Genomic DNA, 55,637 nt, shown 5'->3' on the forward strand with positions numbered 1-55,637 from the left:
AGATCCTCCCCCTTTGGGGGAGGTGTCGCGGAGCGACGGAGGGGGTCTGCGGACTCGGCGGGTGAAACCCCCTCCGGCCCTCCGGGCCACCTCCCCCGGAGGGGGAGGATCTTGAGCGCTACAGTCCCGCCGTCTCCAGAAGATCCCCCAGCGCCCGTTCATCCTCGAACCGCGCCCGCACCGGCCACGGCGTCACCCGGTCGCGCCAGGCCTGGGGCAGCCGCACCCAGTCCTTCTCGGTCGTGACCAACCCGGCGCTGTAGGCCGCCGCGCGGTCGGCCAGGAACTTCAGCGTCGCCTCGTCGTAGGCGCCGTGATCGGGATAGGGCGCGAAGTCCACCAGATGGCAGCCGGCCGCCTTCAGGGCCCGCTCCACCTTCCACGGCTTGCCGATCCCCGCGAAGCCGACCTGGCGGCCCTTGGGCGGCGGGACGGCGGGCTCCAGCCGGGCGACCAGCACCGGCGTGTCGCCGAACAGCGCCAGAAGCTCGGGATCGGCGGCCGGCAGGTCGTTCGGCAGCAGCACGATCACCGCGTCGGTGCGGGCCAGGCTCGCCGCCAGCGGCTCGCGCATCGGCCCGGCGGGGAACACCTTGCCGTCGCCGAACGGCCACTCGTCCTCGCGGGTCTCGCCGTCGACCACCACAAGCGACAGGGTCTTGCGCAGGTTGGGGTTCTGGTGGCCGTCGTCCATGACCACCACCTCGGCGCCGGCCGCGGCGGCCCCGCGCGCGCCCAGCACCCGGTCGCGCGACACCCACATCGGAAAGTCCTGGGCCAGCATCAGCGGCTCGTCGCCGACCTCGCGGGCGGTGTGGCGCGCCGGGTCGACCTGGACCGGGCCCTTCAGCTTGCCGCCATAGCCGCGCGACAGGCCGTGGGCGCGGCGGCCGCGCTGGGTCAGGGTCAGCAGCAGCTCGCGGACGATCGGCGTCTTGCCCACCCCGCCGACCGTGAAGTTGCCGACGCAGATCACCGCGCAGTCGGCGCCGCGCGGCTGGGCGCGGGCGATGCGGCGGGCGGTCTGGGCGGCCCAGATCCACGACAGCGGGGTCAGCAGGGCGCGGGTCAGCGGGCTGGGGGCGCCGTGGCGGCGGTACCACCAGCGCGGGGTGGCCGGCTTCATGCCTGCGCCTCCGCGTCCAGCAGGGCGAGGATGCGGTCAAGGCCCGCCCGGGCCTCGGCGTCGCGTCGGTCGACGAAGGCCCGGGCCTGGGCCGCCTGTCGTTGCAAGACCTCCGGCCGGGCCAGAAGGTCGGCCAGGCGCGCGCCCAGCACCGAGGCGTCGGCGAAGGCGACGCCGTCGGCGTCGCGCAGGTCGGCATAGGCGGTCAGCCAGCTCTCGACGTGCGGGCCGGAGACGATCGGACAGTCCAGCCGCGCCGGCTCCAGCGGATTGTGGCCGCCGATCCCCTCGACCAGGCTGCCGGCCACCAGGGCCAGGTCGGCCAGCCGGTACCAGAGGCCCAGCTCGCCCAGGGTGTCGGCGACGATGACGTCCGCCGAATCGTCGGGCTCGCGGCTGCGCAGGCAGGCCGCGGCGTCGGCGGCCAGGGCCAGATCGGCGACGGCGGGGCCGCGGTCGGGATGGCGGGGGACGATCACCAGGCGCGGGCGCCCATGGTCGTTACTGGCCGGCAGGGCGCGCCAGGCGGCCAATACGAGCTCGTCCTCGCCCGGATGGGTGCTGGCGGCCAGCAGCACCGGCCGGCCGCCGAGCCGCACGCGCAGGCTGGCCAGGGCCGCCGCGTCGACCGGCAGCGGGGCCGCGCCGAACTTCAGGTCGGCCTCGCCGGCCACCGTCCCGCCCAGGTTGGCCAGGCGCTCGGCGGCGCGGCCGTCCTGGGCCAGGATCAGGTCGAAGCCGCTGAACAGCGCCCAGGCCGCGAACGGCCGGGCCCGCCAGCCGGCGTAGCTCTTGTCCGACAGCTTGGCCGAGACCAGGGCCAGCTTGACCCCGCGCGCCTTGGCGGTCAGCAGCAGGTTGGGCCACAGCTCGCTCTCGACGAACACCGCCAGGTCCGGCCGCCAGTGGTCGAGGAACCGCCGGGCGCCGCCGGGGGTGTCGACCGGCAGGAACTGGTGGATCGCCCCGGCCGGCAGGCGGCGGGCCAGCAGCGCGGCGGAAGTCACCGTGCCGGAGGTGACCAGCACCGCCACGCCCGGCCGCTCGGTCCGCAGGCGCTCGACCAGGGGCAGGATCGACAGGCTCTCGCCGACGCTGGCCCCATGCAGCCAGACCAGGGTCCCGTCAGGACGCGGGGTCTTCGGCCGGCCCAGCCGTTCGTGCAGCCGCGCGCGGTCCTCCTTGCCGGCCTTGGCCCGGCGGTCCAGCAGCAGGGGCGCGAAGGGCTCCAGGGCGGTGGTCGCCGCCCGATACAGCGCCAGGGACAGGGGAAGGCTCACACCGCGTCCGCGCCGGCCAGGTGGCAGGTGGCCACGCCGCCGCTCTCGACCTGGATGGTGACGTGGCCGATCTTGAAGCGGCTGGCCATCTGGCCGCAGATCTCGTGCAGGAACTGGTCGTTGTCGGGGTTTTCGGGGCGCACCAGGTGGGCGGTCATGGCCGTCTCGGTGGTGCTCATCGCCCAGATGTGCAGGTCGTGGACCTCGGTCACGCCGGGGCGCTCGGCCAGCCAGGCCCGGACCGCCTTGGGGTCGATGCCGCGCGGGGCGGCGTCCAGGGCCAGGTCGAGGCTGTCGCGCAGCAGGCCCCAGGTGCCCAGCACGATCACCGCCACGATGCCCAGGCTGACCACCGGGTCTAGCCACAGCCAGCCGGTGGCCCACATGGCGGCGGCGGCGGCGACCACCCCGGCCGAGATGGCGGCGTCGGCGGCCATGTGCACGAAGGCCCCGCGGATGTTCAGGTCGTCCTTGGAGCCGCGCATGAACATCAGGGCCGTGGCGGTGTTGATGGCGATGCCGACGGCGGCGACGATCATCACCGGCCCGGTCTGGATCGGCTCCGGATCGGCGAAGCGGCGCACCGCCTCCCAGGCGATGGCCCCGACCGCCACCAGCAGCACCACGGCGTTGGTCAGCGAGGCCAGGATCGTCCCCTTGCGCAGGCCGTAGGTGTGTCGCCCGCCCGGGGCCTTCTTGGCCAGCACCACCGCGCCCCAGGCCATGAACAGGCCCAGCACGTCGGACAGGTTGTGGCCGGCGTCGGCCAGCAGGGCCAGCGAATGGGTCATCAGGCCGGCGACGGTCTCGGCCGCCACGAAGCCGATGTTCAGGGTCGCGCCGATCGCGAAGGCCTTGCCGAAGTCCTTGGGGGCGTGGTGGTGGCCGCCGGGACCGTGATGGTGGTGGCCGTGGCCGTGGCCATGATCGTGGTCATGGTGATCGTGATCGGCGTGGTCGTGCGGCATGGGGTCTACATCCCACCAAGGGGCGGAGGGATCAATGTCTACAAAGCGGCTTCCGGCGCCGTTAGCGATTGTGCGCGTCCTTTGGCTCGCGGTAAGAGTGGAAATCAAGCTGGGGAAACCGTATGAGTGTAGTGTATGGGACGTCGGGCGACGACGTCATCACCGGGACCGCGGGCGATGACGCCATCGTCGCGCTGGCGGGCGATGACACCGTCTTTGGCGGCGACGGCGACGACGAACTGAACGGCGGCCACGGCGACAACCGCCTCGAAGGCGGCGCGGGCAATGACTACATCTATGCTTTCGAGGGCGCGGACGTGCTGCTCGGCGGGGATGGCGACGACACCCTCATGGAAGGCGCGGGCGCCGACCTAGTCGATGGCGGCGCGGGCGCCGATCTTTTTTGGCTGGTGTCCGATACCTCGGTGGACCGCTACACGGGCGGCGCGGGGGCGGATACTTTCCTAGTCACGTCCATGATCCGCTACAGCGGCTTGGACTTCACCTACATTCCAGCCAGTTCGCTGCTGGGCCTTGACCATATCGTCGACTTCTCCCGCGCCGAGGGGGACGTGCTCGATCTGGGCGTGACGCAGGGCATGAAGGATATCGGCTTTGCGTTGCGATATCCGCTCTGGAACGGCGCGATCACCGATAGCGCCTTCACCCTTCAGGCGGGTCAGGCCCTAGTCGGTCTCGGCCAGGACGGCGTGGGGTTCTGGACCTGGGAAAACGCCGGATCGACCTATGTCATCATCGATCTGAACGACAATCTCACCTTGGACGTGACGGATTTCGTGATCGCGCTCGACGGCGTGACCAACTTCCAGAAGTCCGACCTGCCGGCGGGGACCTTCCTGGCCGAGACCGGCACCCGGCAAGCCGACAACTGGAAGGGTGGTCCGGGCGACGACATCTATTTCGGTGGATTCGGCGACGATACGCTGAACGGCGGCGCGGGCGGCGACCAGCTGGAGGCGGGAGATGGCGACGACACCCTGTTCGGCGAGGATGGCGACGACCTTCTCAAAGGCAGCCGTGGCGCCGATCTGATGACCGGCGGAGCTGGAAACGACGGCTACTGGGTGGACTCGGTCCTGGATCGTGTCGTCGAGGACGTGGACAGCGGGTATGACCTCGTCGTGTCCTCTATCGACTACACGCTGGGGGCGAATGTCGAACAGTTGTGGGTGTCCAACGGATCGACCGGAATTGGCAATGATCTGAACAACTATATTGCCGCATTTGACCCGGATTCCACCGGACTTTCTTACCACCTCTATGGCGGCGGCGGGACCGATCGGGTGGAAAGCCTTGGAGTCGGGACGGATTTTCTGGATGGCGGCGCGGGGCGGGACACCCTGATCGGCGGGCTTGGAGCCGATGTGCTGACGGGCGGAACGGGTCCCGACATCTTCGAGGGCGCGGCGCGGCATTTCGACGGCGACACGATCACCGATCTTACAGCGACCGACCGCATCGTGATCTGGGATGCCGATCCTTCGAGCCTGACTGTCGCCCGCCAAGGCGACACCGTCGTCCTGTCGACCGGCGAGCGCTTCAGCGTGCAAGGCGCGCCGGCCGGTCGCTTCGTCGTCGCCGCGGCGGCCGAGGGCGGCGCCGAGATCCGGTTCCTGGTGGATCGAGGCGCGGCCAACGACGTCAATCATGACGGACGCAGCGACTTCGTCTGGAGGCACGCCAGCGGTTACGTCACCACCTGGACGGCTCAAGGCGCCGGATTCACCGCGAACACCTTCGCCCAGGCCGTTTCGCCGGACTGGAAGCTCGAGGCGTTGCTCGACTTCAATGGCGATGGGGCGACGGACATGCTGTGGCGCCACGCCAGCGGCATGTTCACGATATGGAACGCCGCGAACGCCGGCTTCGAGATGAACAGCTACGTCAACGCCGGCGTCGGAGCCGATTGGACCCTGGTCGGCGACGGCGATTTCGACGGCGATGGCAAGAGCGACCTCCTGTGGCGCCATTCAAGCGGCATGGTGACCGAGTGGCGCTCCACTGGAACCGGTTTCGAACCCAATGTCGTCGTCTATTCGTACCTGCCCGCTTCGTCGACCTTGACCATTCTGGACCTCGATGGCGACGGGGCCGATGACGTCCTGGCTCGCTGGACCGACGGCGAGATCGAAGCGTTCCACGGCGCCGACTTCGTCTACATGTCCAGTATTGCGCCGGCGGTCGACCGGGACTGGTCGCTGGTCGGACACGGCGATTTCAACGGTGACGGCAATACGGATCTGATCTGGCGCCACACGAGCGGCGTCTTCACCGAGTGGGCCTCGACCGGCTCGGGCTTCATCCGGAATGTCGTCGTCGACGCCACGATAAATCCAGACTGGAGCCTGGCGACCGTCGCGGACTACAACGGCGACGGAATGGATGATCTTGTCTGGCGTCATGTCGGAGGGATGTTCACCGTCTGGCAGTCGACGGGCGATGGCTTCATCCCGAACGTCCTGGTGAACAGCAGCGTCAGTTCGGATTGGATCCTGAGCGCCTAGAGCATTTTTGGAAAGTGGACGCCGGTTCGCGTGAAGAAAATGCGCCAAACAAGGACCTGGAGCGCCCGGCCTGAGGCAGTCAGGTCGGGAACCGCTCCAGGGACCATCCGATCCTTCGGTCGCCAACAAGGCTAGGCGGACGGCGTCACGCCGACCAGCGCCTCCGCCCGTCGCGTCACCGCCGACAGCTCCGCCGCCCAGGCCTCGACCAGGGCGTCCGGATCGTCCCCCCGGCCGGCGGCGGTGGGGGCGCTCCAGACCATGGCGGCCTTGGCGAAGGGCAGGGGGATGACGGTGCGGTCCCAGGAGCCCAGGCGGATGCAGGGGTTGCAGGCCAGGCCGACGAAGATCACCGGCGCGCCGGTCACCCGGGCCAGGGAGGGCGTGCCCTTCTCCATGCGCTCGGCCGGGCCGCGCGGGCCGTCGGGGGTGATGGCGATCCCGCCGCCGTCCTTGACCCACTTGATCATGTCGCGGAAGGCCTGCTCGCCGTGCTTGTTCTTGGCCGGGTCGGTCTTCTTGGTCGACGAACCACGGATCGACGGGAAGCCCAGCTTCTCGACGGTCTGGGCGATGAACTCGCCGTCGGCCGAGCGCGAGATCAGGGCCCGCATGTCCTGGCGGCCAGGGTCCTGCGGCCAGGTCAGCGGCGACATCGGGATGCGCGCGTGCCAGAAACACAGGATCGCCCCGACCCCGGTCTCGCGGCCCTGGGCCCAGACCGCCTCGGCGTGCTCCTGGCCCTCGCGGGTCATGCGCAGGGTGTGGAACACCAGCTTGGAATAGCCGGCGAAGACCGACGAGACGATCTGGATCACCAGGGGCCAGCGCAAGGGTCTCAAACCGTCGCCTCCGGCAGGTGATCCAGATCCTGGGCCTTGGCCAGGCGGGCGTAGAGGCCCTTGTGGCGCACCAGCTCGGCGTGGGCCCCGGTCTCGACCACCCGGCCGCGGTCGATCACATAGATGCGGTCGGCGCCCTTCACGGTCGACAGGCGGTGGGCGATCAGGATCGTCGTGCGGCCGGCCATCAGCCGCTCCAGCGCCGCCTGGACCTGGGCCTCGCTCTCGGTGTCCAGGGCGCTGGTCGCCTCGTCCAGCAACAGGATCGGGGCGTCCTTGAGGAAGGCGCGGGCGATGGCGATGCGCTGGCGCTGGCCGCCCGACAGCCGCGCGCCCGCCTCGCCGACCAGGGTGTCGTAGCCCAGCGGCAGGTCCGAGATGAAGTCGTGGGCCGCCGCCTGGCGGGCCGCCGCCTCGACCTCGTCCTCGGCGGCGCCGGGCCGGGCGTAGGCGATGTTGGCGCGGATGGTGTCGTCGAACAGGAACGGCTCCTGGGTGACCAGGGCGATGCGGTCGCGCAAGGACGCCAGGGTCACGCCGCGCACGTCGTGGCCGTCGATGGTCACCGCGCCGGCGGTGACGTCGTAGAAGCGCGGGATCAGGTTCAGCAGCGAGCTCTTGCCGCCGCCCGACGGGCCGACCAGGGCGACGGTCTCGCCGCGCCGGGCCTGGAGCGAGACGTCGTGCAGGGCCGGGGCGTCGTCGCCATAGGCGAAGCTGACATGGTCGAAGGCGATGGTCGCCTCGCCGGGCGGCAAGGTCTTGGCGTCGGCGGGATCGACGATGGCCGGCTCGACGTCCAGGGCCGCGAACAGACGGCGGGCGGCGGTGAAGCCCTCGGTGAACACCGTCTGCAGGTTGGCGACCTGGCGCAGGGACTGGGCGGCCATGATCAGGGCGCTGAGGAAGGCGAAGAAGGCGCCGGCCGTCAGCACCCCGCCCAGCATGCCGGCCCCGACGGTCGCCCGCCAGCCGGCGTAGACGAACACGGCGGCGATGATCAGGGTGGTGAACAGCTCGGTCGCCGGCGCGGCCATGGCGCGGGCGTTGGAGCCCTTGATCAGGTGGCGCTGGCGGCGCTCGACCACCGCGGCGACCCGGTCCTGTTCGTAGGTCTCGCGGTTCTCCATCTTGACGATCTTGATGCCGTCCAGGCTCTCCATGATTGCGGTCGAGAGGTTGGAGGTCTCGCCCATGGCGCCCTTGGCGGCCTTGGTGGTCTTCTTCGAGAAGCGGCGGATGATCAGGCTGGACAGCGGGGCGATCACCAGCACGCCGGTCGCCAGGATCGGATCCAGCTGGAACATCACCGCCAGCGCGCCGATCACGGTCAGGAACTCGCGGGTGTAGTTGACCACGCCGCTGGTCGCGGCCTCGCGGATCAGGGTGGCGTCATAGAGCACCGACGAGACGTACGATCCCGAATGGGCGCCGCGCAGGCGGGCCAGGTCCGAGCGCACCAGCTTGCCGAACAGCCGCACCTGCACGTCGCCGACCACGCCGTTGCCGATGCGGTTGATGGCGGTGGCCTGGAGCACCTGGAACAGGCCCCGGGCCAGGGCCATGCCGACGATCAGCAGCGGGATGCGCACCAGGGCGCCGGCTTGCGGATGGGTGATCAGCTGGTCGATGGCCGGCTGGATGATCTTGGTCAGGCCGGCGCTGAGCGCCGCGATGACGGCGGCGCTGACGATCGAGACGGTCAGCCCCTTCCAGCGGGGCTTGAGGTAGTCGCGCCAGATCCGCGCGGCGAGGGCGCGGTTGGTGGCTTGCGGCGCGGCGGGATCGGTCATGGCGGCAGGGGTCGGATGTCGCGGCGGGACTGTCAAGCTGGGCTATTGCCTGTCATTGCGGCGGGGGTGCGGCGCTGTGGCTTTTGCATTACAGGGCTGTGGCGCCTAGTTAGACGTCTTGCACGAAGGATCGCCCGCTTGCCCGGCTACGACACGACCACCCGCTGGGGGCGGTTTCGCACCTATCTTTCCTATCTGTGGAACGACCACGCCTATCTGCGCCTGGGCTTCAAGAACGACCACTGGGTCAGCCCCGAGCTGGTGCGCACCAACCAGCCGTGGCCGCACCAGCTGGCCGAATGGAAGAAGAAGGGCATCAAGACCGTCATCAACCTGCGCGGCGGGTTCGACGGCAGCTTCTACGCCCTGGAGAAATACGCCTGCGAGAAGCTGGGCCTGACGATGGTCGACTTCGTGATCACCTCGCGTGAGGTCCCGATCAAGGAGCGGGTGCTGGGCGCCCGCGACCTGTTCGAGCGCATCGAATATCCGGCCCTGATGCACTGCAAGTCGGGCGCGGACCGGGCGGGGATCATGAGCGTGCTCTACGCCCACTACCGCCTGGGCCTGCCGATCGAGGAGGCCCTGGAGCAGCTGTCGTTCAAGTACCTGCACATCAAGCAGGGCAAGACCGGCGTGCTGGACTACACCTTCGAACGCTACCTGACCGACGCCGCCCCCAAGGGCCTGACCTTCACCCAGTGGGTCGAGAGCCCCGACTACGATCCGGTGAAGATCAAGGCCGACTTCCGGGCCGGGATGATCGGCGGGATCGTGACGGAAGGGATTTTGAGAAGGGAGTAGGGGGTGGGAACCCCCTCCGGCCCTTCGGGCCACCTCCCCCAGAGGGGGAGGATCTAGCGCGGGGGGAGCTGTCGCGGAGCGACTGAGGGGGTCTTCCGAGCCTCACCCCAGGCTCGGATCCAGCAGCTTGTGGGCGTGAATGATGAAGTACCGCGCGTGGGCGTTGTCGACGGTGGCCTGGGCCTTGGCCTTCCAGGCGGCGTGGGCCTCGGCGTAGTTGGCGTAGGCGCCGACGAACTCGACCTTCGACAGGTCGCGGAACTCGACATCGGAAACGTTCTTCAGTTCACCGCCGATCACGAGGTGAAGAAGCTGCTTGTCGCTCATGGCGTGGAATTTCCTGCGCGGAAGTTATCGTTGCGGCAGGTCGATATGCCCGACGCGTGACAGGATCAACGGGTGAAGCGCGCGATTGGCGCAAACCACGCTCGGAAGCAGCGGATTTGCCCGATTGTAGGTGAAGGTTCGACCCTTGTGGTCGGTCAGGGCGGCGCCGGCCTCGGCGCAGATCAGGTCGGCGGCGGCCAGGTCCCACTCGTTCTTGGGCGACAGGGCGACGGCCGCGTCGAAAGCGCCGGCGGCCACCAGGCACAGGCGGTAGGCGATCGAGTTGCGGCTTTCCACCCGCATCGGCGGCCACGGATTGGTCCAGGCCGGATGGACGAACATCTTGGCGTCGCCCAGCATGGCGGCGTCCTCGAGGTCGTCGGTGTCGCTGGGGCTGATCGCCACGCCGTTCAGGGCCGCGCCGCCGCCCAGGGTGGCGACATAGGTCTCGTCCAGGGCCGGCGCGTGGACCACGCCGGCCACCGGACGGCCGTCCTCGACCACGGCGATCGACACGGCGAACCACGGCTTGTTCTTGATGAAGGCCACGGTGCCGTCGATCGGGTCGACCACGAACTGGCGGGGCGTGGCCAGGCGCGCCGGATCGTCGGCCGTCTCCTCCGACAGCCAGCCATAGCCGGGCCGGGCCGCGCCCAGGCGGTCCTTCAGCAGCGTGTCGACGGCCAGGTCGGCGTCGGTGACCGGCGAGCCGCCGTCCTTGGACCAGACCTTCAGCCCGGCCTCGCGGGCGCAGAGCGCCAGGGCTCCGGCCTCGCGCGCCGCGGCCAGGATCAGGTCCAGGTCGGTCATTTTCCGGCGATCGCCAGGCCGTCGACCAGCAGGGACGGGCTGTTGCTGGCCCCGCGGATCTCCAGGTCGGACCCGGGGACCACGCGGGCGTAGATGTCGATCAGGTTGCCGGCCACGGTGATCTCGGTGACCGGGCCGGTCGAGACGCCGTTCTCGAACCAGAAGCCCGAGCAGCCCACCGACCAGTCGCCGGTGTTGCCGTTCAGCGAGGGGCCGAACATCGAGGTCACCAGCAGGCCGGTCCCGGCGTCGGCCATCAGCCCGGCCAGGTCGCGCCGGCCCGGCTGCAGGGTCAGGTTATGGGTCGAGACGCCGGACGGGCCGGCCAGGCCGCGCGAGGCGTGGCCGGTGCTTTCCAGGCCCAGCTGCTTGGCCGCGCTGACGTTCATCAGCCAGGTGGTCAGCACGCCGTCGTCGATCAGGGCGCGGGCCTCACAGGCCACCCCCTCGTCGTCGAACGGGGCCGAGCCCAGGCCGCGCATCCGGAACGGGTCGTCCAGCAGGGTCACGCCCTTGGCGAACACCGCCTGGCCCAGCTTGTCCTTCAGGAACGAGGTTCCGCGGGCGATCGACGGGCCCGAGATCGCGCCGATCAGCGGGCTGAGCAGCGACATGGCCAGGCGGTTCTCGAAGATCACCGGGGCGGTGGTCGAGTCCAGCTTGCGCGGGTTCAGCTTGGCGACGGCCAGCTCGCCGGCCTTGGCGCCGATCGCGGCGGGCGCGGGCAGGTCGGCGGCGTGGCGGGTCGAGCGGCCTTCGCCGCCGCGCTCCATGCCCGCGCCCTCGCCGGCGATGGCCGAGGCCGAGACGCCGAAGCCGCTGGCCTGGTGCAGGCCGGAAAAGCCTTCGCTGGTGACCAGCCGCCAGGTCGAGGCGCTCCACGACGACGAACCGCCGTCGGAATTGGTCACGCCGGCGACGGCGCGGGCGGCGGCCTCGGCCTCGCGGGCCTGGGCTTCCAGCGCCTCGGCCGAGGGCTCGGTCGGGTCGTAGAGGTCGAGGTCGCGGAACGGGCCGCGCGCCAGGCGTTCGGCCGGGGCCAGGGCGGCGTAGGGATCCTCGGGGGCCAGGCGGGCCATGGCCACCGCCCGGTCGATCAGCTTGGCGCGGCCCTCGGCCGAGATGTCCGAGCCCGACACCGTGGCGCTGCGCCGGCCGACGAAGACGCGCAGGCCGATGTCGCGGGACTCCTCGCGCTCGACCTCCTCCAGTTCGCCCAGGCGGACGCCGACGGAGAGAGATTGGCGCTGCGCGAACACGGCTTCGGCGGCGTCGGCGCCCGCGGTCCGCGCGGCGGCGAGCACGTCATGCAACAGGTTTTCGTCCATGCGGTCTTATGGACGAGGGGGGCGGGCGGGGGCAAGGCGTGGGCTGAACGCCGAGCGACAGGATTGGATAAAAGGTTGTCATCCCGGAAGCCCCGCAAAGGCTGTCCAGGACCCAGGGGACTGGGCCGATGTGGTTGCGGTTCACCTGGATCCCGGACAAGCGCTGCGCGCTTTCCGGGATGACAACGGTGGAGTTGCGCCCCGGAAAGCCGGATCAGCCGATCGCGTAGAACAGCAGGGCCACCGCGCCGAAGATGTAGGCCACCCAGGTGCAGATCATGCCGACGGCGCGCGGGATCGAGGCGCCGCCGCTGTTGGACAGGCCCACGGCGTGGATCAGCCGGCCGGCGAACAGCACCAGCCCCACCACGTGGATGGCCAGGGGCGGGGCGCCGACCAGGGCCAGGACGATGATCGCCGCCAGGCCGACGGGGATGTACTCGCTGGCGTTGCCGAAGGCGCGGATGGCGCGGGCCAGCTCGGGAATGCCCTCGTCGCCCAGGGCCACCTTGTGCTTCTGCCGCAGGCGCACGACCAGCAGCGACAGGGTCAGCAGGAGCAGGACGTGCAGCCCCACCCACAGGGCGGCGGCGTGGCCGGAAGCGATGGTGTCCATCGGTCGTCACTCGTGAAACGGGGTCGAACTGGCCGGCATAAGGCTCAGCGTTCGACGGGGCTGGCAAGCGGGCTCGTGGGGGAGGCGACTCCCTTTTATCCGCTCATCCCGGCGAACGCCGGGACCCAGATGGAATGGCTTTGAGGCTGACGCCAAATGCGCCGAGCTCTTCCAATCCATCACACCGCTTTGGGATCTGGGTCCCGGCGTTCGCCGGGATGAGCGGTTTTCTAAAGCTCCCGACCCACCGGATAGAGCTTATAGTGGTCGTCGTAATAGGGCGTACGCGCATAGAACCAGCCCAGCCGGGCGTCGGGATCGGCGGCGAACTTCGGGTCGGCGGCCAGCTTGGCCTCGAACTCGGCCTTCAGCTTCGGATCGGCGGCCAGCATCTTCTCGGCCAGGGGGGCGATGGCGTAGCCCTCGATATATTCCACGCGCTGCAGCACCTCGGGGAACATCCCCCAGGCGAAGAAGCTCTCGTCGCTTTCCGGCTCCAGCAGCAGGACGGCCAGCTCGCCCAGCGGCTGGTCGGTCGGGATCCGCACCGAGCCGATGGGCCAGGTGACGCTGCGAGTCTCGTGGGTCACCGGGCCGGCGACGATCTCGACATGGCCCTCGTTGGCGCGGGTCGCGAGCTTGGGGGCGGTGAAGCGGATCATGTCGACCGACACCGTTTTCGGCGTCGTCAGGGTTTCCATCCGGACGCCGTGGATCCGCAGGCGTTCGATCACGTCGGGCTTGGCCGAGGAGATCCAATAGGCCTTGGGCGGGGTCAGCCGCAGCGACGGCTCGGCGGCGTAGAGCGGCAGCGACCAGGGCTTGGGGGCGGGCTTGCCCAGCCAGCGCACCTCCTTGCGGCCCGAGGCGGGGGAGTCGTAGGTCTCGTACTGCACGCCCAGGAAGCTGACGGTGCGCAGCGGCTTGTCGCCTCCCTTGCCGAAGCCGGCGCCGAAATTGGCCTCGACCACGGCCGGGCGCTTGGCGCGGTCGGCCGCCTCGGCGGCGCGCAGGGCCGCGCCGTCCTTGGCCAGGATCTTCAGGCTCTCCTCCAGCAGGACATAGGTCCCCAGCACCCGCTGACGGTAGGGCTTCAGCGAATGGTTCTCGACCAGCACCGTGGCCAGCCCCACCGCGTCGCCATAGCCGTTGGAGTAGCGCAGGGACGCCGGCGACGAGCCCAGGCCCCTCTTCGGGTCGCGGTCGTCCAGGGCGAAGACCAGCTGGCCGGGCACGTGCCCCGCCGCCTTCAGCCCCGCCTGGGTGGCCGGCAGGTAGGCGGCGTCGAGCCAGGCGCTGGTGGCCTTGGAGCGCGCGAAGTCGCCCAGATAGCCGGCCCAGCCATAGGTGATGTCATACTGGTAGTCCTCGCCGTCGGTGACGTGGATGTCCATGTAGAGGTCGGGCTTGACCTGGTTGATCAGGGCGATCATCGCCCGCATCTCCGGCGCGTCCAGCTTGCCGTAGTCGCGGTTCAGATTGAGGTTCTGGGCGGTGTGCCGCCAGCCCTGGACCGCCGGGCCGCGCTGGTTGGGCCGGCTGTAGGGGCTGGCGCGCTCGTGGCCGTCGACGCTGAAGATCGGCACGAAGACCAGGTTGACCTTGTCGAGCGGGTTGTCCTTGCCGTGGAAGGCCCCCCTTTCGAAAGCAATGTCGCGCAGCAACATCATGCCGGCGTCCTTGCCGTCGATCTCGCCCGGATGGATGCCGGCCTGGGCCAGCAGCACGGGCTTCTTGGGATCGAACTTGGTCCCGTCCTTGGAGACGTACAGCACCAACAGGTCGCGGCCTTCCGGCGACTTGCCGAACACCTCCATGCGGATCAGCGGCGAGGCCGCGTCCAGCTTTTCCAGCCAGGCGCGGGTTTCTTCGTAGTTCGGCGAGGCGGTCAGGCCGGTTCGCTCGGACGGCGTGATCCAGGGATCGGACGGCTTGGCGACCAGCGTCTCGCTGGCCCCATGCCAGGCCAGGGCGGGCGGAAGGATTTCCGTGTCCCAGGGAGCTTTCCCGGAAGGAGCTTGGGGAGTCTGCGCCATGGTCATGCTCGCCGTCATCGCGACGGCCAGGGCCGCCAGACAGGTCTTCAACATCTCAAGCGCTCTCCGGCTCCGGCGGCCCCCTCAATCGCTCCGCGACAGCTCCCCCAGAGGGGGAGCATCGGGGGCGCTTAGATCCTCCCCCCCCTGGGGGAGGTGGCCCGGAGGGCCGGAGGGGGCCTCGCGGCGAGGCGTACTATTTCCGCGTCACCAGGTCCATGAAGCGCTGCTGCAGGACCTTGTCGGTCCTGAACACGCCGCGGAACTGGGTGGTGATGGTCGAGACGTCGTGGTGGCGCACGCCGCGCGTGCTCATGCATTGGTGCTCGGCGTCGATCAGCACGGCCACGCCGGCGGCGCTGAGGTGGTCCTCGATGGCGTCGGCGATCTGCATGGTCATGGTCTCCTGGGTCTGGAGACGCTTGGCGAAGATCTCGACCAGCCGCGCCAGCTTGGACAGGCCCACGACCTTGCCGGTCGGCATGTAGGCCACCCAGGCCTTGCCCAGGAACGGCGCCATGTGGTGTTCGCAGTGGCTCTGCACGTCGATGCCGCGCAGCATGACCATGTCGTCATAGCCCTGCACGTCCTCGAAGGTGCGGCTCAGCGCCTCGACGGGGTCGCCGCGATAGCCGGCGAACCACTCGCCATAGGCGTCGACCACGCGCTGGGGCGTGTCGAGCAGGCCTTCGCGATCGGGATTGTCGCCGGCCCAGGCCAGCAGGGTCCGGACGGCGGCCATGGCCTCGTCTCGGGTAGGGCGCTGGGCGGGTTCAAGATCAAGACCGGTTTCGGAATCGAGGCCGATCAGGGTTCGCTCGCGGGTCAGTGCGTCCATGTGCGGGAAGGGTCTTTCCACGGGCTGAGTTGCGCCAGGACGCCTTTCGCCCTGGAATTACGCGTGCCACCCGTCGCGCGCCCCCAGGCCGATCAATGACCAAACACCATGGCCGTGCGCGCGTGCTCTCGTTATATGGGGCCAATCCGTATCCCCGCAACACTCCCGCGACGTCAGGCCGCTCTCTCCTCATGACCCTCAAGCTCTACGACACCATGGCGCGCGAGAAGCGCGACTTCGTTCCCGCCGATCCGAGCCGGGTGACGATGTATGTCTGCGGGCCGACGGTCTATAACCACGCCCATATCGGCAATTTCCGGCCCGTCGTGGTGTTCGACGTGCTGTTCCGCCTGCTGCGCCACGTCTATGGCGAGGACGCGGTGGTCTACGCCCGCAACGTCACCGACGTGGACGACAAGATCAACGCCAAGGCCGCGGCCGAGGGCGTGGCGATCAAGGTGATCACCGATCGGTACCTGGCCGCCTATCACCAGGACGCCGCGGCCCTGCTGACCCTGCCGCCGAGCCTGGAGCCCAAGGCCACCGAGCACATGGGCCCGATCGTGGAAATGATCGGCCGGCTGGTCGACAACGGATCGGCCTACGCCGCCGAGGGCCACGTGCTGTTCGACACCCAGGCCTTCCCCGACTATGGCCAGCTGTCGGGCCGCGACCTGGACGACATGATCGCCGGCGCCCGGGTCGAGGTCGCGCCCTACAAGCGCCACCCGGCCGACTTCGTGCTGTGGAAGCCGTCGAAGGAGAACGAGCCCGAGTGGGACAGCCCCTGGGGCGCGGGCCGTCCGGGCTGGCACATCGAGTGCTCGGCCATGATCGACAAGCAGCTGGGCCGGACGATCGACATCCACGGCGGCGGCATCGACCTGACCTTCCCGCACCACGAGAACGAGCTGGCCCAGAGCCGCTGCGCCCACGGCGCGCCGGTGCTGGCCAACTACTGGCTGCACAACGGCTTCCTCGACATGTCGGGGGAGAAGATGTCCAAGAGCCTGGGCAATGTGATCATTCCGCACGAGCTCTTGAAGAGCACGCCGGGCGAGGTGATCCGCTGGGCGCTGTTGTCGGGCCACTACCGCCAGCCGTTGGACTGGACGCCCGAGCTGGTCGAGCAGAGCAAGAAGGCGCTGGACCGGCTGTACGGCGCCCTGCGCCGCGCCAAGACCACCCCGGCCGCGACCGACGTCGACGGTCCCGTCGACGTGCTGGCCGCCCTGTCGGACGACCTCAACACGCCGCTGGCGGTGTCGGGCTTCTTCGAGATCTCCAGCGCCATCGAGCGGGCCGTCACGGCCGGCGACGAGGCCGCGATCGCCGCCAACAAGGCCCGCCTGCTGGCGGCCGGCGGCCTGCTGGGCTTCCTGCAGGCCGATCCGGACGCCTGGTTCGAGGGCGACGCCGACGACGACCTGAAGGCCAAGGTGGAGGACCTGCTCAAGCGCCGGGTCGAGGCCCGCGCCGCCAAGGACTGGACCGCCGCCGACGCCATCCGCGCCGAGCTGGACGGCCTGGGCGTGGTGGTCATGGACGGTCCGGCCGGCGCCACCTGGCGCATGAAGGACTAGGAGGCTTGCTCCAATCGGAGCGTCCTTGCTGTTGTCATCCCGGAAAGCGCGCAGCGCCTGTCCGGGACGACAATGGATTTGAAGCCGCGATATCCGAACGTGGAATGGGCTGCGAAGGCCTAGACGAGGGAACCGAGGAGTCATGATGCGCGCCTACTTCCAGATGTTCGCCGGCTACAACGCCTGGGCCAACCACCGCATCCACGCGGCCTGCGCGCTGCTGGACGAGGCGGACTACAAGGCCGAGCGCGGGGCGTTCTTCGGGTCGATCCACGGCGCGCTGAACCATCTGATCGTCACCGACCGCATGTGGCTGGCGCGGCTGCGCGGCGAGACCCTGCCGCCGCACGCCCTGGACGCGGTGATCTTCCACGACCTGGCGACCCTGCGCGAGGCGCGGGTCCACGAGGACGCGGCCCTTTCGGACTACGTGGCGGGCCTGACCGACGAGCAACTGGCCGGCGTGTTCCGCTGGACGCGGATGGCTGACGGCGCGACGGTGACCCAGCCGCTGTGGGCGACGCTGGCCCACGTCTTCAACCACCAGACCCACCATCGCGGCCAGGTCCACGACCTGCTCAGCCAGGCCGGCGTCGATCCGCCGTCCCTGGACCTGCCGGTCTTCCAGAAGGCCAGCGGTTTGGGTTTCATCGCCTGACAATGCTAGACGGACAACCATGCAACGCGCCGTAGAATTCCGCACCGGGGTGCTGGCCCCCGCCGAGATCGTCTGGGAAGTGATCGCCGACTTCGCGTCCTGGAAGGACTGGAACCCGGTCCATCCGCGCATGGAGGGCGAGATGCGCATCGGCACTCCCCTGCGTTTCGACCTGGTGGTCGGCGACGCTCCGGCAAGGCCCGTCGAGGCGGTGGTCCAGGACTGGGTGCCCTACGAGCAGCTCCACTGGCGCACCAAGCGCCTGAACGGCTTCGTGACCGCGATCCGCTACCTGGAGATCGAGAAGATGAGCGACATCGGCTCGACCTTCTCGAACGGCGAGCTGTTCATGGGGCCGCTGGTCCGCTTCGTCAGCCGCGACGAGCGGCGGCGCCTGAGGGCCGCCTTCACCCGCATGGGCGAGGCGGTGAAGGCCCGGGCCGAGATCCTCTGGTCCGAGCGCCAGAACACCCCCACATAAGCGGCATGATCGACGACCTCTATTCGGCCCGCATCCTCAGCCTGGTGGCCAACATGCCCCGGGCCGGGCGGCTGGCCGCCCCGGACGCCAGCGCCGAGAAGACCGCCAAGCTGTGCGGCAGCCGGATCGTGGTCGACGTGACGGTGCGGGACGGCAAGGTCGCCGACTTCGCCCAGGATGTGGCCGCCTGCGCCCTGGGCCAGGCCTCGGCCGCCATCCTCGGCGCGCAGGTCGTGGGGGCTGATCTCGCGGAGATAGAGTTGGCCCGCGACGCCTTGCGGGCTATGCTGAAGTCAGGCGGCCCGCCTCCCCAGGGCCGATTTTCGGAGCTCGCCGTGCTGGAGCCGGTCAAGGACTATCCCGCCCGTCACGCCTCGACGCTTTTGGCGTTCGAAGCCACGGCCGAGGCTGTCCGTACGGCCACAGGCGCGGCCCAAACCCGAACTAGCCGCGCTGGCGCCGCTTGATCGCGACTTTTCGCTAGTCGATAAGGTCCCGACTCCGTTCGCGAAAGCGCCGGCATGACACTCTACGAACGCACCGTCGACCTGGGCCTGCGGGCCTACAAGACGACGCTCTCGCCCTTCATCGGGCGCCAGTGCCGCTATCTGCCGACCTGCTCGGAATACGCGGCCCAGGCGCTCAAGGATCATGGACCCCTGAAGGGGTCCTGGCTCGCGGTGGGACGGATCTGCCGATGCAATCCGTTCGGCGGCTCGGGATACGACCCGCCGCCTCCGCCCCGCGCGCCGCGCAAGTGGAACTGTGAAGAATGATCGACCTGATTTTTCCCGACGGCTCGGCCCGCCAGTACGCTGACGGTTCGACGGGCCGCGACGTGGCCGCCTCGATCTCCAAGTCGCTGGAGAAGAAGGCTCTGCTGATCAAGCTGGACGGCCAGCTGCTGGACCTGGATCGTCCGTTGACGCCCGACCTGCTGGGCGGCGGCAACCGGTTCGAGATCATCACCCGCGAGGCCCCCGAGGCGCTCGACACCATCCGCCACGACACGGCCCACGTGCTGGCCGAGGCGGTGCAGGAGCTGTTCCCCGGCACCCAGGTGACGATCGGCCCGAACGTCGAGGACGGCTTCTACTACGATTTCGCCCGCGACGAGCCGTTCAGCCTGGACGACCTGGCCGTGATCGAGAAGCGCATGCGCGAGATCGTCGACCGCGACGAGAAGATCACGCGCGAGGAAGTCGACCGCGAGGCCGCCATCGCCGACTTCGAGGCCATGGGCGAGGCCTACAAGGCCCAGATCATCCGCGACCTGCCGGCCAGCGACACGATCACGGTCTATCACCAGGGCAAGTGGAAGGACCTGTGCCGCGGTCCCCACCTGCCGTCGACCAGGCATGTCGGCAAGGCCTTCAAGCTGACCAAGCTGGCCGGCGCCTACTGGCGCGGCGACCAGAACAACGCCCAGCTGCAGCGGATCTACGGCACGGCCTGGGCCTCGGAAGCCGACCTGGAGGCGCATCTCAAGCGCATCGAGGAGGCCGAGAAGCGCGACCACCGCAAGCTGGGCAAGACGATGGACCTCTTCCACATCCAGGAAGAGGGCAAGGGCATGGTGTTCTGGCACCCCAAGGGCTGGACGCTGTACCTGGCGCTGGAGGCCTATATGCGCCGCCGGTTGGACGCGGCCGGCTATCGCGAGGTCAAGACGCCCCAGATTCTCGACAAGAGCCTGTGGGAGCGCTCGGGCCACGCTGAGAAGTTCGGCCACGCCATGTTCATGTGCGAGAGCGCCGAGGGCGAGATCCTGGCGGTCAAGCCGATGAACTGCCCCGGCCACATCCAGATCTTCAACGTCGGCCAGAAGAGCTATCGCGAGCTGCCGCTGCGCATGGCCGAGTTCGGGGCCTGCCACCGCTACGAGCCGTCGGGCGCCATGCACGGCATCATGCGGGTGCGCGCCTTCACCCAGGACGACGCCCACATCTTCTGCCGCGAAGAGCAGGTCACCGAGGAGAGCGCGCGCTTCATCGAGCTGTTGCGCAGCGTCTATGACGACCTGGGCATGCAGTTGGCCGACACCAAGTTCTCGACGCGGCCGGAGCTGCGGGCGGGCGACGACACGGTGTGGGACAAGGCCGAGGCCGCCCTGTCGGCGGCGGCCGAGGCGGCGGGCGAGACCCTGGTGCTGCAGGAGGGCGAAGGCGCCTTCTACGGCCCGAAGCTGGAATTCTCGCTGAAGGACGCCATCGGCCGGGTCTGGCAGTGCGGCACGCTGCAGCTGGATTTCGTGCTGCCCGAGCGCCTGGACGCCGAATACGTGGCCGAGGACGGCTCCAAGAAGCGGCCGGTCATGCTGCACCGGGCGATCCTGGGCTCGTTCGAGCGGTTCATCGGCATTCTGCTGGAAAACTATGCCGGCCATCTGCCGCTGTGGCTGGCGCCGGTGCAGGTCGTGGTGGCGACGATTACGTCCGACGCCGACGATTACGCACAACGTGTGGCTGATCGGTTGACTTCCCTTGGCGTTCGCGCAGAGGTCGATTTCAGGAACGAGAAGATCAACTACAAGATTCGCGAGCACAGCCTCGCGAAGGTGCCGGTGATTGCGGTGGTCGGGCGTAAGGAAGCCGAGAACGGAGAGGTCGCCCTGCGCCGCCTGGGCGGCGAGGGGCAGAAGGTGTTGTCGCTGGACGAGGCCGTGCGCGCCTTGATCGAGGAAGCGACCCCGCCGGACCTGGCCCGTGATCGCGCCGCGGCGCGGCCCGAGGTGTTGGCGCAGGCCTGATGAACAGCATTCTTCCCTCGCATTCGACCTTCGTCACGGGCGCGCGGCCGGTCCGGCCGCGCGTCTCCGTGGTCATGGTCGTCTACCAGACGGGAGAAGCTCTGATCGAAAGCATCGAACACGTGCTGGCCGAGCCGCTGGTCGACGAGTTCGTCATCATCGACAACGGCTCGCCGCCCGAGGAGGCCGAACGGTTGCGCGCCCTGGGGCGCAGCGAGGCGCGCATCGTGCTGCAGCAGGGCCACGGCAATGTCGGCTTCGCCCGCGGCGCTAACATGGGCGCCGAGACCGCGCGCGGCGAATACATCGTCTTCCTCAATCCCGACGCCAACCTGCAGCAGGGCTGCGTAGACGCCCTGGTCTCGGCGTTCGAGGACCAGCCTGTCCCGACCGTGATCGGGGCGCGGGTGATGAACACCGACGGCAGCGAGCAGCGCGGCGGCCGCCGCGGCGAGGTCACGCCGGTCACCACCCTGCTCAGCTTCGGCCACCTGACCGCGCGGTTCAAAAGCCTGGCCCGGTTCGAGATCCACCGTGAGCAAGAGGCCCTGCCCGGGGCGCCCGTGCCGATGCCGACCATCTCCGGCGCCTGTTTCGCCCTGCGCCGCGAGGACTTCGAGCTGCTGGGCGGCTTCGACGAAGGCTATTTCCTGCACGTCGAGGACATCGACCTGTGCTGGCGCGCCCGCCAGGCGGGCGGCCAGGTGCTGTTCCAGCCGGCCGCCCAGGTGATCCACCTGGGCCACACCAGCCTGGAGCATCCGCTGAAGGTCGAGTTCCACAAGGGCGTGGGCCTGTCGCGCTACTTCATCAAGCGGGCCGACACGATCCAGCGCTACGTGATCGCCGTCCTGCTGGCCCCGGCCATCCTGCTGATGAGCGTCTCGCGGCCGCTGATCTGGAAGATCACCGGACGGCCGATCTAGGGTTATCTAAGCTGGGAACCCGCCCGCCCGGGCCAGGGACGAGGCCGGCGCCTTGCCCAGCCGTTCGCTGATGTCGCGGCCGATCACGATCAGGGAGTCCAGGTCGTAGCCGGTCTCGAAGCCGGCCCGCTCCAACATATAGACCAGGTCCTCCGTGCCGATGTTGCCGGTGGCGTTCGGCGCGAACGGGCAGCCGCCCAGGCCGCCGACCGAGGCGTCCAGCACGTCGATCCCGGCCTCGACGCTGGCGAAGGCGTTGGCCAGGCCGGTGTTGCGGGTGTCGTGGAAGTGCATCCGCAGCCGGACGTCCGGGGCCGCGGCGCGGACGGCCTCGATCCGCCGGCGGACGGTCCACGGATCGGCGACCCCGATGGTGTCGGCGACGGCGATCTCGGCCACCCCCATCGAGGCGGCGTCGCGGGCGATGGCCACAACCTGGTCTTCGGACACCTCGCCGTCGAATGGGCAGCCGAAGGCCACCGAGATCGTGGCGGTGATCGGCGGGCCGCCCTCGACCGCCTGGCGCTCGACGATGGCGGCCAGGGCGTCGACCTGCTGGGCGGCGGTCGCGCCCTGGTTGGCCAGGCCGAAGCCGTCGGTGGCGCAGACCACCACATTGGCCTCGTCGCACTGGGCCGCCACGCAGCGCTCCCAGCCGCGCATGTTCAGCACCAGGCCGATGCGCGAGCGCTCGAGGTCGGGCGTCAGCGCCGCCATGATCTCCTCGGCCCCAGCCATCTGCGGCACGCGGTTGGGATTGACGAACGAGACGGTCTCGATGCGCTTGGCGCCGGCGGCCTCGAGCCGGCGGATCAGGTCCAGCCGCTCGGCGACCGGCAGGGATAGCGCCTCGTTCTGCAGCCCGTCGCGCGGGCCGACCTCGACGATCTGGATGAAGCGGCTCATGGGCGGGCCTCCGCTTGGGTTTCGGCGGTGTCTTCGTCGGCCTGGCCGGCTTCGTCGTCCGGCTGGATCGGCGCGCCGCGATAGAGCGTCAGGCGCTCCTTGTCGCCGTCGGAATAGTCGAAGCCGTCGACCACGCCGGCCGGGCGGGCGGTCTGGCCCAGGGCGGCGAGGGCGGCCTGGAAGGCCTTCTCCTGGCGGCCTTCGACCACGGCGGGCCGGCCCTGGGCGACGGCCTTGGCGGCGCCGGCCGGGTCGGTCAGCTCGGTGGTGGTGCCCAGCAGGAAGACCATGCTGGGTTCGGAATAGCCGGTGACGGCCACCGGGCCCGGCGCCCCGCCCCGAGGGGCGAGGTCGGCCCGCTCCAGCGCCGCTTCCAGGCGCGGCGACAGCAGCAGAGGTTCCAGCCGTGGGACGAACAGGCCGACCAGGGCGGCGTGGGCGGAGATCCCCAGCGCCCCGGCCGCGACCAGGGCGATGGCGGCCGTCCTGCGCATCATCAGCACTGCGCCGACCCCGCCGGCGGCGAGGAACAGCAGGGCGGTCAGGATGGCCACCGGCAGGTCGCTCGGATCCCCGTGGGCCTTGTAGAGATAACCGACGAGGCCGGCGAACAGCACGCCGGCCAGGGCCGACAGCCCCGCGCCGACCGCCCGCGAGATCCCGCCCAGCGGCGCGCGAAGGGCGGCGGCCATCAGCATCGCCAGGGCCGGCACGGCGGGCAGGGTGTAGTGGACCAGCTTGGTCGGCAGGATCTCGAACACCAGCCAGGTCGGGACCAGCCAGCAGACGGCGAAGCGGATCCCGGCCTCCTTGCGGCCGGTCCAGCCCTGGACCAGGCCCGACGGCAGCAGCAGGGTGGCGGGAAACACCAGCAGGAACGCCGCCAGGGCGTAGCTGCCGAACGGCGCGCCGTGGCTCTCCTGGCCGCCGGCCAGCTTGGGGGCCAGGTCGCCGTTGACCGCCGTCGACCAGAAGGCGCCGTCGGTGGCCACGGTGATCATCATCGCCCAGGGCAGGACGATGGCCGCCGCCAGGGTCAGGCCCCAGCTCCAGCCCAGGTTCTTGATCCATGGCGCCTTGCGGTCCCAGATCCATAGGGCGACGACGCTGAGCGCCACCACCATCGGCCCGACCGGCCCCTTGATCAGCACGCCCATGGCCAGACCGATCCAGAAGGCCAGCTTGGTCCAGCGATGGACCTTCTCGCCGGCGAGATGGGCGGCGTAGATCCGCGCTACGGCGGCCATGGCCAAGGTCGTGAAGCCGCACAGGGCCGCGTCGGTCTTGGCGATGAACGCCTCGGTCGACAGCAGGATGGTCGCGCCGAGGATGCCGCCGGCCAGCAGGCCGGTCTTGGGTCCCAGCAGGGCCGAAGCCCCCCAGGCGAGGGCCGCCGCCGCCAGCATGGCCCCCAGCAGCGAGGGAATGCGATAGGCCCAGACGCCTCGGTCCTCGACGGCGGAAAACGCCGTGACGCTGGCCGCCTGCAGCCAGTGGATGCCGACCGGCTTCTTGAAGCGCGGTTGGTCCTGGAACTTGATGACGACCAGGTCGTCGGTTTCCAGCATCTGGGCGGTGGCCTGGGCGAAGCGTGATTCGTCGCGGTCCAGCGGCGGCATGGCGAACAGGCCGGGCAGGCCGGCGATCAGGGCCACCAGGGCGGCGAACAGCGGGCCGCGCCAGCCGCGGCTCCAGTCATCCAGGCGAGATTCAAGCGTCATCATGGTGGAATAGCACGATCCTTCTCTTAGGCTATTTTTGCGCTATGAGAGGGCGATGAACGCTTCGGTTTCCGTCTCCGCCGGCCCTGGGCCCGACTACTCCATCGTCGTGCCCGTCTTCGACGAGGGCGGGGCGGCGCCCGCCCTGGCGCGCGAGATCGCCGCCGCCTTCGCGGGCGAGCGCCACGAGATCATCTTCATCGACGACGCCAGCCGCGACGACACCAAGGCCCTGCTGGTGGCCCTGAAGGCCGAGATCCCGCAGTTGCGGGTGCTGAGCCATCGCAAGAACTCGGGCCAGAGCCGCGCCGTGCGCAGCGGCGTGCTGGCCGCCCGCGCCCCGATCGTCGTCACCCTGGACGGCGACGGCCAGAACGACCCGGCCGACGCGCCGCGCCTGGCCAGGGCCCTGAAGGCCGCCCCGCCCGAACTGGCCCTGGTCGGCGGCGAGCGGGTCAAGCGCCAGGACAGCTCGGCCAAGCGCTTCGCCTCGAAGTTCGGCAACGGCGTGCGCAAGCGCATGCTGAAGGACACCGCCAACGACACCGGCTGCGGGCTCAAGGCCTTCCGCCGCGAGGCCTTCCTGCGGCTGCCCTATTTCGATCACATCCACCGCTACATCCCGGCCCTGATGCTGCGCGAGGGCTACCAGGTCGAGTTCCAGCCGGTGAACCATCGCCACCGCGAGAGCGGGGTGTCGAAATACACCAATTTCGGCCGACTCAAGGCCTCGGTGTCCGACCTGCTGGGCGTGATGTGGCTGCAGACCCGGGCCCGCAACCCGCAGGGCGTGGACGAGGCTTAGACTCTCTTCCGCTCCGTCGTGAGGCGGACGGGCCTCGGCTCGTTTCGCCTTTGGGATGTGCTAGGTTGGCGCGCCGCGGCAAGCGTGGCCATTCCAACGGCGGGAGCATTTTGATGGGCGACATGGGGGTGATCAAGCGTGTCGGGGCGGGCCTGCTCCTGGCGGCGGCGATAGGCGGCGGTCCGGCTCTGGCCTCCAGCCAGAACAGCGGCATGGCGTCCAGCATCTCGACCGGCAGCGACGGCAACGTCTGGTTCAGCCACGACGGCGCGCGAAGTGGGACCCTGCCGAGTTGCGCCGCCTCGAACGGGCTGTGGGTCTTCAACGTCGGCACGCCGGCCGGCCAGGCGATGCTCGCCAATCTCCTGGCGGCCACGGCGGCGGGTCACAAGGTCTCGATCCAGGGGACGGGGACCTGCATCGGCGACCATGAGGCGGTCGCCTACATCGTGGGCTTGTGACCGCCAGCGCCGCCGCTCGCCTTCCCGGGCGGCGGCGTCTTTCGGGAATCCGCGAAACCGGTTAACCCTGAACCCTTCAACCGGCCTTCGGGGGAGAGCCAGACATGTTCGCCGCGTTTCCGCTCCTGGCCCTGCCGGTGCTGGTCTACAACCTGATCGTCTTGACCTTCGCCGGCGGCTTCGCCGCCAACGCCGCCCAGTACCGGTTGGCCGAGCAATTGTTCGTCATCCACATGACCTCCAAGGCCGACTGGGCCGTCAGCCTGGGCGACCTGCTGATCGCCGCGGCCCTGGTGGTGCTGTTCGTCGAGCTCTTGAAATCGACGACCAGCCGCAAGATCGCGATCATCAACCACTCGCTATCGATGGTGCTGTTCATCGGCTGCCTGGTCGAGTTCCTGCTGTTCCCGGCCTTCGGCACCTCGGTGTTCTTCCTGCTGACCGTCATGGTGCTGCTGGACGTGCTGGCCGGCTTCATCGTCACCATCGTCTCGGCCCGCCGCGACATGGACTTCGGCGACGCGCACTGAGGTCGGGGACATGCCCTTGCGGCGTGCCCTCGCCGTGAATTTCGACAAGACCCTTGTGGCCAAGCCTCGGCATGCTGACATCCGAGGTTTCCGCGAAGGATCACGACCATGGCGTCCAAACCCGACATCTGGCTGGCGGCCGGCCTTCGCACTCCGTTCGCCAAGGTCGACGGGCCGCTGAAGGCCTATGACGCCATCGCCCTGTCGGTTCCCGTGGTCCAGGCGATGCTGGCGCAACTTTCCCAGAAGGAAGCGGGCGCGCGCCCCGACTTCGCGATCTGGGGCACGGTGATCCCCAACCTGACTTGGAGCAATCTCGCCCGCGAGGTGCTGCTGGACGCCGGCGCAGACCCGACCATCCCGGCCTTCTCGACGATCATGGCCTGCTCGACCAGCATGATCGGGGTGATCGAGGCGGCCGGCATGATCGACGGCCGCGGCCGCGACCTGGCCCTGGTGGGCGGGGTCGAGAGCATGAGCAAGGTCCAGGTCGGGGCCAGCATCGGCTTCTCCGACTGGCTCAAGGGCTTCCAGGCCGCCAAGACCCCGGGCCAGAAGCTGGCCCACCTGGCGAAACTGAAGCCGTCGGACCTGAAGCTGTGGATCCCCAAGGTGGCCAACCGCACCACCGGCCTGTCGATGGGCGAGCACACCGAGATCACCGCCAAGGCATGGAAACTATCGCGCGCCGACCAGGACCAGATCGCCTTCGAAAGCCACCAGCACGCGGTGGCGGCCTGGGAGGCCGGCTTCTTCGACGACCTGGTGATCCCGGTCGGCGACCTCAAGCGCGACACCATCCCGCGCAAGGACTCCACGCTGGAGAAGCTGGCCAAGCTGTCGCCGGCCTTCGACAGGACCAGCGGCCAGGGCACGCTGACGGCCGGCAATTCCTCGCCCCTGACCGACGGGGCGGCGGCGATCTGGGTGGCGTCCGAAGCGGGCCTGGCCCGGCTGCCGGCCGGCACGCCGCGCGTGAAGGTGGTCGACTACGAGGTCACCTCGATCGACCTGCGCCACGAGGGCCTGCTGATGGCCCCGGCCTACGGCGTGCCGCGCCTGCTGGCCCGCAACGGCCTGAAGTACGCTGACGTCGGCCTATGGGAGATCCACGAGGCCTTCGCCGCCCAGGTGCTGTCGCACATCGCCGCCTGGGAGGACGAGGGCTTCCGCCGGACCAAGGCCGGGGTCGAGGTCGACCTGGGCCAGTTCCCGCGCGAGCGGATGAACCCCACCGGCGGCAGCCTGGCGGTCGGCCACCCGTTCGGCGCGACCGGCGCGCGGATCCTCAGCCAGGCGGTCAAGGAACTGGCCACCCGGCCCAAGGGCGAGAAGGCCATCGTCAGCATCTGCGCCGACGGCGGCCAGGGCACGATGATGCTGCTGGAGTCGGCCTAGGAATCCTTCTCCCCTTGCGGGAGAAGGTGTCAGCGAAACTGACGGATGAGGGCTCTCCCAGACATCGAAAGCCGCGCCCCGCCGAAAGGCCGGGCGCGGCTTTTGCGTTTATCGACCCCTCGTCCGACCTCGCTCCGCGAGGCCGCCCCCTCCCGCAAGGGGAGAGGGAAGGCGCTCACGTCAGCGCCGTGAAGATCAGGGTCACGACGGCGATGTCGAGGAAGCGGGTCACGGCGGTCAGCAGCATGAGGGGTCTCGAGGCCTGAAGTCCCTCGCGACCAAGCAAGACTGGCGCCAACGCCGCGTCCTGCGTTAGCCTTCCCGACATGGCGTTGTTCTTCGACCAGTCCTGGTACGACGCGCGGCTGGCCGAGCGGGGGCTGTCGCGGACGGTGCTGGCGGCCGTGGCCGGCATGACCGGCGAGGAGCTGGCCCTGGCCTACAAGGACCAGCGCGAGCTGACCGCCGCCCAGGTCGCCGCCTTCGCCGAGCTTTTGGGGGTTCCGCTGGCCGAGGCCGCGCGGCGGGCGGGCGTCGGCGCCCATGCCGCGGCCCCTCCGGGCGAGGCGCCGTCGCTGGAGCGGAGGGTGGCGACGCTGGAGGCGCGGGTGGCCGCGCTGGAGGCCGAGCTGGCCCGCCTGAAGGCTAGATCTCGGTCTTCTTGATCAGGCCCGCCTTGGGGCGGCGGTCGGCCCGGCCGGAATATTCCGTGCCGAGATAGGTCGAACGCGCCGCGTCGAGCACTTCCTGCCCACCGCGCAGGCCGCGCTTCTGGCCGCTCTGGCCCATCAGGTGGGCGGCGAAGGTGGCGAAGGCGCTCCGGCGCGGCGGCGGCGGGGCGGCCGGCTGCTCGTCGCGCACGAAGGTCACGTCCTCCTCGCCGTCCGCCTCGGGGCGGTCGGCGTCGCGGGGCGCGGGCAGCGCCCGGCGGGCGGGCTGGGCGCGCCGGATGGGATCGATCGGGCCGTTCATGGTGAAGAGTTGTGGCCGACGACGGTTAAGGACCGGTCAGTGGGCTTGGTTAAGGGAGCGTGGGTCCGGCCAAGGACAGGCGCATGCGCCTGTCCCCGATCGTTGTCACGGCTTGGTCGCCAGCTTCTCGATCTGCTGCTGCATGGCCTCCAGCTGGCGCTTGAGGTCGGCCAGGGAGTCCTCGCTGGGCGCGGGCGGCGGGGCGGCGGGCGGCGGCTCGGCCGGGGCGGCGGGCGCGTCCTCGGGCCGGGCGTAGGCGAACGGCGAGAACATCTTCATGGCCCGGTCGAACAGCGCCATGTTCTGGCGGATCTGCTCCTCGTAGACCCCCATGCCCGGCATGCCCTTGCCCGGGGCCAGGCCCGCGAACTGGGTGCGCATGCGCTCCTGCTGCTTGGTGAAGCTCTCCAGAGACATCTCAAGATAGCTGGGCAGGAAGGCCTGCATGGAGTTGCCGTAGAAACCGATCAGTTGGCGGAGGAACTGGATCGGCAACAGGTTCTGGCCGCCGCCGCGGTTTTCTTCCTCGAAGATGATCTGGGTCAGCACCGAGCGGGTGATGTCGTCGTTGGTCTTGGCGTCGTAGACCACGAAGTCGACTCCCTCCTTCACCATGTCCGACAGGTGCTCGAGGGTGACGTAGGAAGAAGACGCGGTGTTGTAGAGGCGACGGTTGGCGTACTTCTTGATGACGACCTTCTGGCCGGGGGCCTTCTCTCCGACCTTGGCCGAAGGTGTTTCGCCGTTTTCGGTGTTCTCGGACATTTCATTCCCTAGGACAGCGTTATCTCCGCCTTTTCGCATCGCACTATCGCGGATGCAAAGGCATGGCGCCAGTACCGGCGGCGCTTGGAAGTCGCAACATCCCGTGAAAATGTGCAGGTGACGAACCCTGCAGCTTTATGCAAGGTGATGTTGCACTGCAAAATCATGGGCGCCGCGTCCGCGAGAAGCGCCCGGAACACGTCACGGGAGCTACCTCGCCATGAGCGATATCGTCATCGTTTCCGCCGCCCGCACGCCGGTCGGATCGTTCCTCGGGGCCCTGTCCAGCCTGCCGGCCCACGAGCTGGGCAAGCTGGCCATCCAGGCGGCGGTCGAACGGGCCGGGATCACGCCGGCCGACGTCGACGAGGTGATCCTGGGCCAGGTGCTGCAGGCCGCCGCCGGCCAGGGTCCGGCCCGCCAGGCCTCGGTCAACGCCGGCATCCCGGTCGAGAGCCCGGCCTGGAGCCTGAACCAGCTGTGCGGCTCGGGCCTGCGCGCGGTGGCCCTGGGCGCCCAGCAGATCGCCGCCGGCGACGCCGACATCGTGGTGGTCGGCGGCCAGGAGAGCATGAGCCAGGCCCCGCACGCCCAGGCCCTGCGCAACGGCCAGAAGATGGGCGACCTGTCGTTCGTCGACACCATGATCAAGGACGGCCTGTGGGACGCCTTCCACGGCTACCACATGGGCCAGACCGCCGAGAACATCGCCGCCCGCTGGCAGATCACCCGTGAGGCCCAGGACAAGTTCGCCGTCGCCAGCCAGAACAAGGCCGAGGCCGCCCAGAAGGCCGGCAAGTTCGACGCCGAGATCGCCCCCGTCACCATCAAGGGCCGCAAGGGCGACACGGTCGTCGACAAGGACGAGTTCATCCGCCACGGCGTGACCCTGGACGGCATTTCGGGCCTCAAGCCCGCCTTCACCAAGGACGGCACGGTCACCGCCGCCAACGCTTCGGGCCTCAATGACGGCGCGGCGGCCCTGGTGCTGATGAGCGCCGACGAGGCCAAGAAGCGCGGCCTGACGCCCCTGGTGCGGATCGCCTCGTGGGCCAACGCCGGCGTCGAGCCCGAGATCATGGGCACCGGCCCGATCCCCGCCTCGAAGAAGGCCCTGGAAAAGGCCGGCTGGAAGGCCTCCGACCTGGACCTGATCGAGAGCAACGAGGCCTTCGCGGCCCAGGCCCTGTGCGTGGTCGGCGAACTGGGCCTGGATCCGGCCAAGGTCAATGTCAACGGCGGCGCCATCGCCATCGGCCACCCGATCGGCGCCTCGGGCGCGCGCATCCTGACCACCCTGGTCCACGAGATGAAGCGCTCGGGCGCCAAGAAGGGCCTGGCCACCTTGTGCATCGGCGGCGGCATGGGCGTGGCCATGTGCGTCGAGGCGGTCTGACCAAGGCCGGCGGAAAACGGCCGGCGGGAAACGCTTGTTGGCCAAATCTTCATGACGGTCGGCCGCGGGGGCTTGTCCCCCGCGGCCGGTCGCGTGCAACCATAAGAAAACTCAACGGGAGAAAGACATGGCGAGAGTTGCGTTCGTGACCGGCGGCACCCGGGGCATCGGTCGGGCGATCTGCGAGCGGCTTGTCGCCGATGGCATGAAGGTGGCGGCCGGCTATTCCGGCAACGAGGAAGCCGCCGCGGCCTGCGCCAAGCAACTGGGCGTGATGGTGGTCAAGGGCAATGTCGGCTCGTTCGACGACTGCGCCGCCGCCGTCAAGAAGGTCGAGGCCGAACTGGGTCCGATCGAGGTGCTGGTCAACAACGCCGGCATCACCCGCGACGGCATGCTGCACAAGATGACCTACGACCAGTGGTCGGAAGTCATCCGCGTCAACATGGACAGCGCTTTCAACATGACCCGCCCGGTCATCGAGGGCATGCGCGACCGCGGCTGGGGCCGGATCATCAACATCAGCTCGATCAACGGCCAGAAGGGCCAGATGGGCCAGACCAACTATTCGGCCGCCAAGGCCGGGCTGATCGGCTTCACCAAGGCCCTGGCCCTGGAGAACGCCAAGAAGGGCGTGACGGTCAACGTCATCTGCCCGGGCTATATCGACACCGAGATGGTCGCGGCCGTGCCCGAGAACGTCCTGGCCGGCATCATCGCCGGCATCCCGGTCGGCCGCCTGGGCAAGGGCGAGGAGATCGCCGACATGGTCTCGTTCCTGGCCGGCGAGCGGGCGGGCTTCGTGACCGGGGCCACCCTGACGCTGAACGGCGGCCAGTACATGGCGGCGTAGGGGCGCGGGGCCTGACTGCAACGATGGCGTTAGGAGGGCAAAGCTCTATCCGCGTTGTCATCCCGGACAAGCGCGTAGCGCGCCGATCCGGGACCGACGCGTGAACTCAGCGCTACCGGCGATCCCGGATCTGCGCCCGGCTCGCGCCGGGCTTGTCCGGGATGACAGCCGTTTCTGGGTTTCCAATCGTGTCCGAACCCAAACGACCCGCCCGAGGGCGGCCGAAAGGCCACAGGTCGCCGCAAAAAGACATGACGACTTGACGAAGACTCCCCGCCGGTTCGAAGATTCCAGCCGGCGGGGTAATCTTTCCAAGCATTTCATGACGTCCTCCGGGAAATTGCGTGGCGGCAACAAGGTCTTCGGCGTCCAAGATTCGCCCCAGTCCCCGGGCATGACCCTGGGTATGAAGAGTCGATCGGCTGTGATGACGGGGCCAGGGCGCTGGGGGATCCTGCTGGCGTTCACCCTCGCGGCCACGGCCGGCGCGGCGAACGCCCAGTCCAGCCTGCGCGACGCCTTCCTCGGCGCCCGCGGCGAGGTGCGTAAGGCGCCCGCTCCCCCCATCGCCCGCTACGTCGCCGAGACCGGCGACGCCTTCATCCTGGACCGGGCCGCGCCCCAGCCGCTGATGAAGTTCGAGAACAGCTCCGAGGTCTGGGTGCTGTCGCCTCAGCCGGCGCCGCGCGGCGACACCATCTACAAGAACGAGTTGGGCGAACCGGTGCTGCGGGCCAGCAAGCTGGGCGGCATGACCTTGTTCACCCGCGAGCGGCCGGGCGGCGACGCCGCGGCCCTGACGGGCAAGGCCAGCTCGATCCAGCCGCCGCCGTTCATCTCGGTCAACGCCCTGTTCCAGCGCCTGATCCAGGCCAGCGCCCGCGCCAGCCGCGCGGCCCAGCACCGCGTGGCGTTCGAGACCGTCGACGACGCCACCCCCGCCACCTCGGTCCTGGTCGCCGACACCGCCACCGTCACCGCCGAGGCCTTCGAGCGCATGGCCCGCGACGGCGACCGCAACCTGCTGACCCGCGTCACCCGCGTCCTGCTGGCCGAGGGGCACAAGCCCGGCGCCAGCCTGAAGGGCGGCGACCTGACGGTCACCTACGCCCCGGGCAAGGGCCTCTCGGGCCGGCCGTCGTCGAAGCGGATCATCAAGATCGTCAACAAGTAGGGGGCTCTTCTCCTCACCCGCGAAAGCGGGGGAGGTGGCGCGATGCGGATACGCATCGTGACGGAGGGGGAGCCGTGCGGCGACCACGCCCCCTCCGTTTCGTCCCCATATTCTTAGAACTTGGGCGCCGATCCACCTCCCCCGTTTCACGGGGGAGGAGCGGCCGTCTACCCCAGCCGCTGGCGCACCTGGATGAACAGGTAGGGCTCGAACGGCAGCGAGCGGTACTCGACGCGGTCGACGATGTTGTCGGCGCGCGAGCCCTTGTAGATCACCCGCTCGCGCGTGACGTTGCGCGAGGTCCAGTTGGACAGGGTGGTGCGCACCGTCAGGTCGGCGCTGGGCTTCCACTCGACGAAGCCCTCGAAATACTGGTCGAAGCGCTGGGTGCGGACCTCGCCCAGGCGGAAGCGGCTGTACTCGTTGGGGCAGTTGGTCGAGGCCCCCCAGCTCCACTTGCCGCCGGGCATGTCGCGCGTGAAGCTCAGGTTGCAGACGAACGGCTTGGCGTCGGTGAGACGGCGTTTGTCGAAAGTGACCGGGTCGGTGACCTCGCTGTCGAACCAGCTGAAGCGGGCCTTCACCTGGCCGCCCGAGATGCCCAGCTTCTGGGTCGGCAGGGTCAGGGCGATCACGAACTGGTCCGATCGGCCCGAGCCGATGTTGCTGGGCGCGTCGCCGCCGCCCTTCAGGGGCCTGTAGTCGACGGCGTCGGAAATCTCGGCGTGGGTCAGGGTGGTCGAAATCGAGCCCGCGCCCCAGAACCGCCGCTCCCAGGCGACCTCGCCGATCCACGAGCGCTGGGGCTGCAGATTGACGTCGGCGCCGTCCTGGCTGCCGGCCGTCAGGTCGGCCGAGGCGATGAAGTCGCCGAAGTCCAGCTGCCCGACCTCGCGCTCGACCCGCACGCGCAGCTGGTCGACGCTGTTGGGGCTCCAGGTCGCCAGCACCCGGGGCTTGGGGTAGAAGAAGCTGCGCTCGACGTCGACGCCGCCGCTCTGGGTGATGCGCGAGACCTCCATCCGCGCGCCGGCCTCGACCGTCAGTTTCGGGCTCGCCCGCCAGACGGCCTTGCCGGCCGCCTCGCCCCGCAGCTCCTCGACCTTCACATGCGGCGGGCCGATGTCGACCGGGGCGCCATTGACGCCGTAGCGGATGTCGCCGTCCAGGACGTTGTAGGCGCCCTCGAGGCTGCCCTCCAGCGACAGGGCCTGCGAGCGGCGGTGCTTGAGCTCGCCGCGCAGGATGCTCTCGCCGGTCTTGTCGCGCTCGCGATAGACCTCGGCGCGCCCGGGCAGGGCCAGGGTCGAGCCATAGGTCTCGTCGCCCAGGTTCTGCAGGAACACCAGCTGCAGGTCGGTGCGCGGACCCAGCCTGGCGTCGTAGCGGGCGCCGAACTCGCCAGTCCACTCCTGGCTGGTTTCGCCGCTGTCCTGGCGGCCGGGACTCGGCTGGTACCGGGTGTAGACGACGTCGCGATCGAACGAGAAGTACGCGATCTTGCCGTTGAGCCGGATCTTGCCGCCCGGCGCCGCGCGCTGGATCGCGCCGCGCGCCTCGTAGTTCTGGATCTGGTCGTAGCCCTTGACGGCTTCGCGGATCGTCGGGCGGCCGTCGGGGAAGCTGGTCACCCGCGATCCGCCGTCGAAGGTCTGGTCGGTGCGGTCGACCGTGGCCTTCAGCGAGCCCTCGATCTCGTTGATCCCGTTGCGGCGCGAGGCCTGGAGCTCCAGCAGCGGGCCGAACAGGCCGTCGGGATAGAGGTAGGTCTGGATGTTGGCGACCGTCTCGACCTGCACGGTCGACTTGATCACCACATTGGCCAGGATCGTCTGGCCCTGCATGTCGACGCCCGGCGCGCCGCCGCGGATCAGCTCCACGCCCTCGACGGCCGAGGCCGAGATGCGCTTGAGGATGTCTTCGAGGTTCTCGCTCTTGGTGGTGGGGCGCTCGCCGTTGATCAGCACGTTGCCGGCCGTGCCGGCGAAGCCGCGGGCGCTGTCGCCGCGGTCCAGCCGGAAGCCGGGCAGGCGGGTGATCATGTCGAAGGCGGTGCTGGGGCGCTGCTCGGCGAAGAAGTCGGGCGGATAGCTGGTGATCCCGCGCTGGGCCTCGGTCGCCGCCGCCGGGGCGGGCGTTTCAGGCGGGGTCGCCGGCGCGGCCGCCTGGGCTTCGGGCGCGGCCAGTCCCAGGGCGAAGACGACGGAAGCAAGACTCATGATGTGGCGCCCCAAAGCCCCCGCTTTGTTGGCGCGACCCTGTCGATCCGGATGTCCTGGAGCCAGTTACAAAACGGAAAGGTAGGTTACATTTGTGAAATGTTGCCGCCGATCACCTTGGCCGTGGGTGGATTTGGTTGGGGATTCAATAGGTTGAAGTGTCGCGCTCGAAACCCCTCTCTCTTTGAGAGAGGGAGGGACCCGCCGCCGTAGGCGGTGGGAGGGTGAGAGGTTTCGCTGTCGGCCGGAAAGTCCCAACCTGTTCAACAGGGCTTCTGACTTCAGAGGGCGGACCGAGGGCGACGCCTTGGGTCGAGCCGCCGCCGGAAGATCGACTGAACGACCGTGGTTCATTCGGTGAGGGTGTAACCTCTCACCCTCCCATGGCTTCGCCATGGGCCCCTCCCTCTCTCTAAGAGAGAGGGTTTCAAACCGCCGTGCCGCCCACGGTCAGGCCGGTGATCTTCAGCGAGGGCTGGCCCACGCCCACCGGCACGCCCTGGCCCGACTTGCCGCAGACGCCGATGCCGGGGTCGAAGTCGAAGTCGTCGCCGATCATCGTCACCTTGGTCAGGGCGCTGGGGCCGTCGCCGATCAGGGTGGCGCCCTTGACCGGGGCGGTGATCTTGCCGTCCTCGACCAGATAGGCCTCGGTGCACTGGAAGACGAACTTGCCGTTGGTGATGTCGACCTGGCCGCCGCCGAAATTGGCGCAGTAGAGGCCGCGCTTCATCGAGGCGATCATCTCGGCCGGGTCGTCCTGGCCGGCCAGCATGCCGGTGTTGGTCATGCGCGGCATGGGCATGTGGGCGTAGGACTGGCGGCGGCCGTTGCCAGTGGCCGCCATGCCCATCAGCCGGGCGCTCATCCGGTCGTGCATGTAGCCGACCAGGACGCCGTCCTCGATCAGCACGGTGCGCTCGGTCGGGGTGCCCTCGTCGTCGATGGTCAGCGAGCCGCGGCGGCCGGGGATCGCCCCGTCGTCGAACACGGTCACGCCCTTGGCCGCCACCCGCTCGCCGATGCGGCCGGAGAAGGCGCTGATGCCCTTGCGGTTGAAGTCGCCCTCCAGGCCGTGGCCGACGGCCTCGTGCAGCAGCACGCCGTTCCAGCCCGGGCCCAGCACCACGTCCATCTCGCCGGCCGGGCAGGCCACGGCGTCGAGGTTCACCAGCGCCATGCGCAGGGCCTCGTCGACCTGGGCCTGCCACTTGTCGGGGCTGATCCAGGCGGCGAAGCCGGCGCGGCCGCCGGCCCCGGACGTGCCGGCCTCGCGCCGGCCGTCCTTCTCGACCGTGACCTGGACATTGACCCGGACCAGCGGGCGCACGTCGCGCAGCAGGCGGCCGTCGGCCCGCAGGATCTCGACCACGCGGCGCTCGCCGGCCATCGAGGCCATCACCTGGACGACGCGCGGATCGCGGGCTCGGGCGAAGGCGTCGATCTCCTGCAGCAAAGCGACCTTGTCGGAGAAGGCGGGGGAGGCCACCGGGTCGTCCTCGCCATAGAGCCTTTCGTTGGTGGCGCGCGGCGCCTCGGCGCTGACCCCGGCGTAGCCGCGACGGGCCAGCTTCGCCGAATCGGCGGCCCGGCCGATGGCGGCCTCGGAGATCTCGGCGGAATGGGCGTAGCCGGCGGTCTCGCCGGCCACCACGCGCAGGCCGAAACCCTCGCCCGAATCGTAGGAGGCGCTCTTCAGCCGGCCGTCGTCGAACACGAAGGACTCGCTTTCGGAGCGTTCGACGAACAGCTCCCCGTCGTCGGCGCCGGCCAGGGCCTCGCCCAGGATGGCGCGGGCGCGCTCGGGATCGACATTGGCCGAGGCCAGCAGGGAGGGGGCGGTGATGGGAGCGGTCATGGCCCTACAGGTAAGCGTTTCGTCCGCCCCCGTCATCACCCCGGCGACGATTCGACGCCGGTCTTTCATCCTCGGCCTCGCGCCCGCCGTTCGGCTCGGCGAAGAGGGCGTTCAGTTCTCGACCATGAAGAAATCGACGGTCTCGGTGTCGCCCCAGATCGAGCAAGTCCCCGTCCCGTGGATGGAGATGCGCTTCTTGAGCGCGTAGGCGGTCATCAGGACCGACAATTGCGCCTGGCCGACCAAGGTGCTGGCGTTGATCGCGAAGCGTTGACCAAGGCCGGGCCCCGAACACGCCGGAGGCGTTCCCCTGACGCCGTCGGTGTTGAACATGACTGCGCCGTTCGATGTGCCGTAGGGATAGCTGATATAGCCGAAGGCGGCGTCGGACGCATGGGCGGGCAAGGCGAGCGCCATGGGCGCGGCGATCCCGCAGAACAGAACGGCAAGCTTCTTCTTCACGACGATTTCCTCCGAGCGTCAAGCTTCACCACGTTAGGAATGGGAGGGTGACAAGGCAACGGCGAAGATGGCCACGGGAGGTGGTATCGCCGACGAGCTTTGCCTTGGTGCGAGCAAGGATGGAGGGCGGCGCCCCCAAAAAAGCCCGATCCGGGTCGGCGAAGCGCGCGCTGTGGGAGTGCGTCGCCAGACCCCTACCAGTCCTGGTGCACCTCGCCCGAACCGGCGACGTCGGAGCTGAGGACGGTCGGCTTGCTGGTCAGGTAGACGTCGCCGCTGCCGGCCACCTCGACCTCGGCCGCGCCGTGCGGGGCGACGTGCGCCTCGCCGCTGCCGGCCAGGGCGATCTTGGCGTCGCCGGTGTCGAGGCTCCGCAGGTCGGCCTCGCCCGAGCCCGCGACCTTCAGGTCGACCTTCCTGGCCTTGCCCTGGGCGTCGACATCGCCGCTGCCATTGATCTCCAGGACAAGGTCGGGCTGGTCGTAGGCCTTCAGGTGGAGGTCGCCGCTGCCGTTCAGGGTGAAGGCGCGCACGCCCGGGGCGACGATCTCGACCGACAGATGGTCGCTGTCGCGGCTGATATGGACGCCGTGGCCGTTGATCGAGACCGAGCCGTCGCCATCGCCGTCGCGCAGGGCGAGGCGGCCGTTCTCCAGGGTCACCCGGTCGACCAGGCGCTGGGGGCCGACGATCTTGACGCTGGCGGCCGCCCCGGGCGCGGCCTGGGTGAAGATCACCTCGGCGGGCACGTCGATCTGCAGGGCGTCCGAGCCGCTCCAGGCGATGTTCCGGGTCGTGGTCTCGCCATTGTCGGCGTGGGACGAGCCGGGCCCGATATGGACGTGGTCGTTGTCGTCGCTGACCTCGACATTCCAGTCGGCCGGGAAGCTCCAGCCGTTCTTGACGATGTCGCGGCCGCCGAGCGCGAAGGCCCCGGCGAGGCAGCCGACGCAGAGCACGAAGCTGGCGACGGCGACGATGGTCAGGTTGCGGATCATGGCGGTCCCCTCAGACCTGGGTTTCGATGGCCGGCTTCAGCAGCCGGTAGTGGAGGCGGCCGTACCAGACCAGGCCGTTGACCAGGCCGATGGTCACCAGGGTGGTGACGGCGGCCAGGGCGGTGGCGCCGGCCATCAGGGCGATGCCCAGCAGGAAGGCCACGGCGGGGCCGCCGGGCGGTCCGGCGAACGGTCCCACCGCGGTCACCACGCCCCCGGCCACGAAGATGCCGATCGAGGCCATGAAGAAGGCGAACAGCGCGCCCAGCACGCCCATCAGCAGGGGCAGCAGGAAGAGGATGTCGATCGCCCCCAGGCCCAGGATGGCGAAGATCGCGCCGGCGGCGGCCGAAGGGTTCTTGGTCTCCTCCCAGCGCTTGACGCCCTGCTCGGCCCGCTGTTCGCGGGCCAGGCGCTCGGGGGCGCCCAGGGCGGCGGCCACTTCGCTCTCGCTGCGCCCGGCCTCCTGGGCGTCGTTGAAGTGGGCTTCGTAGTCGGCGACGATGTCGGCGATCTGGGCGGCGGGCAGGCCCGCCAGCCCGCGCTTGAGGCGGGTGAGGAATTCGGCGCGCGTCATGCGGCGGCTCCCAGGATGTTTTCGACGGCCGAGACGAAGGCCGCCCATTCGGCCTTCTGGGCCGTGAAGCTGGCCCGACCGGCCTCGGTCAGGCGGTAGTACTTGCGCGGCGGACCGCTCTGGGATTCCACCAGATAGGTCTCGACCTGGCCGTCCGACTGCATGCGGCGCATGAGCGGGTAGATCGTCCCTTCCCCCATATCGATGTCCTTGGCGAGCTTGCTGGCGATTTCGTAGGCGTAGCTGTCGGCTTTCGACAGCAGGGCCAGCACGCACAGCGCCAGCACGCCTTTCTTCAGTTGAACTTCAATGGCTTCTGTCACGGCGTCGCGCTTCTTCGTTTCTGGCCCGTTGCTGATCACTCTTGTGACGCAAGGTAGTGTCCAATGCAAGGTAGCTGTCATTACATGTTAGTAATGGTACGTAACCGCGCCGCGCCAAAACGGTCGTTGTTGAGAGCGGTTCGCAGGTGGGGCGCCCAGGGCCCGCGCAAGGCGTTCGGGCGAACGCCTCTGGTGCTTGGCAACGGGGATTGGAGCGCGTATGCACGCCAGCGACCGGCCAGAGACGCCGGGGCCAGCGCTCGATTCCCCGTCGCCCGACGAAGTCGATTGCTAAGCCCCGTGTCCCTGGTCGTATTGTGCATGTCGGCGCGGCGTGGGTTGATCGCGACGCCAAATCGCCGCCGAAACGGGCCGTGAGGGATATGAAGGCGCAAATTCAGGGGATGCGGCGGAAGTTGACGGGCGTAGCCGCCGTCGCCGCCACGACGATGGCCCTTTCGGGCGTGTTCGCGGGGCAAGCCCTCGCCAAGGGCGCCGAACTGCTGGGTCAGCCGACCCCCGGCGCCTATGACCTTCAGAAGGCGGCCTCGCCCCTGAAGTACGAGGCGATCGCCTTCCACAACCACATCCTGATGCCGATCATCACGGCCATCACCCTGCTGGTGCTGGGCCTGCTGATCTGGATCGTCATCCGCTACAACGCCAAGGCCAACCCGGTCCCGGCCAAGTTCAGCCACAACACCACCGTCGAGATCATCTGGACGATCGGCCCGGTGCTGATCCTGATGATCATCGCCATCTTCTCGTTCCGGCTGCTGTTCGCCTACAACGACATGCCCAAGCCGTACCTGACGGTGAAGGCCACCGGCTACCAGTGGTACTGGGGCTATGAATATCCCGACCAGAAGATCAGCGAGATCACCTCGGTGCCGCTGAAGAAGGAAGAGGCCGACGCCAAGGGCGTGCCCTACCTGCTGGCCGCCGACAAGCCGATGGTGGTGCCGGTCAACCAGGTGATCCGCGTGCAGGTCACCGGCGCCGACGTGATCCACGCCTTCGCCCTGCCGGCCTTCGGCCTGAAGACCGACGCCATCCCGGGCCGCCTGAACGAAACCTGGTTCAAGGCCGACAAGATCGGCGTCTATTACGGGCAGTGCTCGGAGCTCTGCGGCGTCGACCACTCGAACATGCCGATCGAGATCCATGTCGTCAGCCAGGCCGACTTCGACGCCTGGGTGAAGTCCAAGACCTCGCCCGCGCCGGCCGCGACCGCCGCCGCCGCTCCGGCTCCCGCCGCCGCCGCCCCGGCCGCCGCGACGCCGGCCGCCGCCCCCGCTTCCGCTCCGGCCGCGGCTCCCGCCGCGCCGGCGGCCTAAGATACGATTGCAGGATTAAGTCCGATGGCTCACGCCGCTGACATCGATCACCACGACGCGCACGACGACGCCGACCACAAGCCGCCGTTCTTCCAGCGCTGGTTCTTTTCGACCAACCACAAGGACATCGGCACGCTCTACATCCTGTTCGCCATCATGGCGGGCCTGGTGGGCGGCGCGCTGTCGGGCCTGATCCGCTGGGAGCTGGCCGAGCCGGGCATCCAGATCTTCGGCCCCAACTCGTCGGTCCACCTGATGGGCCTCGTCGAGCAGTCCAAGCACGGCTACAACGCCGTGGTCACCGCTCACGCCCTGATCATGATCTTCTTCATGGTCATGCCGGCGATGATCGGCGGGTTCGGCAACTGGTTCGTGCCGATCATGATCGGCGCGCCGGACATGGCCTTCCCGCGGATGAACAACATCTCGTTCTGGCTGCTGGTCGCCGCCTGGTGCCTGCTGCTGACCTCGATGTTCGTCGATGGCGGCCCGGGCAAGGGCTTCGGCGGCGGCTGGACGATCTATCCGCCGCTGTCGACCACCGGCCACACCGGCCCGTCGATGGACCTGGCGATCCTGGCCCTCCACCTGGCCGGCGCCTCGTCGATCCTCGGCGCGATCAACTTCATCACCACGATCTTCAACATGCGCGCGCCGGGCATGACCCTGCACCGCATGCCGCTGTTCGCGTGGTCGGTGCTGATCACCGCCTTCCTGCTGCTGCTGTCGCTGCCCGTCCTGGCCGGCGCCATCACCATGCTGCTGACCGACCGCAACTTCGGCACCCACTTCTTCGACCCGGCCGCCGGCGGCGACCCCGTCATGTTCCAGCACCTGTTCTGGTTCTTCGGCCACCCGGAAGTGTACATCCTGATCCTGCCGGGCTTCGGCATCATCAGCCACATCGTCTCGACCTTCTCCAAGAAGCCGATCTTCGGCTACCTGGCGATGGCCTACGCCATGGTCGCCATCGGCTTCGTCGGCTTCATCGTGTGGGCCCACCACATGTACACGGTCGGCATGAGCATCAACCTGCGCGCCTATTTCGTGGCCGCGACGATGGTCATCGCCGTTCCGACCGGCGTGAAGATCTTCTCGTGGATCGCCACGATGTGGGGCGGCTCGATCAGCTTCAAGACGCCCATGCTGTGGGCGATCGGCTTCATCTTCCTGTTCACCGTCGGCGGCGTGACCGGCGTGGTCCTGTCGAACGCCGGCATCGACTACAGCCTGCACGACACCTACTACGTCGTAGCCCACTTCCACTACGTGCTGTCGCTGGGCGCGGTGTTCGCCATCTTCGCCGGCTTCTTCTACTGGTTCGAGAAGATGTGGGGCGTGAAGTACAACGAGTTCCTGGGCTGCGTGCAGTTCTGGATCATGTTCGTCGGCGTCAACCTGATCTTCTTCCCGCAGCACTTCCTGGGCCTGCAGGGCATGCCGCGCCGCTATGTCGACTATCCGGCCGCCTTCGCGCACTGGAACTACGTCTCGTCGATCGGCTACGCGATCACGGCCGTGGGCGTGCTGGTGTTCCTGGTGATCCTGCTGGAAGCCGCCGTCCGTCGCCGCAAGGCCGAGGCCAATCCGTGGGGCGAAGGCGCCACCACCCTGGAATGGACTCTGTCCTCGCCGCCGCCGTTCCACCAGTTCAGCGATCCGCCGGTCATCAAGGCCGACAGCCACTGAATCTGGTAATCTAGACACGCAGAACGCGGGGGCGCGGGCCGGATGAAAATCCAGCCCGCGCCCTTCGCCCATCAAGACCCAAGAACCCTTAAGTAGCGCGACCCTTCCGTAAAATGGCCCGCACCACCGTCCTGACCCCCGACGACGAGGCGACCGACACGGTCCGCCACGCCCGTTGGCAGGACTATTTCCAGCTGATGAAGCCGCGGGTGATGTCGCTCGTCGTGTTCACGGCCCTGACCGGCCTGCTGGCCGCCCGCACGCCGATCCACCCGCTGCTGGGCGCGGTGGCGGTGTTCTGCATCGCCGTCGGGGCCGGGGCCTCGGGCGCGCTGAACATGTGGTACGACGCCGACATCGACGCCAAGATGCGCCGCACGCGCGGCCGTCCGGTGCCCGCCGGCCTGGTCAAGGGCGAGGAAGCCGCCACCCTGGGCGTGGTGCTGAGCCTGCTGTCGGTGATGCTGATGGGCATGGCGATCAACTGGCTGGCCGCGGGCCTGCTGGCCTTCACCATCGTGTTCTACGCGGTGGTCTACACCATGTGGCTCAAGCGCTGGACGGCGCAGAACATCGTCATCGGCGGCCTGGCGGGCGCTCTGCCGCCGGCCATCGGCTGGGCGGCGGCCACGGGCCACGCGCCGCTGAACGCCTGGCTGATGGTGCTGATCATCTTCCTGTGGACCCCGCCGCACTTCTGGGCCCTGTCGCTGTACATCTCGACCGACTACGCCAAGGCCGGGGTGCCGATGCTGCCGGTGGTCAAGGGCGCCAGGGAGACCCGCAAGCAGATCCTGCTCTACAGCCTGGTCCTGATCCCGATCTGCGTCGCGCCGGTGTTCACCGGCCTGGGCGGCTGGCTGTATCTGGCGGTGTCGGGCCTGGGCGGACTGGTGTTCCTGACCCTGGCCTGGCGGGTGTTCGCCAGCACGGCCGGCGACGCCGCCGACCCGCGTCCGGCCGACCGCGACCTCTACGAGGTCCAGGACGAGGCCCCCGGCCCCAAAGCCAACGACAAGAAGGTCCTGGCGGGCGGGGCCAAGAACGCCCGCAACCTGTTCGCCTTCTCGATCCTCTACCTGTTCGCCCTGTTCGCCGCCCTGCTGGCCGAGGCGGTGCTGGGCCTGAAAGTGCTGGAGTTGCCGCTATGAGCCGTAAGGACCTCGATCCCGCCGCCAAGGCGCGCGGCGGCCGCAACATCGCCCTGGGCCTGGGCCTGGCGGCGTTCGTCATCCTGGTGTTCGTGGTCACCGTCGTGAAGCTGGGAGGCAATGTTGGGCCCCACTTCTAAAAACGACCTCAAGCCGGAAGACCTCGCCAAGATCGAGGCGGACAACAAGGCCGGCACCGCCGAGCGGCCCGCCAGGCGCAGCCACGGCAAGGTGGCGGTGCTGTGCGTCGTGGCCTTCTTCGGCATGGTCGGGGCGGCCTACGCCGCGGTGCCGCTGTACAAGCTGTTCTGCCAGGCCACCGGATTCGACGGCACGGTGCGCAAGGCCGTGGCCAAGCCGACCAAGGTGCTGGACCGCAAGGTCGAGGTGCGCTTCGACGCCAATGTCCGAACCCTGCCCTGGGACTTCCAGCCCATGCAGAACAGCCAGGACATCCGCATCGGCGACACGGGCCTGGCCTTCTTCAAGGTGACCAACAAGGGCGACAAGCCGATGACCGGCCGGGCGCTCTACAACGTCGTGCCCGAGCAGGCCGGCGCCTATTTCCAGAAGCTGGAATGCTTCTGCTTCTCCAACCAGACGATCCAGCCGGGGCAGACGGTCGAGTTCCCGGTCGTCTACTTCGTCGACCCCGGCTTCGTGACCGACGCCGACACCAAGGACAAGTCGACGATCACGCTGTCCTACACCTTCTTCCCGGCGGTTCCTGACGCGTCCGGGGCGAAACAGGCGGAGAGCCCGCCACGTATCGTCGAACCCCTTGGCGGCAAGCCGCCGAGGGCGCTATAGCGTTTCACACAGAGCGCGTCGGCAGGGGGAACCGGGTCGGACGCGCTTGATTTACAGGGTGAGAGCGTGATGGTCGCCGAAACCGGCTTCCACCGTCGGCGATCACGCTCTTGAGGGATTAAAGGGTTAGCACGCACATGGCCCACGGCGCCGTCAAACACGACTATCACATCCTGCCCCCCAGCCCGTGGCCGTTCGTCGGCTCGGCCTCGGCCACGCTGATGGCCATCGGCCTGATCGCCTGGATCAAGGGCGGCGTCTTCGGCATCGAGAAGGGCCAGTGGTGGCTGTTCGCGACCGGCCTGGCCGGCGTGCTCTACACGATGTTCGGCTGGTGGCGCGACGTGGTGAAGGAAGCCAACGCCGGCGACCACACCCCCGTCGTCTCGATCGGCCTGCGCTACGGCATGGTGCTGTTCATCGCCTCGGAAGTGATGTTCTTCGTGGCGTGGTTCTGGATCTTCTTCGAGATGGCCCTGTTCCACCATCACCGCACCCTGTCGGGCATCGAGGAAGTCCGCGCCGCCTGGGCCACCTGGCCGCCGGCCGGCGTCGAGGCGGTCTCGCCCTGGCACCTGCCGCTGGTCAACACCCTGACCCTGCTGCTGTCGGGCACCACGATCACCTGGTCGCACCACGCCCTGCAGCAAGGCGACCGCAACGGCGCCAAGTGGGGCCTGATCCTGACCATCCTGCTGGGCGCGCTGTTCACGACGATCCAGATCTACGAGTACAGCCACATCAACCACGAGCACCTGTTCTACTCGGAAGCGGCCGCCAATTCGGGCCTCTACGGCTCGACCTTCTTCCTGGCCACCGGCTTCCACGGCTTCCACGTGTTCGTCGGCACCCTGTTCCTGATCGTCTGCCTGATCCGGCTGATGAACGGCGCCTTCACTCCCAAGCAGCACTTCGGCTTCGAGGCCGCCGCCTGGTACTGGCACTTCGTCGACGTGGTCTGGCTGTTCCTGTTCGCCTTCGTCTACGTGATCTTCGGCGCCTCGCCGCACTAGATCATCCGCTTCGAGAGGGCCCGGAACGCCAAGCCGCGTTCCGGGCCTTTTTCATTTCGAGATCCGCCCATGGCCCAAGTGAACCCCTATCTCGCCGGCGCGACCGGCCGTTGCCCGCACTGCGGCGAGGGGATGCTGTTCGACGGGTTCCTGAAGGTCAGCCGGACCTGCGAGGCCTGCGGCTTCGACCTGGGCGCCCACGAGACCGGCGACGGCGGGGCCACCTTCGTGATCCTGATCGCCGGCTTCCTGTGCGCCTTCGGGGCGCTGTTCACGATGTTCGCCTTCGCCTGGCCGGCCTGGCTGTTGCTGGTGGTCTGGCTGCCCCTGACCCTGGTGGCGTGCCTGGGCCTGATGCGGCCGGCCAAGGGCCTGATGGTGGCCGCCCACATCGCCAACAACGCCTCCGAGGCCGGCCGCCACGATGTCTGACGTTTCCGCCGCCAAGGACCGCCGCTTCCCCGTCGGCCTGACGATCGCCACCCTGGTCGCCTTCGCCATCCTGTGCGGCCTGGGCGTCTGGCAGGTGAAGCGCCTGGCCTGGAAGCAGGACCTGCTGGCCCGGATCGAGGCGCTGAAGACCGCGCCGGCCCAGCCGCTGGCGCCTGTGCTCGCGCGAGTCCGGCGCGGCGAGGACGTGTCCTGGGTCCGGGTGACGACCGACTGCGCCGCGCCGGATCCGACAAGGCGCCGCATCGACTCCCTGCCGCTGATATACGGCGTGCGTGACGGCGACATTGTCTGGCGCGCCGGCGCGATCTGCTGGCTGCCGCGGGCTTCCTTCGACGTCATCCGATTGGATCTTGGCGTGGTCGATGCGCTGAAGGGACAGACAGCGCCCAGGAACCGGCAATTCGCCGCTCCGTCCCACGTGACCGGTGTCTTGGTCCTGCACGATCAGCTCGGCGGTTGGAGGGCAAATGGGGAGACGGTCCTGACGCGCGTGGGCCTGTCGCCCTACATCCTGATGGTCGAGTCCGCGACCCCGGTTCCGCCCGGCGTGACCCCCGCGCCGCTGCCGGCAGAAATTTCCAATCGGCACCTGGAATACGCTCTGACGTGGTTCGGTCTTGCCGTGACCCTGCTGTTTATCTATGCCGCCATGCTCTGGCGGAAGATGAGATCCTGATGCGCTACGTCTCCACGCGGGGTGAGTCCCCGTCGATCGGTTTCCTCGATGCGGTCCTGGCCGGCCTGGCCCCGGACGGCGGCCTCTACGTGCCCGAGCGCTGGCCGACCTTCACGCCCGAAGAGATCGCCGCCTTCGCCGGCCAGCCCTACGCCAAGGTGGCCGCCGCCGTGGTCGGCAAGTTCGTCGGCGACGACATCCCGGCCGACGACCTGGCCCTGATGTGCGAGGAGGCCTATGCGACCTTCGCCCACGCCGCCGTCGTCCCCCTGAAGCAACTGGCCCCCGGCCGTCACCTGCTGGAGCTGTTCCACGGCCCGACCCTGGCCTTCAAGGACGTTGCGATGCAGCTGCTGGGGCGGCTCTACGACTACGTGCTGTCGCGCCAGTCGCGGACCATGACCATCATCTGCGCCACCTCGGGCGACACCGGCGGCGCGGCCGTCGAGGCGTTCCGCGGCCGTTCCAACGCCCGCATCGTCGCGCTGTTCCCCGAAGGCCGGATCAGCGAGGTCCAACGCCGGTTCATGACCACGGCGACCGACAAGAACGTCGCCTGCGTCTCGATCCAGGGCTCGTTCGACGACTGCCAGGCCATCGTCAAGCAGGCCTTCCAGGACGACCAGTTCCGCCACGCGGTCGACCTGTCGGGCGTCAACTCGATCAACTGGGCGCGGATCGCCGCCCAGAGCGTCTACTTCTTCACCGCCGCCGTCGCCCTGGGCGCCCCGGCCCGCAAGGTCGCCTTCGTGGTGCCGACCGGCAATTTCGGCGACGCCTACGCGGCCTATGTCGCCACCCGCATGGGTCTGCCGGTCGCCCGGATCGTGGCCGCCACCAACAGCAACGACATCCTGGCCCGGGCCTTCGAGGAAGGCCGTTACGCGCGCGGCGCCGTGGCCGCCACCCAGAGCCCGGCCATGGACATCCAGGTGGCCTCCAACTTCGAGCGCCTCTATTTCGAGGCCGTCGGCCGCGACGGGATCGAGACCGGCCGCGCCTTCCGCGCCTTCGCCGGCACGGGCGTGCTGGACATCCCGCCCAGCGCCCACGGCAAGATGCGCGAGCTGTTCCAGGGCGCGTCGGTCAGCGAGGCCGACACCGCCAAGACCATCCTGTCGACCCTGAACGAGACCGGCGAGGTCATCGATCCGCACACCGCCGTCGGCGTCGCGGCCGCCGCCAACCTGCGCCTGGCTGATCCGGCGACCCCGGTCGTGGTGCTGTCCACCGCCCACCCGGCCAAGTTCCCCGAAGCGGTGTCGGTCGCCGCCGGCGTCGTCCCGGCCACGCCGCGCGCCACGCCGGACCTGTCGAAGAAGCCCGAGAAGTTCGACCGCCTGCCGGCCGACGCCGAAACGGTGAAGGCGTTCGTGCGGGTGTTCGCGGGGAGCTAGGTCCCTATGGAACGGGTGGGGTGCGCGCCAGCATGCTCGTGACTTGCTTCGCCTCGATGTAGACGGGCGGCCGCAAGCCGTAGTTCAGGGCCACTTGATGGTTCCGCCCTGTCGCTAGCGCCGTTCGGCCGGGCATGGACAGCCAGTACCACCGTGTGTCGTTGTGCATGGCCTGATGCAGTCGAGCGCGGCTGGTGTAGAGCACCATGGCGTAGGGCTGTCCCGGATCCACCGGCAGCGTCGAGAACGTTATCTTGGTAGGGTCCGCCTTGAACGCGGCGAGCCCTTCCTTGTTGGTCAGTACATAGACCTTGGACCTCAGCAGCACCGTCTCGAAGGCTTGCGTGTGTTCCCGCGATGGATCCTTCGCCATGGCGACCATGGCCTCCTCGAGAGGATTGGTGGGCGTGATGAACGGCTGTTCGGTCAGGATGATCGCGTTGTAGGCCAGACCATATCGGCGACTTTCGGTGGTGCTCATCGCTTCGGGCGGCTTCATGCGATAGTCGCCTCGGGCGATGGCTGCTCGCGCATCCCGGCGAGCGACGCCTTCGGGGCGGGAGCAGGCGGAGACGAGGCCGGCCAGGGCTATCATCACTAGAAACCGACCGCGCATTCACGCTCCCTCGCCACGGAATTGAAGCTAGCCGGGCCCGACCGCCGGTTCCAGCCAAGGTCGACGAAAAGTTGACCCCTCGCGTCGCCCCGCGTATCGCCGGAGGCTTCATGACAAACACCACCCTCCACACCCTCGAAAACGGCGTCCGCGTCGTCCATGACCCGATGCCGGGCCTGGAGACCATCGCGCTCTCCGTCGTCGCCGGGCGCGGCGCGGCCTATGAGGATCCGGCCCGGTCGGGCTGGTCGCACCTGCTGGAGCACATGGTGTTCAAGGGCGCGGGTCCGCGCAGCTCGCGCGACATCGTCGAGGTGATCGAGGCCCAGGGCGGCCAGATCAACGCCGCCACCGGCTACGAGCGCACCAGCTTCCAGGTCCGCGCCCTGAAGGGCGGGCTGGACCTGGGCCTGTCGGTCCTGTCCGATCTCGTCCTGCGGCCCACCCTCGACGAGGGGGATCTGGCCCGCGAGAAGCAGGTGGTGGCCCAGGAGATCGCCGAGGCCGCCGACGCCCCCGACGACTACGTGTTCGACCTGGTCCAGGCCGCCGCCTGGGGCGACCACCCGCTGGCCCGGCCGATCCTGGGCACGGTCGACAGCGTCAACGCCGCCACCGTCGAGGGGCTGTCGCACTGGCGCGGCCAGCTCTACGCCGCCGACCGGCTGATCGTCAGCGCCAGCGGCGCGGTCGAGCTGGACGAGGTGCTGGACCTGGCCCGCCGCGAGTTCGGGTCGATGCCGGCCGCCCCCGGGGCTTCGGCCTCCGACCCGGCCGGCTTCATCGGCGGCCGCAAGAGCCAGGCCCGCAAGCTGGAGCAGGCTCACCTGGTGTTCATGCTGCCGGCCGTCGGCGCCCGCGAGGACGACTATTTCGCCCTGCGGATCTTCGCCGAGGCCCTGGGCGGCGGGATGTCGTCGCGGCTGTTCCAGGAAGCCCGCGAGAAGCGGGGGCTGGCCTACAACATCGACGCCTATGCCGACACCTACGCCGACGCCGGGGCCCTGGGGGTCTATGCCGGCTGCGCGGCCGGCGACGCGGCCGAGACCGCCAAGGTCTGCGCCGAGCAGATCTTGCTGCTGGCCGCCCGGATCGAGGACGCCGAGCTGGCCCGCGCCAAGGCCCAGCTGAAGGCCCACATGTTCATGGCCCGCGAGCAGCCCCTGTCGCGCGCCGAGCAGGCGGCCGGCCAGGCCCTGATGTTCGACCGCCTCTACACCCCCGCCGAGCTGGCCCAGGCCGTCGACGCCGTGACCGTCGACGACCTGCAGCGCCTGGGCCGCGCGATCCTCGACCCCGCCAAGGCCGCCAGCGCCATCCTCGGCGCCAAGGCGGCGCTGAAGGCCGGCGAGGTGTTTGAGAAGGCGCTGGTGTAGGCGGCGGGCGACGCGCTGAAAACGGCTTTCGAGCCATCTCCGCGGTCGGGTCGCTAGCGGCTGGCCTATCGATCAATTGTCTGACAAGAATGAGGCACGCGTCCTGTAAACGCCGCCTCGGGTGCGGTGGCAGGGCGCAAAAAGGGGGAAGCGTCATGCGGCATGGATCGAAATCGCTCGGAACTGTTCTGTCCGGGCTGGCCGCCTTGACGCTGATCCTATGCGCGCCGCCCGCGTCCGCGCTGACTCCGGATGGTCCGGCGCCGAGCGCGTCCAAGGGCCTGTCCACCGCGACCTGGACGCCGGACAACGGCGACGGAACCTTCACCAATCCTTTGTTTTATGATGAGTTTTCGGATCCTGACCTGATCCGCGTCGGCGACTGGTTCTATCTGACCGGCACCACCATGCACACGATGCCGGGCCTGCCGATCCTGCGTTCGAAGGACCTGGTCAACTGGGAATTCGTCGCCTACGCCCTGGACAAGCTCGACCTCGGCCCGGCCTACCGGTTGGAGGACGGGCAGAATATCTATGGTCAGGGTATTTGGGCGCCGTCCTTCCGTCACCATGACGGCAAGTTTTACATCTTCTCGAACGTCAACCGTCAGATGACCCAGATGTTCACGGCCACCGATCCGAAGGGACCGTGGACGCGCACGCCGATGAAGCGCAGCTTTCATGACCTGTCCGTCCTGTTCGACGACGACGGCAAGGCCTATGTCGTCTGGGGTCACCAGGGGATGCACCTGGCCCAGCTGACGGACGATCTGACCGACATCGTCCCGGGCACCGAGCGCGTCCTGTTCGCCGACGACGCCGGGATGGGCGAGGGCGCGCACTTCTACAAGATCGACGGCAAGTACTACATCATCAGCGCCGAATATGCCGGCGGCTTTCGCATGCCGGCGGCGCGGGCGGACCATGTGCTGGGCCCCTACGAGGTCAATCGAGCGATCAGCCTGCACGAGGACTTCGGCATGGCGTCGAGCAAGCGCACCGGTTCGCCCAAGCCGCCGTTCACGTTCTGGGGACCCGACCCCGCCGCCAAACATAGCCTGGCGCTGCACCAGGGCGGCGTCATCCAGACGCCCGCCGGCGAATGGTGGGGCTTTTCCATGATGGATTTCAATTCCGTCGGTCGCCTGCTCAGCCTGTCTCCGATCACCTGGAAGGACGGCTGGCCCTATTTCGGACTGCCGGGCAACCTGACGCGCACGCCGCGGACCTGGGTGAAGCCGAAGACCGCCACGCCGCAGGCCGTGCGCACGCCCTTCCGGCGCAGCGATGATTTCTCGGCGCCGAAGCTCCAGCCCCTATGGCAGTGGAACCATGTCCCGGTCGACGACAAGTGGTCGTTGTCGGAGCGGCCGGGTTTCCTGCGGCTTCACGCGCTGCCGGCGACCACGTTCTACGACGCGCGCAACACCCTGACGCAGCGGGCGATCGGGCCGATGTCGACGCCGACCGTCCTGCTCGACGCGTCGAATCTGAAGCCGGGCGACACGGCCGGCCTGGGCCTGCTCAATCTGCCCTATGCGACCTTGGGCGTCGAAAAGCGCGCCGACGGGCTCGACCTCGTCCTTTATGACCAGCGCTCCGACAAGACGGTGCGGGTGAAGATGGCTGGGACGCGCGTCTGGCTGCGGGCCGACTGCGATTTTCTCACCGAACGGGCGCGCTTCAGTTATTCGTTCGACGGCGTCGCCTTCACCCCGATCGGCGGCGAGGTCGAGCTGTTCTACCAGACCTTCACCTTCCAGGGGGTTCGCTACGGATTGTTCAGCTACAACACTACCGGCGCCGAGGGCGGTTTCGCCGATTTCGATAGTATCGACGTCCATCAGCCGCACACCCACGGCCTGATGCGGCCCATTCCCTATGGCCGATCGATCCGGTTGACGTCGTTTCACGCGACGACCGGACTGGCGGCCGGCGGTGGGCAAAGCCTGGCTTCGGGCGTTCCGACGCGGTTCGAGATCGTCGACCGCCGGCTGGGCCGCGTCGCCCTGCGGTCGGGCGGACGCTATGTCACGGTCGGCGCGGAGGGAGCGGTGACGCTCGTGGCCGGCCGGTCCGGCACGGCGCAAGACTTCCAGTGGATTGAAACGCCGACGGGCGAGCTGGTGCTGATGTCATTGGCCACCAACCGCTTCCTGCGCATCGATCCGAAGACCGGGGACATTCGGGCCGACAGTCCCGGCCCCATGCCGGACAACAGCGACGGCGCGCGCTTCATCTGGTCGGAATAAGGGGACGGCCGCACGCCCGAACTCAGGGCGCCAGCGCCGCTCCACGGTCGCCGTCCTTCAGCTGCAGCCAGTCGGTGAACGGCAGGTGGTAGTAGAGGTCGAAGACCTCGGCCTGCAGCTTGAAGGGCAGGCTGGCCTCGCTGTTCCACAGCATCACCACGCCGGTCTTGGTGGCCGGGTCGAACATCATGGTCGAACGATAGCCGTCCACCGCCCCGCTGTGGCCGACCAGGCGGTGGCCCTTGTAGCCGAAGCTGCGCATGCCCAGGCCGTAGCCCGGGCGCTCCAGCGACCGGCCCAGGGGCGAGTTGCCATAGGGACGTCCGGTGTTGACGCGCGGACGCTGGATGTCCGCCAGCAGCGGGGCCGGCAGGACGGCGGGCGCCTGGCCCATCTGGGCCTGCATCCATCGCGCCAGGTCGACGATGTTGGAATTGACCCCGGCCGCGGCGGGGATCCGGTAATAGGCGTCGACCAGCGGCAGGGCGCGGCCGCCGCGGGATGGGCGCGCCCAATGCTTGGCGTCGCGCAGGCCGTCGACGCCGATCGTGGCGCTGGCCATGCCCAGGGGCAGGAACAGCCGCTGGCGGACCTGGTCCACGTACGAACGGTGCGTGGCGGTCTCCACCACCTCGCGGATCGTGTCGTAGGCGACGTTCTGGTAGGTGTGGCAGGTCGCCGGCGGGCACTGGGGGGGCACGGTCGCCAGGCTCTGGCGGATCATCTTCGGATCGCGACCGCCCTCCAGCCAGCCGTCATAGGCGTTGCGGGGCAGGCCCGTGCGCTGGGACAGCAGCTGCGCGACCGTCAGGCTGTTCTGGGCGTCGCCGGGCAGGCGCAGGCTGGTGCCGAACTTGCCCAGCGGGTCGTCCAGCGAGAACGCTCCGTCCCGCGCCAGGCGGGCGCCCAGCGTGCCGGCCACCGTCTTGGACAGCGACGCCCAGCGGAAGACCGTGCCGGCCTCGATCTTCTCGCCGTCCCGCGGCGAGGTGAGGCCGTAGCCCCGTACGAACGACAGGCGGCCGTTCTCGACCACGGCGATCGCCAGGCCTTCCATCGACCGGTCGGCCATCATCGCCTGGATGCGGGCGTCCAGGGCGCGATAGTCGATCTGGCCCCGCCAGTCCTTCGGCGCGAGCGGCAAGACGGGCGGCAAGGTGATGGACGTCGCCGGGGCGGCGGCGATCTCGCTGGTCTTCGCCGGCCGCCCATGATGGCGCGCCGCCCAGCCGAGCGCGCCCAGGCCCGCCGCCAGCACGAGCGCCGCCGCGATCCGCCAGCCCCGCCGGGGACGGCGGGCGAAGGTGTTGTGCCGGGTCCTGTAGAACTTGGTCAGTCGCCTGTTCCGCCGAAAACCGTCGCGCTGACGACACGACGTCGGCGGGAGGCCGGCGTCGCGCGGCGTCGAATCCGCGTCGCTCGAGTCAGGAACGCCGTGTCGTACGCTTTTGCGGCGGCGGCAAGGCGCCTCGGCCCGGCGTCGCCCTCGAAAGGCGGGGCGCGCCCCTATTGCCTCGAACGCCCTGACGCTCGAAGGTGCGCGCCTGAACGAGAACCTTCCGCTTGACCGCTTTCCTCCGCCTCTTCCAGACCGATCCCGGTCCGCGCCTCGAAGGCCAGACGGTGTTCCTGCGCCTGCCGCGCCTGCACGACTACAAGCCGTGGGCCGAGCTGCGCGCCCAGTCGGCCGCCTTCCTCCAGCCCTGGGAGCCGACCTGGCCCGAGGACGATCTGACCCGCCAGGCGTTCCGCGCCCGGCTCAACGCCTACGCCCGCGAGTTGGAGGTTGGGGAGGCGTTTCCGTTCTTCATGTTCCGCCGCGACAATGGGACGCTGATCGGCGGGGTGCGGCTGTTCCATATCCGCCGCGGCGTCGCCCAGAGCGGGGTGATGGGCTACTGGATCGGCCAGCCCCATGCCGGTCAAGGCTATATGAAGGACGGAGTCCGGGCGGCGATCGACTTCGCGTTCGGCGAACTGGGCCTACATCGGCTGGAGGCCGCCTGCATGCCGGAAAACGAACCTTCGGCCGCCGTCCTGCTGAAATCGGGCTTCCGGGAAGAGGGATACGCCCCCGCTTATCTGAAAATTAACGGCGAGTGGCGAGATCATCGTCTGTTCGGGATGGTCGCGCCGGGTTAGCGCGCTCGCTCGGGCGTTGTGCCTTTGGGCGCGGGATCAAGGCATGTCGTTCAAGATCAGTCAGCGACGCGTATGGGACGCCACGGCCACGCTCGAGGCCCTGGGCGCCGCCGAGGTCGCGCTGTGGCTCTGGGAGCCCGAGGCCGATCGCCTGCGCATCAACGGGGCTTCGCGCGCTTTGGGACTGGGGCCGCTGGCCCCCGATTGCTCCTCCGCCGCCTTCCGCGCCCTGACCCTGCCCCAGGATCGCGCCCAGGCCGAGGACGTCCTCAAGGTCCGCCCGCCGGGCAGCGAGATCGTCGCCCGCCTGCGCATGCGCGGCGGCGAGATCTGCATCTGGCGCGGGACATGGCTGGAGGACGGGGTGCGCGCCGCCGGCGTCATCGCCCCCGAGGTCAAGTTCGCCGCCTCCGAACGTGACACCCTGACCGGCCTGCTGGATCGCAAGAGCTTCATCGCCCGGGCCCGCGAGCGGCTGGCCAAGAGCGGCGTGCACGAGCTGGTCGTCGCCGACGTCGACCGCCTGCGCCGCCTGAACGAGGCCCTGGGCCACGAGCGCGCCGACCTGGTGCTGGCCGCCCTGGGCTCGCGCCTGGCCGCCGCCTTCCCGTCCGAGGCCCTGCTGGGCCGGATCGGGGAGGACGAGTTCGCGGTGCTGTGCGACCCGGCCGGCTTCGAGCCCGCCGAGCTGCTGCGCAAGGCCCTGGAGCGGCCCTTGCGGGTGGCCGGCTTCGATATCCATCCGACCCTGTCGATCGGCGCGGTCTCGGCCGAGGGCGGCGAGGACGCGCCCGAGGCGGCCGAACTGCTGCGCCGCGCCGAACTGGCCGTCGAGGCCGCCGCCGCCAACGGCCGCGGAAGCGCCGCCGCCTACGGCCGCTCGATGGAGACCGACGGCCTGTCGCGCCTGGCCCTGGAGGCCGATCTGCGCGGCGCCATCGGCCGCGGCGAGATCACCCCCTTCTTCCAGCCCGTGGTGCGGCTGTCGACCGGCGCCCTGTCGGGCTTCGAAGCGCTGGCCCGCTGGATCCATCCTCGCCGCGGCATGCTGCCGCCCGACGAGTTCCTCCCGCTGGTGGAGGAGATGGGCCTGATGAGCGAGCTGGGCGAGCACATGATGCGCACCTCGGCCCGCCAGCTGGCCGCCTGGCGCCGCTCGCACCCGGCCGTCGGCGCCCTGACCGTCAGCGTCAACCTGTCGACCGGCGAGATCGACCGCCCCGGCCTGGTCCACGACGTGCGCCAGGTGCTGCAGGAGCACGCCCTGCCGCGCGGGGCCCTGAAGCTGGAAGTCACCGAAAGCGACATCATGCGCGATCCCGAGCGGGCCGCCGTGATCCTGGCGACCCTGCGCGAGGCCGGCGCCGGCCTGGCCCTGGACGACTTCGGCACCGGCTTCTCGTCGCTGTCGTATCTGACCCGCCTGCCGTTCGACACGCTGAAGATCGACCGCTATTTCGTGCGGACCATGGGCAGCAACGCCGGCTCGGCCAAGATCGTCCGCTCGGTGGTCAAGCTGGGCCAGGACCTGGACTTGGAAGTCGTCGCCGAGGGCGTCGAGAACGCCGAGATGGCCCGCGCCCTGCAGGCCCTGGGCTGCGACTACGGCCAGGGCTT

At 69.1% G+C, this 55,637-nt stretch carries 54 protein-coding genes (1 of these 54 running past the window's edge); 30 read left to right on the top strand and 24 right to left on the bottom strand.

Annotated elements, in window-relative coordinates; translation table 11 throughout:
* Positions 1-118: 118 nt before the first annotated feature.
* From lpxK to BM066_RS01360, 3 genes are read right to left on the bottom strand one after another with little or no spacing between them, the layout of a single operon-like run.
* Positions 119-1,126 (bottom strand): tetraacyldisaccharide 4'-kinase, encoded by a 1,008-nt coding sequence (gene lpxK, locus BM066_RS01350; protein WP_089923727.1) that lies wholly within the window; start codon positions 1,124-1,126, stop codon positions 119-121.
* Complete coding sequence (locus BM066_RS01355; RefSeq protein WP_255367439.1) at positions 1,123-2,406, bottom strand: 3-deoxy-D-manno-octulosonic acid transferase; 1,284 nt, start codon at positions 2,404-2,406, stop codon at positions 1,123-1,125. The genes lpxK and BM066_RS01355 overlap by 4 nt, the downstream gene beginning before the upstream one ends.
* Positions 2,403-3,374 carry a cation diffusion facilitator family transporter gene (locus BM066_RS01360; RefSeq protein ID WP_089923730.1) on the bottom strand — a complete coding sequence of 324 codons (972 nt, stop codon included), beginning with the start codon at positions 3,372-3,374 and terminating at the stop codon, positions 2,403-2,405. The genes BM066_RS01355 and BM066_RS01360 overlap by 4 nt, the downstream gene beginning before the upstream one ends.
* A gap of 122 nt (positions 3,375-3,496) precedes the next feature.
* Between BM066_RS01360 and BM066_RS01365 the strand changes: the two genes are divergently transcribed.
* Positions 3,497-5,899 carry an FG-GAP-like repeat-containing protein gene (locus tag BM066_RS01365; RefSeq protein WP_143093627.1) on the top strand — a complete coding sequence of 801 codons (2,403 nt, stop codon included), beginning with the start codon at positions 3,497-3,499 and terminating at the stop codon, positions 5,897-5,899.
* Positions 5,900-6,030: 131 nt separating this feature from the next.
* Here BM066_RS01365 and BM066_RS01370 read toward each other — a convergent pair whose 3' ends face one another.
* Entirely contained in the window at positions 6,031-6,741 is a 711-nt protein-coding gene (locus BM066_RS01370) for a lysophospholipid acyltransferase family protein (protein WP_029589418.1), read from the bottom strand.
* Positions 6,738-8,534: an ABC transporter ATP-binding protein gene (locus tag BM066_RS01375; protein ID WP_089923736.1), complete on the bottom strand. Its 1,797-nt coding sequence runs from the start codon at positions 8,532-8,534 to the stop codon at positions 6,738-6,740. The genes BM066_RS01370 and BM066_RS01375 overlap by 4 nt, the downstream gene beginning before the upstream one ends.
* A gap of 138 nt (positions 8,535-8,672) precedes the next feature.
* On the opposite strand from BM066_RS01375, the gene BM066_RS01380 reads away from it, so the two are divergent.
* Entirely contained in the window at positions 8,673-9,338 is a 666-nt protein-coding gene (locus BM066_RS01380; protein ID WP_089923739.1) for a protein tyrosine phosphatase family protein, read from the top strand.
* 102 nt (positions 9,339-9,440) lie between these two features.
* Here the strand turns inward: BM066_RS01380 and BM066_RS01385 are convergent, their stop codons facing one another.
* The 6 genes from BM066_RS01385 to folE form a co-directional block, all read right to left on the bottom strand.
* Positions 9,441-9,665 carry a DUF4170 domain-containing protein gene (locus tag BM066_RS01385; protein ID WP_089923743.1) on the bottom strand — a complete coding sequence of 75 codons (225 nt, stop codon included), beginning with the start codon at positions 9,663-9,665 and terminating at the stop codon, positions 9,441-9,443.
* Between the two features lie 24 nt (positions 9,666-9,689).
* Positions 9,690-10,475 carry a 3'(2'),5'-bisphosphate nucleotidase CysQ gene (locus tag BM066_RS01390; protein WP_018112972.1) on the bottom strand — a complete coding sequence of 262 codons (786 nt, stop codon included), beginning with the start codon at positions 10,473-10,475 and terminating at the stop codon, positions 9,690-9,692.
* Positions 10,472-11,803, bottom strand: coding sequence for a TldD/PmbA family protein (locus BM066_RS01395; RefSeq protein ID WP_089923746.1), 1,332 nt, complete (start codon positions 11,801-11,803; stop codon positions 10,472-10,474). Before BM066_RS01395 ends, BM066_RS01390 begins: the two co-directional genes overlap by 4 nt.
* 214 nt (positions 11,804-12,017) lie before the next feature.
* On the bottom strand, positions 12,018-12,419 hold the full coding sequence (locus BM066_RS01400; protein ID WP_089923749.1) for an MAPEG family protein: 402 nt from the start codon (positions 12,417-12,419) through the stop codon (positions 12,018-12,020).
* A gap of 230 nt (positions 12,420-12,649) precedes the next feature.
* The gene (locus tag BM066_RS01405) at positions 12,650-14,509 is read right to left on the bottom strand and encodes a M14 family metallopeptidase (protein WP_089923752.1); all 1,860 of its coding nucleotides are present in this window, start codon (positions 14,507-14,509) and stop codon (positions 12,650-12,652) included.
* A gap of 142 nt (positions 14,510-14,651) precedes the next feature.
* Positions 14,652-15,293 (bottom strand): GTP cyclohydrolase I FolE, encoded by a 642-nt coding sequence (gene folE, locus BM066_RS01410; protein WP_089923755.1) that lies wholly within the window; start codon positions 15,291-15,293, stop codon positions 14,652-14,654.
* A 191-nt stretch (positions 15,294-15,484) separates the two neighbouring features.
* Between folE and cysS the strand changes: the two genes are divergently transcribed.
* The 7 genes from cysS to BM066_RS01445 all read left to right on the top strand — a co-directional run bounded on the left by cysS (position 15,485) and on the right by BM066_RS01445 (position 21,690).
* Positions 15,485-16,876, top strand: coding sequence for a cysteine--tRNA ligase (cysS, locus tag BM066_RS01415; protein ID WP_089923758.1), 1,392 nt, complete (start codon positions 15,485-15,487; stop codon positions 16,874-16,876).
* A 145-nt stretch (positions 16,877-17,021) separates the two neighbouring features.
* A complete protein-coding gene (locus tag BM066_RS01420) occupies positions 17,022-17,534 on the top strand; it encodes a DinB family protein (protein WP_089924096.1) in 513 nt (170 codons plus the stop codon).
* A 19-nt stretch (positions 17,535-17,553) separates the two neighbouring features.
* A complete protein-coding gene (locus tag BM066_RS01425) occupies positions 17,554-18,015 on the top strand; it encodes an SRPBCC domain-containing protein (protein WP_089923762.1) in 462 nt (153 codons plus the stop codon).
* 5 nt (positions 18,016-18,020) lie between these two features.
* The gene (locus tag BM066_RS01430; RefSeq protein WP_089923765.1) at positions 18,021-18,482 is read left to right on the top strand and encodes an iron-sulfur cluster assembly scaffold protein; all 462 of its coding nucleotides are present in this window, start codon (positions 18,021-18,023) and stop codon (positions 18,480-18,482) included.
* 54 nt (positions 18,483-18,536) lie between these two features.
* Positions 18,537-18,791, top strand: a complete 255-nt coding sequence (gene yidD, locus BM066_RS01435) for a membrane protein insertion efficiency factor YidD (protein WP_089923768.1) — start codon at positions 18,537-18,539, stop codon at positions 18,789-18,791.
* Positions 18,788-20,764, top strand: coding sequence for a threonine--tRNA ligase (gene thrS / locus BM066_RS01440; RefSeq protein ID WP_089923770.1), 1,977 nt, complete (start codon positions 18,788-18,790; stop codon positions 20,762-20,764). The genes yidD and thrS overlap by 4 nt, the downstream gene beginning before the upstream one ends.
* Positions 20,764-21,690 carry a glycosyltransferase family 2 protein gene (locus BM066_RS01445; protein WP_089923772.1) on the top strand — a complete coding sequence of 309 codons (927 nt, stop codon included), beginning with the start codon at positions 20,764-20,766 and terminating at the stop codon, positions 21,688-21,690. The genes thrS and BM066_RS01445 overlap by 1 nt, the downstream gene beginning before the upstream one ends.
* Before the next feature lie 6 nt (positions 21,691-21,696).
* On the opposite strand, the gene BM066_RS01450 is transcribed toward BM066_RS01445, so the two are convergent.
* Together BM066_RS01450 and BM066_RS01455 are read right to left on the bottom strand one after the other, a co-directional pair.
* Positions 21,697-22,596 carry a hydroxymethylglutaryl-CoA lyase gene (locus BM066_RS01450; RefSeq protein WP_089923775.1) on the bottom strand — a complete coding sequence of 300 codons (900 nt, stop codon included), beginning with the start codon at positions 22,594-22,596 and terminating at the stop codon, positions 21,697-21,699.
* Positions 22,593-24,317: an ArnT family glycosyltransferase gene (locus BM066_RS01455; protein ID WP_089924099.1), complete on the bottom strand. Its 1,725-nt coding sequence runs from the start codon at positions 24,315-24,317 to the stop codon at positions 22,593-22,595. The genes BM066_RS01450 and BM066_RS01455 overlap by 4 nt, the downstream gene beginning before the upstream one ends.
* A 55-nt stretch (positions 24,318-24,372) precedes the next feature.
* On the opposite strand from BM066_RS01455, the gene BM066_RS01460 reads away from it, so the two are divergent.
* The 4 genes from BM066_RS01460 to BM066_RS01475 all read left to right on the top strand — a co-directional run bounded on the left by BM066_RS01460 (position 24,373) and on the right by BM066_RS01475 (position 27,511).
* Entirely contained in the window at positions 24,373-25,122 is a 750-nt protein-coding gene (locus BM066_RS01460) for a glycosyltransferase family 2 protein (RefSeq protein WP_089923779.1), read from the top strand.
* A 113-nt stretch (positions 25,123-25,235) separates the two neighbouring features.
* A complete protein-coding gene (locus BM066_RS01465) occupies positions 25,236-25,583 on the top strand; it encodes a hypothetical protein (RefSeq protein WP_089923782.1) in 348 nt (115 codons plus the stop codon).
* Between the two features lie 104 nt (positions 25,584-25,687).
* Positions 25,688-26,113 (top strand): hypothetical protein, encoded by a 426-nt coding sequence (locus BM066_RS01470; protein WP_089923785.1) that lies wholly within the window; start codon positions 25,688-25,690, stop codon positions 26,111-26,113.
* 108 nt (positions 26,114-26,221) lie between these two features.
* Positions 26,222-27,511 (top strand): acetyl-CoA C-acyltransferase, encoded by a 1,290-nt coding sequence (locus BM066_RS01475; protein WP_089923788.1) that lies wholly within the window; start codon positions 26,222-26,224, stop codon positions 27,509-27,511.
* Between the two features lie 175 nt (positions 27,512-27,686).
* Here BM066_RS01475 and BM066_RS26760 read toward each other — a convergent pair whose 3' ends face one another.
* On the bottom strand, positions 27,687-27,809 hold the full coding sequence (locus tag BM066_RS26760) for a hypothetical protein (protein ID WP_255367440.1): 123 nt from the start codon (positions 27,807-27,809) through the stop codon (positions 27,687-27,689).
* Positions 27,810-27,837: 28 nt separating this feature from the next.
* On the opposite strand from BM066_RS26760, the gene BM066_RS01480 reads away from it, so the two are divergent.
* The gene (locus BM066_RS01480; protein ID WP_089923791.1) at positions 27,838-28,176 is read left to right on the top strand and encodes a DNA-binding protein; all 339 of its coding nucleotides are present in this window, start codon (positions 27,838-27,840) and stop codon (positions 28,174-28,176) included.
* On the opposite strand, the gene BM066_RS01485 is transcribed toward BM066_RS01480, so the two are convergent.
* On the bottom strand, positions 28,157-28,483 hold the full coding sequence (locus BM066_RS01485; RefSeq protein ID WP_089923794.1) for a hypothetical protein: 327 nt from the start codon (positions 28,481-28,483) through the stop codon (positions 28,157-28,159). The two genes, BM066_RS01480 and BM066_RS01485, sit on opposite strands and share 20 nt — an antisense overlap.
* Before the next feature lie 105 nt (positions 28,484-28,588).
* Entirely contained in the window at positions 28,589-29,248 is a 660-nt protein-coding gene (phaR, locus tag BM066_RS01490) for a polyhydroxyalkanoate synthesis repressor PhaR (RefSeq protein ID WP_089923797.1), read from the bottom strand.
* A gap of 220 nt (positions 29,249-29,468) precedes the next feature.
* Between phaR and BM066_RS01495 the strand changes: the two genes are divergently transcribed.
* The 3 genes from BM066_RS01495 (at position 29,469) to BM066_RS01505 (ending at position 32,671) form a co-directional block, all read left to right on the top strand.
* On the top strand, positions 29,469-30,644 hold the full coding sequence (locus tag BM066_RS01495; RefSeq protein ID WP_089923800.1) for an acetyl-CoA C-acetyltransferase: 1,176 nt from the start codon (positions 29,469-29,471) through the stop codon (positions 30,642-30,644).
* Between the two features lie 127 nt (positions 30,645-30,771).
* Positions 30,772-31,497 carry a beta-ketoacyl-ACP reductase gene (locus BM066_RS01500; RefSeq protein WP_089923802.1) on the top strand — a complete coding sequence of 242 codons (726 nt, stop codon included), beginning with the start codon at positions 30,772-30,774 and terminating at the stop codon, positions 31,495-31,497.
* A 427-nt stretch (positions 31,498-31,924) separates the two neighbouring features.
* Positions 31,925-32,671: a DUF4908 domain-containing protein gene (locus tag BM066_RS01505; protein ID WP_255367441.1), complete on the top strand. Its 747-nt coding sequence runs from the start codon at positions 31,925-31,927 to the stop codon at positions 32,669-32,671.
* Positions 32,672-32,838: 167 nt separating this feature from the next.
* Here the strand turns inward: BM066_RS01505 and BM066_RS01510 are convergent, their stop codons facing one another.
* The 6 genes from BM066_RS01510 to BM066_RS01535 form a co-directional block, all read right to left on the bottom strand.
* Entirely contained in the window at positions 32,839-34,890 is a 2,052-nt protein-coding gene (locus BM066_RS01510; RefSeq protein WP_089923805.1) for a TonB-dependent receptor plug domain-containing protein, read from the bottom strand.
* Positions 34,891-35,317: 427 nt separating this feature from the next.
* Complete coding sequence (tldD, locus tag BM066_RS01515; RefSeq protein WP_018061477.1) at positions 35,318-36,748, bottom strand: metalloprotease TldD; 1,431 nt, start codon at positions 36,746-36,748, stop codon at positions 35,318-35,320.
* A 111-nt stretch (positions 36,749-36,859) separates the two neighbouring features.
* Positions 36,860-37,210: a hypothetical protein gene (locus BM066_RS01520; RefSeq protein WP_018061476.1), complete on the bottom strand. Its 351-nt coding sequence runs from the start codon at positions 37,208-37,210 to the stop codon at positions 36,860-36,862.
* A gap of 194 nt (positions 37,211-37,404) precedes the next feature.
* Positions 37,405-38,208: a GIN domain-containing protein gene (locus BM066_RS01525; RefSeq protein WP_018061475.1), complete on the bottom strand. Its 804-nt coding sequence runs from the start codon at positions 38,206-38,208 to the stop codon at positions 37,405-37,407.
* A 10-nt stretch (positions 38,209-38,218) separates the two neighbouring features.
* Positions 38,219-38,785, bottom strand: a complete 567-nt coding sequence (locus BM066_RS01530; RefSeq protein WP_018061474.1) for a DUF1700 domain-containing protein — start codon at positions 38,783-38,785, stop codon at positions 38,219-38,221.
* The gene (locus tag BM066_RS01535; protein ID WP_026176464.1) at positions 38,782-39,108 is read right to left on the bottom strand and encodes a PadR family transcriptional regulator; all 327 of its coding nucleotides are present in this window, start codon (positions 39,106-39,108) and stop codon (positions 38,782-38,784) included. The genes BM066_RS01530 and BM066_RS01535 overlap by 4 nt, the downstream gene beginning before the upstream one ends.
* Positions 39,109-39,491: 383 nt before the next feature.
* Between BM066_RS01535 and coxB the strand changes: the two genes are divergently transcribed.
* The 9 genes from coxB (at position 39,492) to thrC (ending at position 47,634) form a co-directional block, all read left to right on the top strand.
* Positions 39,492-40,445 (top strand): cytochrome c oxidase subunit II, encoded by a 954-nt coding sequence (gene coxB / locus BM066_RS01540; protein ID WP_018113008.1) that lies wholly within the window; start codon positions 39,492-39,494, stop codon positions 40,443-40,445.
* A 24-nt stretch (positions 40,446-40,469) separates the two neighbouring features.
* Positions 40,470-42,134, top strand: coding sequence for a cytochrome c oxidase subunit I (ctaD, locus tag BM066_RS01545; RefSeq protein ID WP_018061471.1), 1,665 nt, complete (start codon positions 40,470-40,472; stop codon positions 42,132-42,134).
* Positions 42,135-42,247: 113 nt separating this feature from the next.
* The gene (gene cyoE, locus BM066_RS01550; protein ID WP_018061470.1) at positions 42,248-43,285 is read left to right on the top strand and encodes a heme o synthase; all 1,038 of its coding nucleotides are present in this window, start codon (positions 42,248-42,250) and stop codon (positions 43,283-43,285) included.
* Positions 43,282-43,425, top strand: coding sequence for a hypothetical protein (locus BM066_RS26300; protein ID WP_018061469.1), 144 nt, complete (start codon positions 43,282-43,284; stop codon positions 43,423-43,425). Before cyoE ends, BM066_RS26300 begins: the two co-directional genes overlap by 4 nt.
* 31 nt (positions 43,426-43,456) lie before the next feature.
* Positions 43,457-44,095, top strand: a complete 639-nt coding sequence (locus tag BM066_RS01560) for a cytochrome c oxidase assembly protein (protein ID WP_089924107.1) — start codon at positions 43,457-43,459, stop codon at positions 44,093-44,095.
* A 137-nt stretch (positions 44,096-44,232) separates the two neighbouring features.
* Positions 44,233-45,108: a cytochrome c oxidase subunit 3 gene (locus BM066_RS01565; protein ID WP_018061149.1), complete on the top strand. Its 876-nt coding sequence runs from the start codon at positions 44,233-44,235 to the stop codon at positions 45,106-45,108.
* Positions 45,109-45,177: 69 nt separating this feature from the next.
* The gene (locus BM066_RS01570; RefSeq protein ID WP_018061148.1) at positions 45,178-45,540 is read left to right on the top strand and encodes a DUF983 domain-containing protein; all 363 of its coding nucleotides are present in this window, start codon (positions 45,178-45,180) and stop codon (positions 45,538-45,540) included.
* Complete coding sequence (locus tag BM066_RS01575) at positions 45,533-46,237, top strand: SURF1 family protein (RefSeq protein ID WP_089923808.1); 705 nt, start codon at positions 45,533-45,535, stop codon at positions 46,235-46,237. The genes BM066_RS01570 and BM066_RS01575 overlap by 8 nt, the downstream gene beginning before the upstream one ends.
* Entirely contained in the window at positions 46,237-47,634 is a 1,398-nt protein-coding gene (gene thrC / locus BM066_RS01580) for a threonine synthase (RefSeq protein WP_089923811.1), read from the top strand. The genes BM066_RS01575 and thrC overlap by 1 nt, the downstream gene beginning before the upstream one ends.
* A gap of 4 nt (positions 47,635-47,638) precedes the next feature.
* Here the strand turns inward: thrC and BM066_RS01585 are convergent, their stop codons facing one another.
* The gene (locus tag BM066_RS01585) at positions 47,639-48,250 is read right to left on the bottom strand and encodes an SseB family protein (protein ID WP_089923814.1); all 612 of its coding nucleotides are present in this window, start codon (positions 48,248-48,250) and stop codon (positions 47,639-47,641) included.
* 110 nt (positions 48,251-48,360) lie between these two features.
* On the opposite strand from BM066_RS01585, the gene BM066_RS01590 reads away from it, so the two are divergent.
* Together BM066_RS01590 and BM066_RS01595 are read left to right on the top strand one after the other, a co-directional pair.
* Complete coding sequence (locus BM066_RS01590) at positions 48,361-49,626, top strand: M16 family metallopeptidase (protein ID WP_089923818.1); 1,266 nt, start codon at positions 48,361-48,363, stop codon at positions 49,624-49,626.
* Positions 49,627-49,832: 206 nt separating this feature from the next.
* On the top strand, positions 49,833-51,878 hold the full coding sequence (locus tag BM066_RS01595; RefSeq protein ID WP_255367442.1) for a glycoside hydrolase family 43 protein: 2,046 nt from the start codon (positions 49,833-49,835) through the stop codon (positions 51,876-51,878).
* Positions 51,879-51,900: 22 nt separating this feature from the next.
* Here the strand turns inward: BM066_RS01595 and BM066_RS01600 are convergent, their stop codons facing one another.
* Positions 51,901-53,136, bottom strand: a complete 1,236-nt coding sequence (locus BM066_RS01600; protein WP_255367443.1) for a serine hydrolase domain-containing protein — start codon at positions 53,134-53,136, stop codon at positions 51,901-51,903.
* 305 nt (positions 53,137-53,441) lie between these two features.
* On the opposite strand from BM066_RS01600, the gene BM066_RS01605 reads away from it, so the two are divergent.
* Positions 53,442-54,020, top strand: coding sequence for a GNAT family N-acetyltransferase (locus BM066_RS01605; protein ID WP_089923825.1), 579 nt, complete (start codon positions 53,442-53,444; stop codon positions 54,018-54,020).
* A gap of 43 nt (positions 54,021-54,063) precedes the next feature.
* Positions 54,064-55,637 carry the 5' portion of a putative bifunctional diguanylate cyclase/phosphodiesterase gene (locus tag BM066_RS01610; protein ID WP_089923828.1) on the top strand. Its footprint extends 94 nt past the window's final position, so 1,574 of the gene's 1,668 nt are visible here — the first part of the coding sequence; it begins with the start codon at positions 54,064-54,066; its stop codon lies off the right edge, out of view.

This window comes from Caulobacter sp. UNC279MFTsu5.1 (assembly GCF_900114015.1).
Lineage (GTDB): Bacteria > Pseudomonadota > Alphaproteobacteria > Caulobacterales > Caulobacteraceae > Caulobacter.

Excerpts from the sequence above, each read along its gene's own strand:
- lpxK (WP_089923727.1), bottom strand. The coding sequence starts at position 1,126 with ATGAAGCCGGCCACCCCGCGCTGGTGGTACCGCCGCCACGGCGCCCCC.
- BM066_RS01360 (WP_089923730.1), bottom strand. The coding sequence starts at position 3,374 with ATGCCGCACGACCACGCCGATCACGATCACCATGACCACGATCATGGC.
- BM066_RS01365 (WP_143093627.1), top strand. The coding sequence starts at position 3,497 with ATGAGTGTAGTGTATGGGACGTCGGGCGACGACGTCATCACCGGGACC.
- BM066_RS01375 (WP_089923736.1), bottom strand. The coding sequence starts at position 8,534 with ATGACCGATCCCGCCGCGCCGCAAGCCACCAACCGCGCCCTCGCCGCG.
- BM066_RS01385 (WP_089923743.1), bottom strand. The coding sequence starts at position 9,665 with ATGAGCGACAAGCAGCTTCTTCACCTCGTGATCGGCGGTGAACTGAAG.
- BM066_RS01390 (WP_018112972.1), bottom strand. The coding sequence starts at position 10,475 with ATGACCGACCTGGACCTGATCCTGGCCGCGGCGCGCGAGGCCGGAGCC.
- BM066_RS01395 (WP_089923746.1), bottom strand. The coding sequence starts at position 11,803 with ATGGACGAAAACCTGTTGCATGACGTGCTCGCCGCCGCGCGGACCGCG.
- BM066_RS01400 (WP_089923749.1), bottom strand. The coding sequence starts at position 12,419 with ATGGACACCATCGCTTCCGGCCACGCCGCCGCCCTGTGGGTGGGGCTG.
- BM066_RS01405 (WP_089923752.1), bottom strand. The coding sequence starts at position 14,509 with ATGTTGAAGACCTGTCTGGCGGCCCTGGCCGTCGCGATGACGGCGAGC.
- folE (WP_089923755.1), bottom strand. The coding sequence starts at position 15,293 with ATGGACGCACTGACCCGCGAGCGAACCCTGATCGGCCTCGATTCCGAA.
- cysS (WP_089923758.1), top strand. The coding sequence starts at position 15,485 with ATGACCCTCAAGCTCTACGACACCATGGCGCGCGAGAAGCGCGACTTC.
- BM066_RS01420 (WP_089924096.1), top strand. The coding sequence starts at position 17,022 with ATGCGCGCCTACTTCCAGATGTTCGCCGGCTACAACGCCTGGGCCAAC.
- BM066_RS01425 (WP_089923762.1), top strand. The coding sequence starts at position 17,554 with ATGCAACGCGCCGTAGAATTCCGCACCGGGGTGCTGGCCCCCGCCGAG.
- BM066_RS01430 (WP_089923765.1), top strand. The coding sequence starts at position 18,021 with ATGATCGACGACCTCTATTCGGCCCGCATCCTCAGCCTGGTGGCCAAC.
- yidD (WP_089923768.1), top strand. The coding sequence starts at position 18,537 with ATGACACTCTACGAACGCACCGTCGACCTGGGCCTGCGGGCCTACAAG.
- thrS (WP_089923770.1), top strand. The coding sequence starts at position 18,788 with ATGATCGACCTGATTTTTCCCGACGGCTCGGCCCGCCAGTACGCTGAC.
- BM066_RS01445 (WP_089923772.1), top strand. The coding sequence starts at position 20,764 with ATGAACAGCATTCTTCCCTCGCATTCGACCTTCGTCACGGGCGCGCGG.
- BM066_RS01450 (WP_089923775.1), bottom strand. The coding sequence starts at position 22,596 with ATGAGCCGCTTCATCCAGATCGTCGAGGTCGGCCCGCGCGACGGGCTG.
- BM066_RS01455 (WP_089924099.1), bottom strand. The coding sequence starts at position 24,317 with ATGACGCTTGAATCTCGCCTGGATGACTGGAGCCGCGGCTGGCGCGGC.
- BM066_RS01460 (WP_089923779.1), top strand. The coding sequence starts at position 24,373 with ATGAACGCTTCGGTTTCCGTCTCCGCCGGCCCTGGGCCCGACTACTCC.
- BM066_RS01465 (WP_089923782.1), top strand. The coding sequence starts at position 25,236 with ATGGGCGACATGGGGGTGATCAAGCGTGTCGGGGCGGGCCTGCTCCTG.
- BM066_RS01470 (WP_089923785.1), top strand. The coding sequence starts at position 25,688 with ATGTTCGCCGCGTTTCCGCTCCTGGCCCTGCCGGTGCTGGTCTACAAC.
- BM066_RS01475 (WP_089923788.1), top strand. The coding sequence starts at position 26,222 with ATGGCGTCCAAACCCGACATCTGGCTGGCGGCCGGCCTTCGCACTCCG.
- BM066_RS01480 (WP_089923791.1), top strand. The coding sequence starts at position 27,838 with ATGGCGTTGTTCTTCGACCAGTCCTGGTACGACGCGCGGCTGGCCGAG.
- BM066_RS01485 (WP_089923794.1), bottom strand. The coding sequence starts at position 28,483 with ATGAACGGCCCGATCGATCCCATCCGGCGCGCCCAGCCCGCCCGCCGG.
- phaR (WP_089923797.1), bottom strand. The coding sequence starts at position 29,248 with ATGTCCGAGAACACCGAAAACGGCGAAACACCTTCGGCCAAGGTCGGA.
- BM066_RS01495 (WP_089923800.1), top strand. The coding sequence starts at position 29,469 with ATGAGCGATATCGTCATCGTTTCCGCCGCCCGCACGCCGGTCGGATCG.
- BM066_RS01500 (WP_089923802.1), top strand. The coding sequence starts at position 30,772 with ATGGCGAGAGTTGCGTTCGTGACCGGCGGCACCCGGGGCATCGGTCGG.
- BM066_RS01505 (WP_255367441.1), top strand. The coding sequence starts at position 31,925 with ATGACGGGGCCAGGGCGCTGGGGGATCCTGCTGGCGTTCACCCTCGCG.
- BM066_RS01510 (WP_089923805.1), bottom strand. The coding sequence starts at position 34,890 with ATGAGTCTTGCTTCCGTCGTCTTCGCCCTGGGACTGGCCGCGCCCGAA.
- tldD (WP_018061477.1), bottom strand. The coding sequence starts at position 36,748 with ATGACCGCTCCCATCACCGCCCCCTCCCTGCTGGCCTCGGCCAATGTC.
- BM066_RS01525 (WP_018061475.1), bottom strand. The coding sequence starts at position 38,208 with ATGATCCGCAACCTGACCATCGTCGCCGTCGCCAGCTTCGTGCTCTGC.
- BM066_RS01530 (WP_018061474.1), bottom strand. The coding sequence starts at position 38,785 with ATGACGCGCGCCGAATTCCTCACCCGCCTCAAGCGCGGGCTGGCGGGC.
- coxB (WP_018113008.1), top strand. The coding sequence starts at position 39,492 with ATGAAGGCGCAAATTCAGGGGATGCGGCGGAAGTTGACGGGCGTAGCC.
- ctaD (WP_018061471.1), top strand. The coding sequence starts at position 40,470 with ATGGCTCACGCCGCTGACATCGATCACCACGACGCGCACGACGACGCC.
- cyoE (WP_018061470.1), top strand. The coding sequence starts at position 42,248 with ATGGCCCGCACCACCGTCCTGACCCCCGACGACGAGGCGACCGACACG.
- BM066_RS26300 (WP_018061469.1), top strand. The coding sequence starts at position 43,282 with ATGAGCCGTAAGGACCTCGATCCCGCCGCCAAGGCGCGCGGCGGCCGC.
- BM066_RS01565 (WP_018061149.1), top strand. The coding sequence starts at position 44,233 with ATGGCCCACGGCGCCGTCAAACACGACTATCACATCCTGCCCCCCAGC.
- BM066_RS01570 (WP_018061148.1), top strand. The coding sequence starts at position 45,178 with ATGGCCCAAGTGAACCCCTATCTCGCCGGCGCGACCGGCCGTTGCCCG.
- BM066_RS01575 (WP_089923808.1), top strand. The coding sequence starts at position 45,533 with ATGTCTGACGTTTCCGCCGCCAAGGACCGCCGCTTCCCCGTCGGCCTG.
- thrC (WP_089923811.1), top strand. The coding sequence starts at position 46,237 with ATGCGCTACGTCTCCACGCGGGGTGAGTCCCCGTCGATCGGTTTCCTC.
- BM066_RS01585 (WP_089923814.1), bottom strand. The coding sequence starts at position 48,250 with ATGCGCGGTCGGTTTCTAGTGATGATAGCCCTGGCCGGCCTCGTCTCC.
- BM066_RS01590 (WP_089923818.1), top strand. The coding sequence starts at position 48,361 with ATGACAAACACCACCCTCCACACCCTCGAAAACGGCGTCCGCGTCGTC.